Here is a 56,701-nt window from a genome sequence, read left to right as displayed (position 1 = left end):
CTTTGGGTTTCAGTTGCTTAAGTATACTGACCAATCGGGCATTGGCGTTAGTCATGCCTTCTCCTGCCAACTGAACGCTGTTATCTAATGATTCCATCATCGTCAGAATGGTTTCCAGCATGGCCTGTTCTTCTTTTCGTCGCTCATATAAATTGCGCAATAACACCAATAAGGCATCTCCCCTTATTGTCAGAAACGTGACATCTGGATTTTCTTTCATTGTCATGAGTATATCCGCTCGTATGTCAACTGTCGTTCACTTCTGAACCGTGGCATTAAACGGACAGTTCATCACCGGACAATAGGCACACAACGGCGATGTCTGTTCCGGCCAATAATCACGTTCATAAGAATCAATAATACGTAAAGATTCTCGTAAAAATTTCCGCATTTGTATCGCGTGTCCTTCCTCATGAAGAGAGGTTGTATGCGTTTTAACAGTGCCTGCTTCTAAGAATATCAGGGCACTATCAAATTGCGTATAATGCTGCATGGTTGGCTGTGCTTTTGCCATGACACTCATTAAATCCAGTTGATCGGTTTTAGGATAACGGTCTTTTCCTGTTTTATAATCATACAGATAGAGTTTTTTTAAACTTCCCATCCCTAAATCGGTTTTTCCCCGCATAAAAACGGCAGACGTATCAAACCAACTTGCTACTTTGCCGTCCGCTTTAATGGCCCATTCCTGTTCACCGAACAAAGGAATACCAACACGCTGTTCGGCTACTAAACTATTAAATTTCTTCTTTAACATATCCGCGACGCCAGTACCGATTCTTTCTTTCACCACCGTATCCATCAGCTGGCCTTTTAACAGATAATTTTCGTGAGCCTGGTGTACCTGCGTTCCCCATAAGGTGGCTGGGGTGTCAGTATAGGGAATGTTATGTGTCAGGTGTTGTTCATAAAATCGTCGTGGACATTGTTGATACTGACTCAGTTTCGAAAATGATAAGGCCAGCGACAAAAGTTTACCGCCCCCAACTGGTTTATGAATTTTATTCGGCCATTCCACATCATGATCCAGGGGATATGCGATTAAGTCGTCTTTTTCTTTTGCTGAAAATATCACTTTACCCATCGCGCTTCGCTCCGGGAATGCGTATCACCGGTTGAACGTCAGCTGGCTTTTGGTTTTCCGAATCCAAGATCCAGCCCGTGATAAATTGTGTAATGAGAATACTGAACTGTTGCGCATCCGTCAGTTTTTCTAAGTCGGCATCACATTGGGGGGCAATAAAATCGTTACCAAAATTATAATTGATATCAACTTGACCATCAGGCAGATCGGTCACGGTAATAATGACATTTGCCATTTTACATACTCTCCTTTTGACAGTGAGGACAGTGACAGGCCATGAGATGCATACATGGTTCACCATTAGATTTTATAAACAAACCATGACAATCTGGACAGTTGTGATGTAAACATGGCTTATCATTTTGAAATTGAGAGGTATTTGATAAGGGGGAAATGCTCGGTGTATCGGGTTTAGCATACAGAGTGAGTTTGCTATCGGTATCTTCCGTTATAATCTTTCCTAACGGAATAAGTTCGTTGGGGGTGAGAGACTGCCCTTGTGTGTCCATTTGATAACAGGCGGCGTTAATCTGGCTTGCAAACTGCCAGTATACTGCGAGCTGTCGTGATAAACATTGAGCTTCCCAAAGAGCATCGTGATCCGCACGATGTGCTGTGCCTGTATTGGGTGCCCGAATCGGGAAGATCATTTCAAAGGTACGTAGACACGCCCCGTTATAAAACAGCCACGGTAGTGGTTCCGAATCGTTATTCACTTCACGATATAAGACTTCCATAATCGGACAGTCAAACGCAGCACCACGCCCCAGTAAATAAAGATTACGAATAGGGAAATGAATTTCACCCCAGTTCATATGCGCACTGACGGTTTTTTTAATCCAGGTTGTCATTTCCTGCATGACATCAATAAGTATTGGGGTGTCAGATTCACACGCTTTTTTAAACCTGAAACGTACTTCGGCTTCTTGATTCATAAGCCACGCCAGTGTGCTAGGTGTCTGTTTAAACCCCCGTGCTACCATATCATGCACATTGACCAGTGACCCCCACGATCCCAGTATGAGTCCGTCACCCCGCACTAAGGCAAGCCCAACCTCCCAAACTAAAGGTTTATCCCCCGCCAGATTAGATAATGTCTCAACATCGGCAATGAGAAATAACGTATCGCGTTTTATTTTTGGCTGCACGGTTTATCCTTATTTTCGTTTAGTTGCATTCTTTCAAAAGAGCATCAGCATTCCTCTGATTAAAACCAGAGGCTATCCAGATAGCTTCATCATATTGATCACCATAGGTTGGGCCTGCGGTCAGCTCACAATCAATTGGTGTCCGTTGCGCCCAATCGGGGCGCTCTCTCATCCGGTATTGGATTTGTTCACAGCAATAGGAAAGATCTTCGTTTGGTAGAATAAAAATTAATTCATCGTGTACGGTTAAACACCAAAAAAGGCCGTCATTTCGCAGGTTCATCATCATTCCCTGTAGAATACGGGTAGAACTGCCTTGTGTGACATTATTGGCAATAATGCCGCGATAAATCTTGCGGGTTTCCCGTTTCTCGGCGTCGGTATACAAAATGATGTCGCGGTTTAATTCATCTTTACCGGCGATCCGAAGATCGTCATAACGCAGTATCCAGCCATCCGGTAAAATAATCTTGTTTTTCATGGCAATATAGTTGTTTTCATAGCCAAAAGAATAGGTGCCACCATAAAGCATCACGTCTAAGGCATTTTGGCACTGCGTCCAGAACTGAACGATATTTTTATAACGGTCACGATAAAGTAAAACAGCGTCATGGCAGAATTCTTTGGTGACATCTAAATCATAGGCTGTGCGTAGCCGTAAATAAAACGATTCGAACCATGACCCATATTGCAGAGAAAGAATTCCCTCTTTACCGACGTTACGTTCTTTCTTTCGGCCATTTATTTTTGAGACTTCATAACCATATAACATCGTTGCAAAGTCAGAATAGGGATCTTCATTGCGGGCAAACTGTAACAGCAAATCGTCCTGTCCGGCATGGTCAGCCATCCGTCTGGCTTCAATCTGTGATAAGTCGCAGGTGACGACTGAATAGCCTTTCGGTGCCCGCAGAGATTGTCGTAGCGTCAGATCGCCGCCACGTTTGGGGAAGTTCTGAACATTAATATCCTGATAGCCTACCCAGCGTCCCGTTGTTGCACCAAACGCTTTCAGGGGAACCGGCATCTTTCCTCGATGTGCAATATCTAATAGATTTTTGGCCCGTGTGATCCCAATCGTGGACTTCTCGCCCATACGGGCCTCACAGACAGCCTCAAGAAACGGATCGCCCGATGTTAAGAGTGCCTTAAATCCCATGTCCATTTTGGCAAACGCATACGTCTTTTTCGGTGTCCCATCTGCATTCTTTGCGGTCTTACTGTCTTTCATAGGAACATCCACACCCAACTGCGTCAGTACCTCTGCAAATTGAGGGTTTGACGATAAGCGTTTACGAAATGTCTCAACATCCTGTGAAAATGCCGCAGAAATTTTTGCCAGTTTATCTTCCTGTAGTTGTATCAGGCGCGGGATATACTCACACAACAACGCTTTATCTAAATCAAACTGGCAGACACAACCGGCCCGTATCGTGTCGGACATGGTGACCATATCCATTTCAGAGTAGTGCCAACGGAAAAGACCGTAGAGTGGTGGCAAAAGATCCACATCTCGAAGGCCATAATCCCCATACCGCTGTAACCCGGTAGCCGTAAAATGTTCCAGACGCATCCCCATCACCTGGTGAACTTCTTCTTTCTTATTCGGCAGGGAATATCGTTTTGCTAATTGGGCCAGACTGTTTGCCGCTTTTGCGCCATGTAATGGTCGCGCCATCGTCATGGTACAGGTAAACTCATGGGGTTCTATACCGTAGTAATCTGACAGAATAAAACCATCAAAGGGGAGGTTGTGTGCGATGACGTTGCAGTTGTGTAACATGAGGGCATTCAGTTCTTTTCTTACTGCACCTTTATGGTTCGGTATCCAGTACCGTTCGCCCGTATCAGGAATAAGAAAGGAACAAAGTATGACCTGAAAACGGGGATCACGAACATACTTTTCATAGGTCATGCCTTTTGCTGATAACGAATACTTATTGGCAGGATCATAAAACGTTTCAAAATCCAGAAAGACTTTCGGAATACGATCAAAATCAGAGGTCAGAGCACGTGTTAGGTTGTGACGGGATTGCTGCTTTTCCTTATCACTGAATATGTCGTTTTGCAGAATTCCATAATCGTATGCGTATAACATTATGTTACATTCCAAGTAATCAGTGGCCTGATAATCAGATAAAGTAACCCGATAAGACAGAAAATCAGTACCCAGTCACCTGATTTTGACATAAAGACTGGACTTACTGTGTCTTGACGCCGGTCATAAAGCTCTTTTAAACATTGCAAATGATGCTCGGCCATTTGTAAATTATCTTTATCATAACGTGCGGGCGTCCCGTCACCATCCCGTTCTATTTTTTCCTGTAGATCCGCAATGTAACGAATGAGTAGTTCTTCATTCAAATCCGCATCTGCATCATATGACCACTTCTGTTCTTCACAGGGAAGTGTTACATGCACGTATTTCATTTAACCACCTCGATTTATTTCATGACGGTTACCCATAACGTGTTGTTTTTCATTTTCCAACTTTTGTATTAATCGTTAATATGACTCCGTTCGGTAACAGATATCGTGGCCCATCAAGCGTTCCGTTATGAATGGCAGCCAGCCACGTATGAAATACAGACAGGTTAGTTTCATTCACGACAGCGGCATAACCGCCTGCATTGAGTGTCGAGAGTAATCGTCGGCATTGAAGTGCCGTAGGTTTATTTTTTCCTGCCTTGACTTCAACAGCTAAAAATGACCCTAGACCGCCCTGCACATCAGGCACACAACATATTCTGTCTGCATGACCACTGCGACCAAAGCCACCTGTCGTGGGTGTAAGAACATATGCACCCACATGCGCTAGTAAACTATCGACCTGTTCCTTAACTTTTGATTCGGGGGTACGTGCCATGATTCCTCCTGTGTTATACCAACCGGTGGCTTCCATAGCGCGTCATAAATCAACGCAGCGTTATACATCTTTGTTTTCAGAATATCCCAATCTTTATCCGCAAGAACGATAAAAACACGAAAACCGACAGAACGGTATAAGACCTTACCTGTCAGATAACGTCGCAAATAATACGTCACTTCTTTTGCTGTATTATCTTCATCTGTCCGTGATATCACCAACAGACTGCCTTGTGATAATAAATAGACTAGCGTATAAAACGGGACTGTGGTAATCACATTATCTACAAGCATATAATATTTTCCAGCATATAAACTGATGTAATGGACTGTAGGGATATCAGTTCGTTTCCAGTAAGTATAAATCGGATGTTTGCGCCTGAATTCTTTGACCGTTGGAATGAGCGGTCTGTGTCCATATAAATTCACTGTTCCACTGACAAACCATTTGTGTTTTCGATGATAAATCCAAATAGGCACACCTGTCGCACTAGCCATCCTTTGTGCAACATGACGTGCCTTTTCCTGTGTGGGATAGGCTTCTTTTAGTGTGTGTTGCATAATATCTAGCGGGGTATTACCCACCCTCAATTAATTGGCTTATTGTCACTGCATGACCATAAATTATCTTTATAAACTTTATTATTCCTCAATATGATCAGTGTGTAAAATAAACAGCTATAAAAAACTATCAAAGCGTCCGCCTGAAGCAAGAAGCAGATAAAAATAAATTCTATAATGAGAATAAATACTCTGAGATTTTAAGTCGCCTATCATGATAGACTATGAGGTCTCATGAGACAGACTATATTGATATAGTTAGTCACGAGAGAGGAATGATTAAAATTTTGCGCAATTATAACTAACTCGTTATTTATCGGTTTTGAAAAAATGAAAATTATAGATGATATTTGTTCCTCAATAGCAGGAAATGCGAAAACAAGAATAAATGACCCATTTATTGGCACATTTATCTGTACTTGGGTTATATGTAATTGGAATCCCTTATCATTACTTTTTTTGGGAGAGAAAAAGATAACTGAAAGAATTAATTTTTTTAAAGAATATCTCTCTGGAACGCCTTTGTTGGAATGGAACTATTTGCTTACCATTCCGTTGAGTATTACCTTGTTTTATTTGTTTATTTTTCCTTGGATATCTCTAAAAATTAATGCTATTCAGCGTTTGGTTAATGAAAAGCTGCATAATCAAGCTATTGATATAGAGTTAAACAAGACTATTGAGCAAAAAAAAATTGAAAGCAGAGCAACTAAAAGCTAATCCAAATAAACCATTTCTGGAGCAGTTGGTTCAACTTGATATTGATAAACGAAATGAGGTACAGCAACATATAAAACTGAGAACATCTCGTTTAGAAGCAAGAAAAAAAGAGCAAGAAGCGAAAAAGCAAACGGCAGAAAACGAAGCAAGCGTATCTAAATTGAATTTAGAATCAAAGAATAGACAAGCAGAATCAGAAAAACAACGAGCAGAATTAGACAGAGAACGATTTCAGAGTGAGACTGCGAAAATTAGGGAGGGGGCTGCTTCTCTCCGTTTCCCATCTGCGTATTTTCTGATGTTGAAAATAGAAGAAAGTTTAAATGAAGACGATATACACATTTCTTTAAAAACATTAGGAGAAATTGTCGCTGCACTTTTTGGTTATGAGAGCTTTGATAAACTTCTTGATGATAAAAATTTTAATAATGAGACTTTAGAAAAAATTGAGTACGTGTGTTATGATGATCTATTGGCTAAACGGCTTGATAATATAGTATTGGATGAAGGTTCAGATAATGAATATTTTTCTGCAGATCTAATTTTTGACTGTTTTAATATATTGTGTGAAGATAAAAATTTTAAGTTTATTACTAGTAATGATTTAAAAAAATTATGCCTAGAATATGCTGAAACTCAACAATACAATATATTGCAGGACGAGGGGCTGTCAAAACCTATAGCAATGTCAGATACTACTATTGAAAATATAGATGATATTTATATTGATAGTACTATTTTTGATGATAAATTTATTATTGTTACACTCGCTGCTAAGGCTAGTGGATATCATCGAAGTGAAGAAGGTGTTCCTGGTAGGACAATAACTGCTTCAATCGAAATGCAGTGTGACTTATTAGTTGGTAAATATGGACTTAGCTCAATTACACAAAAAGTATCTTGGAATCTGGATGACGATGATTAGCTCTGCTGGCTTAATATATTCAAACGAGTGTATAAAAATAGCCCCTATGATGTGTGGGGCTAAAAATGTCTGAATAGGAATGAATAATTCATCACCCAACTTTTGGACTACCACTCAAATTCGATTAAACCGGAAACTAAGAAAGCATATTGATCAAACACGATAGAATAAAGGTCTGGCAACGTCTCTTTCACTCGTTGAAGATTATTGAGAAAACCATCAGATAAGTCAAGAGCATCTGCTATGTTCTCCATACACGCTAAATGTGCGTCTGTTGCCAGACAGATCTCGACTCCCTCCTTATGGATACGTACCACTATATCCCCTTCGTCGGGGGCATTCTGACTGTACTGTGTGAGTAATTCTATGTCTGACTGTGATAAGTGTGCGGTAGAGACAACAGCCGACGTTCTCGTTTCGAATTGAAGCTCTGGCATAGGCATTATTCCTAGACGGTGGTTAATTGCGTGGTGATACTATTTCGAACGTTCTGAGCGGAATGCTCAGAAGTAACATTTTGTCCGAATACCCAAATATGATAATTGATCATATTTACGCGAAACGCATACCAGTGCTGCTCTGGGGCATTCTCAATTTCTTTTAGAGTCATTGCAACAATCTGACCTGATGCGTCGCGCTGTACTTTCATTACATTCGTTATATAAACAATATTTGCCGTATTCACAACCTGACCAGCTGGCAAAGTAATAAATCTTGCCATCACTTTTTCTCCTGTTATCGCCTACGTTAATTATATTTGATAAAAAACATGTTGCCCGTAACATATGTAGGTATCTATAAATCGATCCCGTGTATAGACTTCCCAATCAAAATATAACCTGCATATCTCAGGGATCGCTTCATCATCTAAAAAATCGCTGTCATACTGTATAATAAAATCGCTCTCTGATTCTAATGGTGCAAGTGTGGTAATATATGCGTCTTCAAATTTTTCTTTATCAACGATATAAAGAAGATTCGTACAGTATTCATAATAGGCGTCTTGGCTATCGCCACTTAACTCAGATAATACGTCTATATATTCCCAGTTCACATGCCCCTCTTTTTTAAGTGCTTCTTTGGGGATATCCGTCCAATCGGGAAAAAAGTAGCTATCGTCCTCATCCAGTTCCCCATAAAAAGTCTTAATGTTATCTAGAAAATCTTCTTCATCCGTATAATCCAGTAGATCAAACCAGCGTCCGTGACCAGGATCTTGTGCGAAACGCTTTTTTGTCGTGACGAAAATAGAAGGTGTCATATTCAGACCTCACAGATAAATAATATTTCTTTTCGATGAATACTATTCTCTTTTTGTATGCACCTATGTCAAATGATTACGAAATATCACTCATAAAATTAATGAGATAGGTGCTGTTTTTATTTAATGAAAGGAAAGTTTTGTCAGCAGGGGGAAACTAATCAATTAAAGCGCGTATTGGTGTCCAGATATCGTTCCCTAACCCTGCACCATAATCCATTAAACCCTCGTATTTTTGACTAAATTGCTCTGACAGTTTCGGTTCCTGTTCGTAGGTCTTAAAAATGAAATGATTCAGTAAAAATAGGGTTGCCGTAATACCAACTTGTTCTGGTGATAAATCTTCAAAAGATGAACCATTTTCTGACCATAACGAATAGCCACTATCAGGACAAATTAATATTGATTGATTAGATAGTTCATAATATGAATAAGAATCCCCGTTATAATCCTCGGCGTATCTATCCATCCAGTTATAAAGATAGGTCTCTGCGTTCATAAAATAATGTCCAAAATGACGGGGTAAAAAAGTCAGCATTCTGTCATATCTGATTTTCTTTTTCGTGATGGGTTCTATACCTGAGAGCATAAGCAACTCCTCAATTAATTGAGTGATTAAAGATAAATAGGTGACAATCAAACGATTATCGTTTGATCTAATTCAGTCAGGTTATTTTCTCAGGTAGGGTATATATGTCAAATTAGGGGGCGAAAGAAAACCCATGCCATAATCAGCATGGGCTATCTCTTTAATTATGGTTGAAATTGAAAATATCCAGACGTTGCATCATCGTATAAACGAGATTTAACCTTAAATGAAGAAAAGAAAATATGACAAAATCACGCTCATTACTCCCCGATTTAGAGGAAGTAATGAGTGTGATTCATTTGTTGATGGAGGATACGCACAATGAAAATATCGTTTTCTCGAATCCTATAAAAAATCGTATGTTTGTGAAACTCAATGCGCATAACGTCAGGAACAACATCGTATTCCCTCCCCATATGCGGCATTCTGGCTAATGTATCGAAGAACTCTTCTAATGCCTCCGTATATTGGTCAGCCTGAGTTTCACCAAATTGCCGGAATGTATAGTCATAAATTCCGGCAAAATCTTCGGCTGCCTCTTTTGAGAGTCTATACATTGTGTTTACGCTTCCTCTGCTCGGCAATATCCCGTAAGGTTAATGCACTTTCACCACTTTCTAGACCCGCAATAACCGCCTTGCGTATCACTTCATCATGCGTTTCCTGTTGTTCAAGCAGACGCAATGCGGAACGCATCACTTCACTGGCGTTTCCATAGCGACCGCTTTCAATCATACGCTGAACAAATCCGTCAAGCTGATCGCCCATACTAATCGTTGTAATCTTTCTCATATCGCCTCCGTTGTATTAACTATTAATACAATTATCGCATGTTGTGGTCGTAAATCAAGCAATCTCAGTTATTGCGTTTAGAGAATATGCTGCAACTTCTGTATACCAGATTTTATGCTGCGCAATATCACGGACTACCTTATTCCCCAAAATATGCCGCGTGTAAGACATCACCCATTGGTGTGCCTGGCTGAGTGGTTCGTGACCACGCTTTTGCTGCAGGAAAAATTTGTATCCATTTTGACAATGTTTCGCGGCCTTGTATCGTGCGGGGTTCTGGCAGGGAAATATCCACATAGGAGAGAATACCCTCCGCGCCTGCAAATTGCTCCGGTTGTGCCTCTATTCCGTTGGGATTACCAAAAAAGGAGGATATCAAGCGGCTAAATGTGAATGATCCTTTTAGTTCGAGCACATCAAATCGTGCTTCGTAGAACTGCGCACGGTCAAATAAGCCGTTGAGTAAGATTTCTGTACCCTGACATTGGTAAAATTCAGCATCATAGAACTGACCCACGAACGTGGTTTTATTAAAGATACAATTTACGAATACCGTTTCATTGTATATGCCGTCCAATGTCGCGCCCGTAAAATCTTCATCAACAATCACATGGCGTGAGTAATCCTTATTTAAGCGCCGTTTGTCAGCCGCTTCCATCCGATAAACTTCCCGCGATGGTCGTACTTTTTTGGGGGGAATTTTATTATCCGATCCCGTCATACTGCTCGCGTCTGATAAACTCACGGGATATTGCGGACACATGGTCGCAATGGCCGATTGCCTTAACTGGTCAATGACTTCGGGTTTTGCGCCTTTGCGTTTAGCCTGCACAATTTTGCACCATATGGTGTCCAGCTCGCCGTTTTTGATGATTTCATCCAATAAGCTCATCGCCGCATAATACTGGGGAGCATCAGGATTGTGTTTAAAATATCCTGTTAACAATGCGGCACGCAGCAGGCGTGGTACAGTCATACCTACCTGTTTATCCAATTTCGGCCCCAGATAGTTTGTTGCTACGGTTGTCCGCTGGACGCCAAATAAACGCGCAATACCGACGGTATTCAGATCCAGTATTTTCATCCATGCCCGAATATCCGACACACGTGGACACGCGGGATTCTTCGGCCCCCAACGTAATAGTTCCCGCGTTTCAGCCAGATTACCCTGCATATAAAACCACACCGTTTCTTTTAGCTGCGCCTGCATAGCCTCTGTGGTTTCTTTTAAATAACTGTTCTCTACGAACCTTGCCCCTTGTGACATTAGTCCCCCTTTTAGACCCTTATGTCTTATCACTGTTCTGGAATTTTATGCCTCAACCATCCAAAATCCGGTTATTTCGTCGTTGGCCATTGTTGCGCAGCATGAAGAACGCGTAAAACCATCAATATATCCCGTTTAACACGGTATACTAGAATATAATGTGGCCTCACCACGATTTCCCGTGTTCCTTTTACCCTGCCGGGTTTATACATCTCAGGTTGCAAACAAGCTCGTTCTGCGGATGCTTCAAATTCATCATCAAGCGCAATCGCCGCCTGTGGATTATCCTGAGCGATATACTCCATAATCTGCTCCCTGTCAGCCAAAGCCATAGGTTTCCACTCAAGACGCATCATATCCTCTTACGTAGATTGTCTTTTAGGGACGCAAAATGACGTTTGGCGTCTTCATGTACTATCGCTGGGCGCGGATCGTCAAGAGATGTTTGTACCTGTGTTCTGAACCATTCATCATAGGCCGCCGCTTCATGCGCCCGTTTTAACGCCACGGCTCTATCTGGACGTGCATTCTTGCTCTGGTGTTCTGAACTGTAGTTGGACGCATCAACATTAAACTGTGCAATACCTAAGTTTTTCAGGTAATTAACTAATGTTTCCAATTTTTTAAACAGCCGTACCTGACGACTGCGTTGAGCGGCTAACGAACACTCTGTCATGCCGTATTTCACTGTCACTACCCAGCCACCAAGCGTACTCACAACCTGAGCTTCACTAACCACACCCGCTTCAACTAAACGGTATAGCGTGGAATGATCTATAGTTTCTATTGCCATAAGTTACCTCTAGGAATCGCTGTGCAAGTTACAAAAAGAAGTATTGCAACTAATTGTAATTTGCACAATGGAAAATAAAAAAATTTTAGATAATTCTGACTAAGGCTTTTCGATACTCATTTCTTTAAAGCGCATAATACGCCTTCAACAACAAAAAGTACGACGGTAAACTTCATTGTTTTAGGCCAATCGAACACAATATGCTCCACTACCGTATCACTTATTGTAATGCCTACGTGCTCATAATATTTTTTTACGGCAGCCGATGCTGCATCCTGCGCATCCATACTACCTCGGAGATAAATAACACTTTGCGCATCACGGCTGCGTAATTCGATACGCGCCAGTTGTGTCTCTGTTGCAGGCAGAAATTCGCCTTCTAGCACAAATACTTTAGGGAAAGTTCCTTCTTTAGATAAATCCAGTAAAACATATTCCGGTTTCATCTGTTCAGTCAGTTCTGACATATTCATCTTAAAATTTCCTCTTGTTTTGATTTACCTTTCGTATCATCAGGCATAATTGATTTTTCCAAGAAATAGAAGTATGTCAATTGACAAGATTGTTATTTCAGTTTTGCATAAAAATCACGTGATAAATTAGAGTGTACTATTAAATTTTTGCTACCACTTTTTAGATAATTATTTAATAAAATCAATTTATTGCGTAGGTATTTTTAAGCGTTGCAGCATTTTTTTCTAGTTTTTAATCAAGATGTTAAATAGAAAAATTGCACACAATATGACACTTGCTAAAAACTAACAAAAGATCTCGCTAACAATAGAAATAAAAAGAATGGGAGAAAGCATAGAAGAGAATTTTTTAGGCTCGAAGATCTCGATAGATCTTTTTTGCAAAAAACAGTAAAAAATAGCACGATATTTAGAGAACTAAATAATACGTTTATTTATATATTTATTATTAATTAATAATATTATATACATACTTCTTTTTTCTTTCCTCACGCCATTTATATTGCGATTTTTTCTAATAAAAATAGCTGTATCTCTGACACAGAGAGAGATAATACATGACATAAGGTGCGCCGATACGTTTAGCAAACGTCTATACAAATTTTATTTCCTGCGCACACTTAAATAACAACAAGTTACAAACAACATCACATCAAAGTACAAAATAGCTGTATTATGTCTAATCAGTAACTGATTGATAAAGAAAGGAATAATTTATAATGATTGTTAATACTACGTATCAATTTGTTAAATAAATGTTTCGCTTGCTTCTGGCTCCCACAGAGCGGCTTGCTACTTGAAATGTACAGAAAGAATCATTCTATAAATAACGTACAGCGCATTTCTGCACACGGCGGGAATAAAGATATGTCATATAGGCTGCTTGCTCTGTGACGCGCACACAGAGAATGAATAAAAAAAATTATGTGTATTAGCATAACTTAATAATACAGTTGAATATTAATTCACTAAAAGTGGCTTAATATTCATTTTGACGGTGTATGAAAAACATCTGATTCTCCTCGGCGAAATAACGGCACCTTACGTATGTGATCGCAAAAAAAGAAAAATAGCCCATTGACCCAGTGAAATGTTTTCGTTTTTGGAATTTATCTTTCTGAATAATGAGATCATTTTTCCTCATACAGATTGTTATAAAAACGAAATGTGTATTTACATACAGTACTCTTATTTTTGTTATTAGTATCGAGAAATTGACATAGGTTAATTAATAACCTATATTGATTGCATATCAGGCAATATAGCCACTTACAGAGAGAGGATTTATTATGTTGACGAATACCGTTAAGACGCAAAAGAAAAGCGCGGCAAACGCGACTATTGCAGCCGCTGCGATTGCGGATATGAAAAAAGTGAAAGAGACAGTAGCAAAACATGATCAGTACAAACTAAATGGTTTAGACGCGCGTAAAACGTTAATTAATGAAGTGTATCGCGTAGCAAAAGCAGATCATAAATTAAAAGCGGAAGTTTTTATTTTCTATGTAACTCAAATAGTTAAAAAAGGATCAGTGTTAGAAACTGTTTTACCCTTTTTCAAACAAGAAATTAAAGATATGTTTGATAGGGGCGAGCTGAAAGCAACTGCGATTGATAGTAATACAGACGAATGCGTCAATGCAGACGTGGTATTTAATAATTTAAGGCGTTTATTTAATGCGGCAAAAAGTCGCTATGATAACGCGAAAAATGGCGGGAAAGGGGCAGATACACGCGACGACGAAATCAAGGCTAAATCATTCCTCGCAGTAACAAAAATGTGTGATATAGCGGAGGGATTTACTATGTTGCCACAAGCACGACAATATAAGCTGATAAAATCGCTTTTCTTACAGCTTGATCCTACCAATCGTTTAGATTTGTTACTAGAACTGGACGCAATGAAAGAACAACCCATTCCAGAAATTGACGAGATAAAATAAAAATCAGTGATCTATATTATATGCCTCGTGCTATGCGGGGCTTTTTTATGTCTGCTATTCTGAACTTAAAAGGCAAAATACTATCATTATTTCTTAGATGATTTGATAAAACATTTATGATAGGACTTTTAAGAGGGAAATTCTGTAAACATCAAAAAGTATACTTTTTGATAGATTAAAAATGTATCAGTTATTAACTGCCTCGCGTTTAGCGGGGCTTTTTTGTGTCTAATTGACTGAATAGAAAAGGGAACTTTTAATTATGATATAGACAATAAAGCCTGTCACACTGCGCTTTACTGTCATTATATAATCAAAATTATGTTAATAATCAATAAGTTAACTTGTGTTCTATCTGGTGAAAGAAGTACGTTTTAGCCGCTAGGGAAGTCCCCCTTATGGGAAATTCGGTGGCCATGACGCATGGCGGCCGGTGGGGCAACCTCACAAGATCCTTACTATTTTTCAGAATATGCCAATGCTCCTATGTCAAATAACATATCATTCCGTTTTATAAAAACACCATACTAATCATAGAAAATTTGCACATCAATACCATTATGGAACGGTTATTTTCAGGGGTTATTACTCAGAATATCAAAAATCGTTTGCACTCGATTGTCTGAGTTATGTTAGCAATCATTTGTGTAATTCTGAATTTTAATAAATACGTATACAGGGAATAATAAAATTTAGTGTAATTGAATTCTGAAAATGTTGTATTCTTAACAGAATTTACAGTTTTACCAATTTAAAATCCACATTCTTTATCGTTAATACTAGGAATTAACATGGGGAATAATAAACTACCACAATTTAGTATAAAGATTCAGGAATTTATCAATGCATGTTATAACCTAAATGGAAGTATGATACTTTTAAAAAAAGGTAATTTAATGATATCACCCAATACTCACACATCAAAAGTATTGAATGAAATAATTAATGGGGTACAGGAATCTATTGATCAAAATATTTTCTCCGAGAACGATCATGTTTATTTAAAGAGCGGAGTCTTTTATTTAAATAGCGAAAGTCTTTCATCTGTTGATTTAAATATTTACACCTCAATTCTATTTAAATTTAGAACCATGAATGAACATCTAAATAGAATTGATATTGCAATGAAAAAATTCAATACTAGTTTAAATAGATGGTTTCCAGATATATTTGAGATAAGAGGGTGTATCAATGATGTAGTTATGGAACTTAAGGTAGCTATGAAACAAATAGATACTTTTAGAACAGACCATGGGTTTCTTGAAAAAACACTATCAGTAAGAAAACTTATTAAAACGTTTGGAGCAAGGGCGAAAAGAAAAGATATAGAGTTATTAAGAAAAGCATCTTTGGAATTTGAAAAAGAAATTGAATATCTTGATGATTTGCTAGCAGAAGAAAAATCAACATATAGTAAGATTACGAGTTTTCTAGCTACTAGCTCTGAGCAGAAAAAAGCTAATTTGAAGTATAGAAAGAATATAACAAGATATAAATTACGCCCATCTGATCATATCAATGATAAAATTGTTCCTACTCCTACTCCTACTCCTACTCCTACTCCTACTCCTACTCCTACTCCTACTTCTGAGTTTGTTGATCCTGTTAGTACTACTGCTACTATTATTGCTATTTGTGCGCTTGTCACTTCTTTAAGTATTCTTGTGGTTGGTTCGGTATCTTTGGCAATTAAAATAAATAAAACACAAGAGGCATATAATATTTTATTAGAAAAAGCTTCTAGAAGTACAGTTGGATTATTTAAGAAACAACAAGAGTTTTTGATTTCCCATATTCTAAATAAAGGGTCGTTAAATCTTTCTGAAGCGCTTTATGGCATTAAACTTAATTATGAAAGTATTATAATTCATATTTTTTCGAAAGTTAAAGATTTAGAGTTCATGATGTCACGCATGGAGGATTCATTAAAAAGAGATGATTGGAAAGGAATGATTTCACAGATATCACCTATTATTGAAGAGAATTATAAGTTATACGAAAGTGAAAATTTAATAACGTTAACATCACTCGTGGTTGATATTTTGATTAGTAATGATATGTACAAAGACACAGAAATTAATGAATGATCTTATGGCTGAAACATAAAATTAACATATACAAAAACTATATTTGTAATAGAGGTGAAAGTATGAAAAAATCAACTTTAACAGCCGATGGTGTTATCGATTCAGTAACTATCGTTAGACTAGAAACGGAGTTGGGAGGTAGTGCAAATAATAATGCTAGAGTAACATTTAAGGATAAAAATGGAAAAGTTAATTCAAATTATCTTCTAGCTTATCCTAATTATCAAATAGAGGGGGTTGGCGTATATAATACTTTACTTATTGCTTTATCTCAATCTATGGAGGTTTCATTAAAAATCACCTCATATGTAAATGATGACGGCGATGGTTACATTTCTGGTGTGATATTTGATGCTTCTTAATAATTTATATTAAATATCACAAGTGAATAAGTATTTGCCGCCATAGCCCTATGTTATTTTCATAAGTCGACTGCACTAAACGTGATTATGCTCTGTATTCGTGTGCAGACGACTTTTTACATTCCGTACAATAGTCTCTGAAAGTGATAATATTTTTTTAAAAATATACCGATGCTCCTATGTCAAAAGAGACCCCTCCCCCCCTTATTTATAATAAAAAAACCAACGTGTTCGAGGAGAATGTCGGCTACTATACTTGTTCCAGTAATAAACGTATTAAGGAATAGAGATGAGACACTATACTGTTGAAACCATTCTGGCAGACATGGAAAAAGCATTATCCTCTGTACCAAAAATAACGTACTCCCCCCTTTCTCTCCCCATAGAAATGTATGAGGGAACACTGGGGCTGGAACTTTATTATTCGCTTGATAAGGTGAAACACCTGACAGATAACGACTGGGATAAACTTATCTTGGAAGCCCGTAAAAAGGATATTGTTGTTATAGGAAATAAAGATGACTCGAGACAATGTATTCAGTTCTGTCGCGGCGAATTTCAAACCACAATGCAGGATATCTATTTTGAAGCATTAGACATGACGCCTTATGACGAGGGTGATCAAATGTTTCATGAGTGGTTAAAACTCAACATATCAGCAATTAATTTAGGAAAATTATTAGGCGTCAGTGTCTTCTATGCCTGTTGTGCACCTGGGGGCGCTCATGCGGGAGCAGAAATCCCCCAACATGTCGTGGAGCAGGCAAAACAGGCTTATTTGATTATAACGTTTAGACACCATCTTCGGGTGATAAACGAGCGAGAATATGAACATAAGGTTCCTCATGAGCAAATTCATGGCAGCTGTTCTTATGATTAGTGTGACTGTATGCTAGTGCAGCCAAGTTTGACGACTTTCAGTCGTCAAACTTGGCTGTTTAAACGCACATACGTCAAACTATTTAAGTTCAAGGCCACTGTCTAAAGATGGTAGTTTCAACCTTTCATTTGGAAAAAAAAACTTTCTGAGGAAATGATATCGTTATGCTTATAGGTTAAAAATCAATTAGTTATTTACCTCAACGATATAACGGCCTCCATGATCCTTAATTGTATATTGGTATCTATTGTCATCACAAAATACAGTGACGGAGCCTCCCAATATTGCTGGATAAACATCGTCTACTATATTGCATTGGTATCCTGCTTTGCGAATAACAACTTGACTTTCAGCTTTCAGTTCAGGTGAACCTCCAGCGCTAGCTTTAGTATTGGAAATATCTTGAGATGTGTGAGAACTAGAAGAAGAACTCTTATCTTTATGGAGGCCATTATAAGCAGCGATAACAATAATTCCAATTAAAATTACCTTACCCAATTTTATTGTCATAACAATTTTTTCTTATCTATATGTTAAAAATAGAGTTCATTATACAATATATTAGGGTATGTTGATGTTTTGTCTTCATTATTTATTCGACCAACATGGGCAACTAGATAATAACAAATGCAAATGTACTGCCATAACTTTGTGCCAATTTATCGTATCTTGTTGCGATTGCACGAAGATGTTTGATTCTGGTAAACGTCAACACACCCTAGTTATTTTTTAGTTGTAAAGCTATCTAAATTTCAGGCTTATGGGTAAACAGATATCCTTATTATTTGTATTTTCCTTCAGCAATATCTGCACTTTCTTGAATTATCTCAGCTATATATTTTTTAAACCCCAGCTCATCCAAATCTCCATCTTTTTCAAAATCAGCTTCTGCTTCTCTTAGTACTTCAATTCCAAATTGTCGTGTTTGTTCCGGAGTCCTTTTTCCTTGTTTGATCACTTTAACCACCGTTTTACAGAAGGTTTCGCCGTCTGCCATAAGTGTAAGAGAATCTTTCACTGTTTCTTTAGTTGCTATGGCAGGATTTAGGTCATTTTCTATAAACTTATCGCGGGCTAGTTGGCGACAGAGTGATGTTGCAGAAACTGTTTCCGACATAATCAAGGTAATTAGTGACAACATAAAAATACTGAAAAAACGCATAAAATCAAATACCCGCCTGCATGTTTTTTATTCAATTTATTTAGATGTTTTTCTCGAAAAAAGTGACACTGTCAGTCAAAGAGGAATGAATAGACAACTTTCCATCAGACACCTCATAACTCAATACAGCGTCATACGTTCCATCACGCCATCGTCCCCAAGATTGTGTATCCTTAAAGAAAGCAGACCAAATAACTTGATCTCCTGAAAATTTACACCGATATAAAAAACTATTGCCATCTTCTTTTCGGGTATACCGTACTTGAGGTAAATCGCCAGATTTGACTGTTTTTATAATTTTAACATCTTTAAGCATTTCTACAGAAATGGCTGCCTTACAAATTTGTTCCTTACTAAAAAAATTGCCTTCTGCATATGCAGTAGAAAAGAAAAAAGGTAAACCAAACAAAAAAAACATCTTATTTTTTATTTTTAGCATATAATTTCCTTATATTAATAATAAATTAACATTATCTAAAATTTACAGCCAATAATTTAATAAAATGGCTGTGTATATTTTAAAACTTTACTATTTTAGGTTAATTTTACGGATATATCACTATTTTTTTTCTTGTAGGAAGGGTGCCGTATTAAATTGGTGTAAATGTATACTAAATACGCTAAATATAATGTATAACTATCTAAACAAATTGAATCGCTAAGAAACGATAATTATCAATCTGTAATATTTTATAATGTGGGTTAGTGAAAATGGATTGCAGGTTTGAAATATTTTGGCTTTAGAGCGTTACAAACTACATATAGCCCTTTTTTGTCTAACGAAAGCCATGAATATGCTGCGTTAAAACGCGCCAATAATGAACTGAACAATCCTGAAAAATAATACAAATGTGAAGTAAAAAATTTGCTGTAAACGGTCGCCACCCTATCGTGGCGAACAGTCACTTATTTTCGTTTTCTTTTAACCAATCATCGACAAGTTTATTGATTAAGTCAGTGATGGATGTGCCATTTTTTACGCAAGCGGCCTTAAAGCGTTTATGTTTCTCTTCCCCAAAATTGACGTTTACACGCTTGGTTTTTACTTCTGGTGGCGGTGAAGTACTCATCACATGTTCTAGATCTCGATTTTCACCAAAGGTCATTTTTTTAGTGCTACTATGAGCTTTTTCGAGTGCCATTTTTATCTCTCCCAAAGAATTAGCTCATAACATCATATGAGTAAATGAGTAATTACTCAAATAATTTAGTTATTTCTTTAGTCAAAACCTCGATTTCACCTTTTGCCGCGCCATCATTTAATTCAAATACACTCTCACCATCTAATATTGATTTGACATAAGATTGACGGTTTGTGATTGCTGTACGAAGAAGTTCGACACCGGTCTCTTTAATACTTTCTTTAAGTACCTTAAGCATTAAAGCGTGTTCTACTTTACGTGTTATCAGGAAACGTGCGTCAACTTTACGACTATACGCTTGTGCTTCCAGTACAGTCACGACACTACCCGCAGCAGCAAAATCTAATGGACTTGGTGTGACAGGAATAATGACAAGATCGCTTACCATAACCGCCGCAGACGTGATAACGGATAATGAACCTGCACCATCAACAATAACAAAGTCATATTCAGCTAAATCTTTTCTGATGCTGTAGACATCTTTTTCAGAAGCCGCCGTGAATACATCGAATGCAGCTTTATCTGATTTGCTCCAGTGCGTTAGGCTCATTTGTGGATCAGTATCGACAACCGCAATATTGAATCCTGCGCGAGTTAGCGCGGTACAGATGTTAATGACAGCTGTTGTTTTACCTGAGCCACCTTTCGGATTTAGAAAAGAAAGTACTTTCATATTTATACCCTCAAATGTGTTTTTACTCATATACACATTTACTCAAATGATAGAAGGATTACTTAATAAACACCTTAGTATTTAATAAACAACCTAATCTGTAAAGAAATAAGGTGAGTAAAGGAGTAAAAATGCATAACTTCATATAAGTAAATGAGATAATGAGTGTAAGAGTAAAAACTCAAATGAGTATTTGAGTAAATAAGTAAATGAGTTTCTGGCGTACTTTTCTATACGCAAAATCCCATGTGAAATATTCTGATTTCGGGAGTGAAATATGAAAAAGGGTGACAGTTGGGAATACGATATAAAAGTCATTGGTTAAGATATATACTTTTTAAAAAATAGGTTTATTGAGGGTGAAAAAATGAGCTGTTGTGAAAATGATCGCACATTAGGTAATCGTCCTATGCGTCGTGGTGCACCAGGCGAATCGGCTTATGAATTTTGGAAAGAACAGCAACCTCCGGGTTCGGATACATCGCCGTGTGCTTTTGAGAAATTCATGGAAGGGAAGACCGGTGAATCGGCGTATGAATTCTGGAAGTCAAGACAACTACCCGGAACAGATACGTCAGAGCAAGCCTTTGCTGATTCAATGAAAGGGAAAGTTGGCCCAACCATAGAAGACAAAATCAGTGCAAGGGATCAATCAATCATCACTCAGCAGACCATTGTTGATGAGACACATAAGACAACGACAATTGGCGTGAAATTATCCAGTAAAAAAGAGAATGCACTGACTTTAGAAAAGGATGGATTGTTTAGCCCACTAAGTGAGAGCGGAAAATTAGTCTTTGACCCGACCTTTTTTTCAGGAAAGGGAACACAAACCGATCCATATAAAGTTATGATTAACAATTCGCAGACGAATATTTTGGGTTGGAGTCCTAATGGACTTAATGTGCCATTACTTTTTGATTCAAACGCTTTTAACTTTGTGCAGGGTTATAATGTCCAGCTGAGGATTTCGAAGAAAGCGGGGAATACACTGACTGTAGAAGATGATGGATTGTTCAGTCCTCAAAGTGAGAACGAAAAATTAGTCTTTGACTCATCTTTTTTTTCAGGGCACGGAACGCAAGCCGATCCATATAAAGTTAAGATAAATAGTAATGCGCCGAGTATTTTGAATTGGAGTCCTGATGGGATTGATGCGCTATTATCTTTTTCAAAAGCGTTTAAGGTAACGCAGGGTAATGATATTCATTTGAATATTTCGGTGAAAGATGGAAACGGGCTGAAATTTACTCCAGAGGGATTATATGTAGTTGGTGTTGACCCAACGGTGCCACAATGTTTGTCTCTTACATCGGATACAAAAGATGCGGGTTCTGCGGGAGCAATTACTGAAGATGATACAGGGGCAATAGCGATAGGTGCAGGTTCACAGGCAACAGGAAGGCAATCTATTGCTATGAGTTCAAATACATATGCAACAGCAGATCACGCTATTGCTATTGGTGCATATAGCTCTGCGAAAGAAAACAGTGTAGCTATAGGTCGTGATGCCGAGGCGAGTCCTAAAGGAAGTGTTGCTATTGGATATAAAAGTAGGGCGGATGATCCTGACACGGTATCCATAGGCAATTATAACGACGATATACAGCGAATACTCACCAATGTCAAAGCAGGTGTATCGTCTTATGATGCGGTTAATGTAGAGCAGTTACAAAAATTGGTGAATGTAAAGGAACTACCTTCAACAAAAGTAAATCCGGTGGATTTTAATACGTTATCGGGACCAATGACTTACATTATTTGGGAAGGCGATTACGACGCAGAAAAAAATCCGTCACCGCATACCATGAAAAATGCGCCAGATTATTTTGATCGTTCAGACAAAATAAAAGTGATTGTCAGTGATAATGGTTCGTATCAAATCGCACACATACCAACAGGAGTCGTCGTTAGAGATTTTAATAATAACAATAAGGACTTAATTGATTGGGCGGAACCTTTAACCAGTAGTATGGGACAGGTTTATAAACAGGATGTTTCAGGCGCTTACTGGAATGCTTCGAATTATATTTTCTATAAGGAGAAAGAAGATAAAATCTTCAATGAAGAGGCTGTGAATGCGATTTTTTCGGGCTTTAGAAAAGTTAATGCCCTAGCGGATTCAGTCATGGGGAAATTTGGCGGTGGCGTACTAGGTTTTGCAGAAGATGGCCGAGTAAAATTCTATCTTGATCATACGGAATTAGGAAGCACAACATCACCGGAGTATATATACAGTCTGGCAGCCATTTCTGATAAGTATAAAAATGATCCAGCGAATATGGGATCAGTCCTTCCCACAGGTGCATCACTAGATGATGTAAGAGAGTTATTAAATTTGGTTACTATGTTGTTGTACGAAGCGAATATGTTCAAATTTAAGCCGAGTAAATAGGATCATTCTTTGTTCGTCCCTGATATGTGACCGGTGGTTTATAGGATTTCCCATTATAGTCGGATTGATAAGATTGTGTATTATTCGTTTGATTTTTATTGGTAGCACAATCAGTTACTCGAACAGAAAGAGCTTCACTGTCTTTTAATTGAATCATGTTATCCCCCAGGAGGTGTCTTTGACTTTAGCGGTATCGTGAGTAAAGCCATCGGGTTGTGAGGCTTGTTTCCAATTCTGGCTCACATGACAATCAGAAATAACCTGTCCTTTTGTGTACGGAATAGTACTGGATATTTGACAGGAATTATTAACATTATGTCCATCACCAATGATGGTACCAACGCCTTGTGAGACAGGTTGGTATGTGGCCGGGTTGCGTATTACATTGGCAGCACCCACAATAACATACATAAGGGTACAGTTCTCAGCAAACACATTACCTTCACCCGTTTGATGGGGAGGATGAGGCTTATTATCAGGGATAAAATTGAGAGCACAGCCTTTTTGAAAGAGACAACCTTTACCAAAATAACAAGGATTAGAAAAGGAACAGCCGGGGGCAAAAATGCAGCCATCGCCAAATCGGGTATAACGTGGAAAATTTTGTGCTGATTTAATAATAGTACCGTTAGGATAGGACATATGACCTCTGAGGAATCGCGTATGTTTGGTGACAAGCCACTACATCTTATGCTGGGGCCAGATGATTTTCCTTTTTCGTTATTTGATGAAGAACAGCATGATCCGCTTTCGGTAATTAGTCAATTAGCGGAAAAACCCTGGGACGAGACATCAAAATTCTGGTCTGATGAGCGAAAATTTCCTGACAGTGAAAGGTCAAGCCAGGTTATTCATGACCGATTGCGCAGTGAGCTGCAGACGATGCTGGCGACAGATGTGACATTGGCGCGAGATATCGCTTATTTTGGTGATAATAAAATTAGTCTTATTTGTAAAGCGTATAGCCTGTCTGATGATGATGTCCTTTTAAAACTGAAAGAGGACGATTTTGCTTTATTGGTTAAAACGTTCCGAAAAGACATGGAGAAGGATGTTAATGGCATGTTGCGTGCCAGAGCAAAATTAATGGTGGACGCCCAACTCGATGCTATACACGATTTAGTGATGAATAAGGACACAAGAGATTCGGATCGTGTACGGGCCTTTACCGCAATGGCACAGATTGCTGATGCGATACCGCGTAATGAAAAAGGCGATATGATAAGTCCCGGTTCTGCAGCGAATATTGTGTTTAATTTTGGTGATCAGAGTCCATTTTCACCTAAGTTAAAAGCCGTATCGGAACAGGGAGTTGTGATTGATATGGAGGCGGATTAATGGCGCGACTGGAAGTAGACTTAAGTTTCGATAAACATCAAACTCTATTACAGATGCACCGAAGTAGTGCTTATATCCGGGGAGTGATTGGCCCTGCGGGATCAGCAAAAACCACCTATGCCTTTAAAGATTTGATTATCCGTTCTTTAATACAGTTAGCCGCCAATGCCGACCGTACTCGGTATACACGATGGGTTGTAATTCGCAATACAAACAAACAGTTAAAACGTAACACATTAGAAACGTTTAAACTGGCAATGGGGGGCCTCATGAATTACTGTCATGTGGTGGAAAGTCCCAACATTCTGGCGACCTGGCAGATGGATTTACCGGATGGGACACATATTCACAGTGAATGGCAGTTTGCCGCAATGGACAGTGAAGCCGCATTAGGGGATGCGCTGGGGGCAGAAATGACGGGCGTCATGATTGATGAAGCCTCAGAAATACCCGAAGAAATTGTCGAAATTATTTCAACACGTATTGGACGTTATCCATCAGCTGTCCGTGGCACACCTACCTGGACGGGCATGTTATTTACCACAAACGGCCCCAAAGAAAGTCATTGGGTTTATACCTGGTCATTACAAAAAAAAACTATTTGGAAAAAAATAGAGCACGAAATTGGTCGTGAGTATTTTGAACTGTTCAAACAACCTCCTGCATTAATGCGACCGAAAGATCCGGGTGGTGATTGGATACCGAATCCGAAAGCAGAAAATATTCATAATCTGGCTGATGGTTATAATTATTATTATAAGATGTTGGGAAATTCAGATGATTATATTAGAGCTTATGTCGAAGGGCAGTTTTCACCACTGAAAACCGGTAAGGTAGTTTTTCCTGAATTTCGCGTTCCTCTTCATGTTATTTCTCGTAATAGTGTTCGTATTCCTGATGGTGCTCCGGTTTATCTCGCTTTTGACTTTGGACGCACGCCAGTCATGCTAATCGGAATTGGAACGAAGACGGGACGGATTGTGATCACCGATGAAGTCATGGGCGAGGCAATGGCTGTATCCACGTTATTTGATGGTTATTGCCGCCCTGTACTCCTGCAGAAATACTCTCGTAATGTTATTGCGGGCGCTTGGGGTGATCCAGCCGGGGCCGATAAGGGACAAGCCGTAGAACTGTCACCCTTCGGTGTATTGCGACAGCGAAAAATTCCCATCTCAGTTCCGTGGGATACCCGGAATAAAATGGAACCACGTATTGAAGCGGTCAGTCGCCGTTTACGGACATTAGACAGTGAGGGGGCACCTATGCTGCAAATATGTGATAACTGTGTCATGACGATTAAGGCCATCGATGATAAGTATATTTATGAAAACATTAAGGGTAAGACAGATGCCGTCATGGAGACACCCACAAAATCCCATATTGGTTGGGTGTCGGATCTGATGGACGCACTACAGTACTTATGTCTGGGCTATGATGTGGTAAATGGTCGCAGTGACAATGCACCGGATGAACGGGTAAAACCACGCACTCGGCATCATTTTGTGCGGAGGAAAAGAGCATGATTAAGGGGTTAGATATTGATGGAACGCGTGTTCTGCTGAACAGAATTCAATCAAATGTTAATGATCTGCTGCAAATGTGCGATACTATTGAGGGAAGCCCGAATAATGGGACAGAGCTACCCGAAGCTGTTACTGCGCTTTGTCAGACGTTGATTCCCATAGAAACGCATATAACAACCGTATGGGATTTACTTTTTGGATCGGCCTCGACCATTGTGAAGAATTACTTTCTTGCAACGAAAGAACCCGATATGGCGGTTGTCTATAACTTCATTCTGATAAATGCGCCACACTTAACATCACGTTTAAGGTAGGAGGTAATATGTATTACGCTCGTTGTGGTAATCGTAAAACGGGTTGTCCTGCTCGTAGTAAAAAATTCAGGGTTTAAACATCATGGCAAAGCTGTCACGCAGTAAGGAAAAGATGAATGCAACACTGGGGAATTTGATCGTTGCGCGGTATACACAAGCAGCATCCTCAAACAGTGATGCGCATCGCCGTTGTCAGCGTTGCCTTGACCTGATGAAAGGACAAATTGATTCGGTGCCGGTAGATCCAGAGGACGATGAGATTGAAGTCGCTATGAATATTACCGGCCCAATCACCCGAAATGTTCATGCGCAGGTTGAGGAGGTACTTGATCCTATTCTCGAACAGCCTTTTGTTTTAGAAACCGATCCCGTTGCTCAATTGCCTGCGCCTGTTCAGGAGGAATTAATAAACGCTATCGAAACCAATATCCAGCATATCATTGAAATGACGGGAGGCGACGAATCGTTATTTACGAACCTGTTAAAGAATATGACGCAAACGGCACTGACGTTTTATAACGACGCGGCGAAAACGGCGGCGAATAATCTTTATCCGGTTGTTTTACAAAAGCTGAAATTGGCGAATTTTAAAACAGAATTCAGTCAGTGGTTGTATAACTATGTTGCATATCCGTTAGCCATTTTAAAAGGCCCTGTTTATGAAACACGGAAGATGAAAGTATGGGACGGTATGGCAATGGTCTACCAGGATCAGATGGTTCATCGCGTATATAATATTTCACCTTTTAATATTTTTCCGTCCCCGAATGCCAAAGATTTACAGTCTTGTGAGTACGTTATAGAACGCCAGCGACTTACGTCGAGTGAACTTCTCGATATGTCCGGCACCGTCAGTTTTGATGCAGAATCGATATTTTATGTATTGCAGGATCATGAAAAGTACATTTTACCTTATGAGGCCACAGGCAGCGAAATAGAGCCGGATGCGTTAGGTGACTCTGGGATTGGCAGTGTTTCTGATTTATCGTGGATTGGTATCTATGATGTGTTGATCCATTATGGCCGAATACAAGGCGCGAAATTAAAAGAGTATGGTGTGGATATCAGTAATGAATATCGACTCTATGAATCGGAAATTTGGGTATTAGCCGGTACAATTATCAAATGTGTTTTAAATCCCGATCCGTTGGGGCGCCGGCCATTTTATACTGCCGCATTTTATCATTTGCCGGGTGAACTCTGGGGAAGCAGTATTCCTGAAACGATTGAAGATGTTCAGATCCAATGTACGACGGCAGGGCGAGCACTCGTGAATAATATGGATTTTTCCGCTGGCCCGTTAGGTGAAGTGGATACGGCCCGTGTGAAAGGCGAGGGCGATCCGACTGAAATTTACCCGCGTAAGATTACGCCCGTTAAACAAGACTCGTTCAATCAGAATGCCCCTGCTTATCGCTTTTATACGATCCCCAGTCTTGCCGGGGAACTGTGGAGTATTTTTGATAAAGCCCATGCGTCTGCCTATGAATTAATTGGGATACCCCGACTGGCATTTGGACAAACACAAGGAGCTGCAACGATTGGCCGCACATCAGGGGGAGTCTCCATGATGTTAAATCAGGCTAGCAAGGCGATTAAACAACCCTTACTGTATGCGGAAAATCATGTGATTGAACCGATAATACAACGCTTTGTAGATATTGAATTACAGTTTAATCCGAATCCTTCTCTGAAAGGAGATGTGAATGTCAGGGCCAGTGGTGTCCGTGGGATGCAAGAAAAGGAAAAACAACAAGGTAATCTCACCTGGGTCTTGCAGTCGCTTGCACCGTTTGCAAGAGGATTCGAAATCCCTCCGGCATTTATTATGCGTATTTTGGAACAGCTATTATCACAGATGGGAGTGGATACAAAAGGCTTACCCAATATCGCGTTACAAGATGCGATGAATCAGGATCAAGGCATTATCGCCTCACTGACAGGAATGAAAGACAATGTGGGAGCAGGCCAAAGCGGGACAATAGAGGGTGCACCCACAATGAATAATAGTGACTATACACAACCTCTGGATGGTCGGAGTGCACAAGCCATCCAAACGATTAATCAAATGAATCATTCGTTAGGGGGATAGTATGGCGCAGGTAAAATGCCAATACTTTGATTTTTCAATCACAACATTTTTTGAACCCGAAGTGTGTGAGCCTCCTGCAAAGAGTAAAAACGCCTGCTGTCAGGTCACTCAGCTCAGAAATATGAAGTATTCAGGGACACCCAGTGATACGGATGATAAACCAAATGGCTTGTCGGAATACCGTTTTATTGTGAATACGATGAGTCAGATTCATTTGGTTTGTGAGGATATTCCATTTTGTGAATCCGCGATAATTTTGCGTGTGCAGAGAATACTGGCATGTCAGATAGGTTGTGAAACAGATTATAACGCCATTCTGGAACACTGGCGTGGCAGTGGAATGATGATCCCACCGGGCGAATATATCATAGATATCCCTGTCGGGATCGCATATGGTGCAGATCCGTGTGGCTTTCATATTGAAAAAACACCGGCAGGCCATGTAACAGTGGTGATAGAACCTGCAACGACGGAACATGTCTGGGCTATGTTGTATAACAACGCGAAATGTTAGGAGAAAGAAATGTCTAATTGTTGTTCCCCTATATTAACGTTTGAACAGATCAGTAATTATATTCAGTCGGTCATTAATCAGAAGATAATCTGTAATGAAATACAGGCAGGTCTCGTCGATTGTCAGGGAAATGTCCTCGCGCCAGCAACCCATATTATAAAATGTGATGAACTGAATACATTGGCGCAAGAGGCTATTCAGAAGGGCGATATTACTATTCCGGGTATTGAAGTCTTGTCATTTGACGGTGAACGTATCACGTTAGTGGATCAGGCGGGTAAAACCCATGAAGTGAATCTCGTCTCCATTATACCGCAGAGTTTAACGACGAATGGTATGGCCATAACGCTGACACTGAAAGACGGTAAACAGTTAACGGTCGATCTCACAAAAGCGGTGACGCAAGCGGTTGCCGAAAAGACGCTCAAAAGTGCAGTCTTAACGAAGGATAACAGTCTTGAACTGACGCTAGGTGACGGCAGTAAAGTCACCGCCAATTTAGGTCAATTACTGGATGATGCGACGGTAAGCAGTGGCAATATTGATGCAAATGGCGATATCGAATTAGTCTTGGGAAACGGGAAAGTCATTAAAGTGCTCGCGGCGGCCTTACGACGGGTCAAGATTGACCGGGATAGCCCGCTGACAGGAAACGGTGATGATATTCCTTTGAATATTGATTTTACTCGTGTCTGCTGGAAAGTGATTGATTCCATCACAATGGATGATAAAGGATTGCATATCAAGATTGATAACCAGTGTGATGCCATTACATTATCGATGGATGATATAAAGAAAGCCTTAATCAATAAAGTTAAAGTGTGTGTTGCAAGTACAGGTTTTATCACCGGTGACGGGACAGAAGGGAATTGTCTGGATCTCGATTTACAAAAAGTTATTGACGCATTTGTCGCAAATCAGGGTGTCATGACAACGCTGATTAATAGTCTGAACAATAAAATCAAAGTCAGTGTAAATAGTAGCTTAACTGGTTCAGGGATAGCTTCCGATCCATTAGGAGTTAAAATTTCACCCGATAAGGGTAATTTACTGACTAGTCGCAATAACGGATTGTATTCTGGCGTACAAGCTACTGTCGATGTCACGAATTTATACGTGGATTCAGTCGCGGGAGATGATAAGAATAGCGGTAAACTCAAAGAGCCATTGAAAACATTAAAAGAGGCGCTCAGTCGTGTCCGGCAGGATGAAAGTAATACCATCAATTTGCGTTGTGGTGGGGATTATATCTGGACGGGTTTTAACGTGACAAACGGTGCTGTCAGAAATATTCAAGCGTATGGTGACCCATTAATTGACGGTAATAAAAAACCTACAGTGACACCGCAAAGACCATCATATCAGTGGTGGTCGCACAGTGGTTTTACACGGCCAAAGATTTATTACAATGTGGTTTATAATACGGCTATACACGTTTATGACATAGAAACTTGTTCACCACAAGGAGGGGGACAATTAGTTTGTACGGGATTACAGTTTATGTGTGAAGCGGCGAATGAACCGGGTACGCCTAATGCAGATAAAGATTATACCTCCGCCTGGGCGCGGTGGGATAGTTATGGGGTATACGGTATGAGTGATGGCAAGGTTATGTATTATGGCTGTATATTCCAAAACAAATATGCCCCCGTTGCCGCATTGCAGGAACCCGCCGGTGGTTGGCCGCAGCAGAACGGAAAACCCGTTTATCCGAAAGAATCCTGGTGGGGCATCACCGGAAAAGATTCGGTATTTGAGGGGGCACAACAGACCTTTATTGCCTGCTCTTATGCCAATTTAACGCAAGATCCAAAAGGCACCGACTTTCCGGGGGATTTAGTAGGGGAAAGTTCAGGCATGTCTCAGCTTTCGGTGAGAAATTACACCGACAGTTTTGGTGACCTGCCGGGTTATGAATATATAGACCAGAATATGGAAGCCGCCTTAAAGTTAAATGGTGTGTTAACGGGTGTGGTATATGACAGTGACAATAAACCGAGGAACCTGATTTCAAACATTATTTTGGGGAAACCATGAATGAATTACAGGAAGCCATTGCGACCTTTCGGAGTATGCCCGAAGCCGAAGCAATTTACGACTTGCTTCGGGAACGTCTAGAAATACCGGAAAATTATGCCGAGTTGGAACAGCGAGGGGAACTGGCGGAAGAACATCGGGAATCCTTAATAGTGTATCGCGCAATTTCACAGGAGACACTATGATTACCGATGAACAGTATCGAGGAATTAACAGATTACGTAATCATGTCATTGGACGGCATATACGCTGGTTCTTAGAAGCACAATTAACGCAGGCCCGTGAACAGTACGAAGCCTATCCAGCAACGGAAGAACGTAGACGATTATTGCAGGCATATAAAACAGTATTGCAAGTGCTCTTTATAACCCCAATGGAGAAGCTGTAATGGCAAAAAGCTATGCAAAAGTCCTCACCATTGGTGAGAATAATAAACCCCAGACTTTGATCGCCAGTGTGGCGCAGACCAATAATCCCACACACGGTTATCTGGTCTATTATGCTCCTAAAAAGAGCGATACGGTAAAAGACATTGATTTTCAACCATTTAATGTTGATAGTAAGCAGTTTAAAATCTCGACAAATAGCCCGCAATTTGTCAGTACGTTACCGGGTACTTATGCGTTTGCCTTAGACCAACAGCAGGATGTGGATTTAAACCTACTCGTGGTGGATTATATCGTGACGGTAAGAGGAACATTATGATCAGTAATCGTGAAGTACCGATAACCGTGTTAAAACAGAATAAAGGTTTTCAGCAGTTTATAAAATGTCTGCAACAGGCATTACAGGATGCCCGTGAAGCGTATGAAAATACCGATGCGAACGATTTTAACCGAGGACGCGTTGCTGTCCTGAAAGAGATATTAAACGACTTAGACAGTTAAGGTGCCATTATGCCAGGTTTATTTAATGATGATACAAATCAGCCGGTATGGGGACAGTCTCCTGCGGCACAGGAGAATATACCGACATGGACACCCTCAGCGTCGCTACCCGCACAGAACGGCTTTCAGGGACAGTCACCCGAACAACAGAATACCCAAAGTCAGAATGAGTATGATGTTATCAGTCTTTTTGATGATCAGGGTAATATTAAAGGCTTGTCATCTACTGCAGGCGCGTCACCATCAGGACAATCGAATACACCTGGTGTTATTACCGACCCGAATTTAAGTGCGTTGTTAGCGCAGATGCAACACAATCAACAACAACAACAGCTGTTTGAAGCACAACGTCTACAGCTGGAGAATCAACGTCTGCAACATCAGCAACAGCAGGATTTACAGGTCAGACAGCAGCAACTGGCCGAACAACAACAAAAAGAACAAGAGCAATTTTTGCAGTCACTGATCCCGCAGGTCAATCTTGATGATATTAAAATTTCTGCCGAAGATGAAAAAACCTACGGTGACTCTGCACAATATATTCGAAAACAAGCTGCAGAACAGACCCAAAAGATCCTTAAGAGTATGGCACCAAATTTACAGCGTATCGCGCAGGAACAATTTCGGTTGAAAAGTGAATTTAATCAACTGAAAGCATCACAGAGTAACCCGGCCTCACAAGGTATGACACCGGAACAGGAAATGAACATTATCATTCGTTCTCAGGTGCCTGATGTAGAGACCTTAACGGCGCACCCCGCCTTTACGGCATTTCGTAATTCAGAAGCTGCCGGAGGTTACTCTTATGGAAAACTCGTGGATATGGCATGGAAACAGGGTGATGCACAACGATTGATCAATTTATTACAGACATTCCGTAGTGGTCTCAATCAGAACAGTCAAGGGCAATCCCATCAGCCGGTCAATTATCAGGGCAGCGCGCTGGGGAACACACCGCCTGTTCAACGCAAACAGGTGTTGAGTCAGCGCGAATACGATAAGGCTTACGCAGCATTTATGTCCGGTCAAATGGATGCGGAACGCTATCAGAAGATAGAAGATCAGTTCCAGTTGGCAATGCTGCAAGGGCGTGTTGTTGATTAATGGCATAGCATAAACTGAGGAGTTCATATGCGACAGATGGGGGTAGTGCCAGCCGCGTCAGGATACCCGAATTACAGTTTCTTGACGAATCCGATTATCGGAAAGGCGCTGATTGCACGATTTAAAATGAAAGGCATAACCGCACAAATCACGACGAGTCAGGCTGCGGATATTCCGAAAGAAATCAGTACCACGGGTAATGAAGTTATATTACGCCGTGAGCCAGAGGCGGAAATCTTCGATTATCAGAAGAATCAGCCGCTAACACACAGTAAGTTAGCGACAGATATCTTCCGTATGACGATTGATCGGGCAAAATATTGGTCACTGAAAGTCAATTACATTGATACGCGACAGATCGAGAATATTAATACGTGGGTTAATTCCTGGAAAGACGACGCAGCGAACAAAATGGACTTGTCGATATCCCGCGAAATTCTCATTCAGACGCCCTGGCAGGTTTCCCCTTTTAATAAGGGACAATGCGCAGGTGTGCGTACAGGGCAGTATAACTTAGGAACACTCGGTCACCCCGTCGTTTTATCACCCACGAACATCGGTGAACAACTTGCCAATGGTCGTGCGGTACTGGCAGAACAAGGAGTTAGTGGCCCTTTTATTATTATTACACCGTATGCGCTACAACCAATGATGTATCGCCCTGATTCTGTTTTGTACGATGCATCAAAATCCGGTCAGGCGAAATCGATTGTCTTAATGAATGGGGAAGTTTGGGTTGATATGGTGGGATACACATTTGTGTTTACCCATGAAGCCCCCACCTATATCGATCCTGATACGGGAGACCGATGTTATACCTTACTGTTTGGTCGTAAAGATGCCATTTTGATGATCACGCAAATCAATTACAACCGTGTGGTCGATTCGGATGCCACCGATTTTGCGACCTATTGGCAGGGATTACAGGTTTATGGATTTAAACTCATGCGACCTGAAGCTATGGCCGTAATGTACGCTACCCTGAAGAAATAAGGAGGCAATATGTCAGCGAAACGCTTTGGCTTATTCGACGGGGGCAACGTTCTTCGCCGGATTGATGATACGCTGTTTTCAACATTCAATGATGTTTTGCCCGTCCAACCGGCAGGTCATCAAAAGAAACGAAATCATCAGCTAGAAAACCATATTGATACCCAAGATTTTGCCTATACCGGGGCATATGAAGTACCAGAACTGAGCGAGAAAACGGACTTTAAAATGCCCGATGGTGCTGAAATTGCCACCCATCTACTGGGAACGGGCTGGCTAATTAATGCCATTGTCTATCACGTAAAACGGGTGGGAGCAGGTACATTAACGCCGTTTGTGGAACTGTCTGTGTATGATGGGAAAACAGGAAAAGTCACGGGCGCAGATAAAATAAATGTAGTCGATGGTGAAGGTAAGCAGTTAACGGTCGATTTAGCAAAACCGGGGTTTTATCTGGGATTCGTGCCAACGACCAGTAACTTGCCAGCACCACGAACGAAATTACCTAATGAGATGTCAATAAAACTGGATACTGCCAATACGACACCCGTTGATGTGGTTATTCCAGCACAAACAATTCAGGTAGATAATTTCACCACATCAGATGATAAGAAGGTTACGGGCCTGCTCACCGTCCCGTCACAAACGGTAACAATACAGGTTCCGCGAGGCGCTTCTGCAGACGGGACAGGGAGTGGTTTACCCGTTCCCTTACTGACGACCACGAATGGTTATCTGGTCAATACCTTTAAAGCGGCACAAAATTCATCGCATGAGGATGTACCGTTTGATGCTTGTGTAGGCATTTATGCGGATATCACAGAATATTTTGATGAGCATCCGTGTAACTGTGCACCGACGCCTTGTGAAACCATTTTTCCCGACCCAGAGTGCCAGCCACTTAATTAAGGTGTATCAGAAGGGGAGAATGAGACTCCCCCTCATTTTCAGGAGCGGATCATGGCAGAAAAAATCACACAACGTACCCGACGGCAGAAAGTTAGTGAATCACCGAAAATGTTAGCCTATGAAACACCCCACACTCGACAGCAAAAAGCCAATGAAGGCTTGGATATTGTGTCTCATGAGATACCAGAGGATACACTAACTGAATCCAAAGCACCGCGTAAGCGAGTCCATTTTCAGCGAGGGGGCACGGCATTACAGGCACGTCATAACCCGAATCAATTATTACAGATTCGTGGAAATGATAAGAATGTGACAGCGCTTCGTGATCGCATGAAACCTCCCGTATCACCGGGGGCAACGCCGCTAGCCATTATTGATGCGTATGGTCATATCATGCCTTTTGATGCAGAAAGTCCCATTGATCGCGTGATCTTAGCGAATGTACCGGATATTACGTATATCTATACGCATGACGATTTACAGGAAGCACTACGGATTAATCAAGAAAAAATACAGCAGCGCCGATTCCATGAAACCGTACAAGGGGCACGCCTTTTCGTCGAACCTGTGCTGCCAACGCATGGATTCCGCAACGGCAATGAAGTCGTGTCTGCATTCTATGATGAAACCCGTATGGGAAATGATGCTGTTGTAATACAAGATCTCAACGACATGTCAAAAGATGTTTTTTAGTTTTCGGAGTGATTATGGCGACAACGAATAGCGTGATTGAACGTGTATCCCGTCGCCTTGAAGACCAAGAGCCGGGATATGCCTACACGCATTGGCAAGACGTGGATCTGCTTATGGCCGTTAACTACAGTCTACGGGTTATCGGGCGGTATCATCCACGCCAATTTGGTGCAATGGTCATGTATGACTTGCCTGCCGATGGTTTATTACATACATCATGCACGGCTTTTTTGCCACCCTATACGCTGACGAACCGCGCAGGAAGACGCATTCGATATCTAGCTTCGATGGAAGAGACACCTTCTGCATGGGATATGGTGTTATGTAATGGACAAGGCGGCCCATTATATTTAGTGAATCGTGCCGATGGCGAATATGAAGCCCATCCGGTTAACCCACATGAACACTATAAAGTGCGGGGACTTTGTATCCAGATCCCGACCGTGACTAAAGATGAGAATATCCCACTGACCGATGATCTGCTTCCTGCACTGGAAGAGATTATGATGTTTTATGCGTATTCTTACGACAAAACGTCAACAGTCTATTCGGAAAAAGGACACGTACACTGGCAGAATGCGCTCTTATTATTGGGGGTAACCAATGGCAGTCGTCAGTGATTTAGTTGCACCGCTGCAGTTAATGTGTCGAAGCGTTGGCCCTGCACAGGCGCAACTGGCTTTAGTGGAATCCATGAAAACGTTCATGCTCGAAACGGGAATTTTCACGGACACGCTACAAATACCTTATCAGACCGGAATTCGTGAGTATTGGCTGGATATCCCAACAGAGCAGTTTATCAGTAGCATTATTAGCGTTTCGATCAATGGTGAATCAACGACACATTGGGCGCGTGACGGTCAGTACAATGTGGTGCGATTATTTGATGATTATCATGAGGGAGCCTGTGTTTTAGTGCATTATGCCTGGGCGATAACCGGTATTGATAATTGCCAAATCCCGGCGGAGTTTTTAACACGTTTTCGTATGCCGATATTGGACGGTGCCAGGCAATATTTACACAGTATGTATGGGTCACAAATGGTCGATTATGCCGTGGCACAGCTTGCTGCCCGTCAGTTTCATGATGCGATTGCAGATACGAAAGCCTCCCGGATCATGAATTTTTCTAATTCCCGTCCCAAAATGCACTCAGGAAAGGTGCGGCGACGTACCAGAGCGTCCGCCAGGAGATTGCTATGAAATCGTATACGATTAATCGGACAGGAACACATTTGGACAGTGCGTGTGGTATCGATTGTGATCCCTGTGTTTTACCCATTTATGATCCGGGATGTGAATCTACGGGGCCAGTCTGTCCTGAACAAATATGTAAACCCGAATCCTGTTATACATTCAGTGCGCGTCAGGCAATACGTATTCAATCGGGTGAAATAGAACGGCTCTTTGATTTTCGTTTTTATACGCAGGAACGTAATGACGTTTGGGTGCGCCAGTCGATGATTATGCGTTTGCGCCGGATAAGCCATTGTCAGTGGCAGTGGGCGATGTGTGCTATTTCGGTCACACCGAAAGGAGAAGTTCGCTTCCGCTGGCCCGACCTATTCCTAAAAGCGCCCCCTGGATATTATGAAAGTGAATTGATCGTAAATCATGTTGCGGTCAATAAACGGCTTTATTTTTATAAACCGTTTATGACCGCCAACGTGAATGCGACAACGGCGGTGATGCAGGAATGCACCAGTGAGTGTAACCAATATGAGACACAGTGTTGTGTGCCGGATTTAGAAGTATGGCCGGAAGATACCACACCGGTTATCGCCTGTGGAGATTGCCATGATCGATAAAACGAAGTACGCCTTAAGTACTACACTGTCTATGAATATTGGGCCATCAGATCAATTTCTCATGGTGGCATTGGGATTAGCCGGTGCCATGACGCCAGCTGCGGGCACTCATTATTATTTGACCATGAAAGGAATAGGCAGTAAGCGTGAGGTAGTGCTGGTGAATGGGGCGTCAGGCAATAAACTGCATGTAGAACGAGGCACTGACAGTACGGTTGCACAATCCTGGCCTGCGGGCACTTGTCTTTATTTTGACTGGAATCCGGCCCAGCTTTGCGAAATGATCGCACAGTGTACCGATAAAGGAATTGGAGGATGTATAACACCCGGCTGTTATGCGTTGTCTTGTGACACCATTATTACAGTAGACGCAGCAGGACACATTACGCACATCGATGGGGAGGCGAAGCCATGTTCCGGGCAATCGTGACGTTTTCAGGGACACTCGATCAATATATTACGGCATCAGAGAATACTCTGAATATTGCTAATGGTCATGCACGTGACCTTGATGCTGTTGGGGTTGGAAATCATACGTATTTAATTCTGAAAGGCCCCGGTCGTGCGGAAGTCGTAAAATATCATCATACGACAAATTACGATGAAAAACCGTACCCGGATACTATCGCGGTTGAACGGGGTATTGAGGGAGGAAAGATGCCTTATTGTGCCGGGGACTGTATTACGTTTGTCTGGACAGATACAGGTATTCTTGAATTAGTGAAACAGCAGACCAGTTAGGAGTCACGATGCCGTCATGTCCGAATAAGTATCTTGCACTGCCGTGTGATCTGTTGGGGAGTGGTACGTTGGGCGAATCTTTTTGTCAATCGGGAAACGTTAAACTCCGTAGTGGACAAGGACGGCATTTTCCTGAAATGCAGGCAGGCCAGATGTTTCATGCACTGATTAGTCCACCGTGTGATCCGGGGTGTGAGGAAGTGATTGTGACAGGCCGAAACGGAGATACGTTAACCATATCCCGTTTTCAAAATCGTCAGGGGTGTTTCCCGGTCGGAAGCCGGATCGTGTATACCGCGTGCTCCGTAGATGCTATTCGGGCGATTGCACGGGAATCACGCCCGAATTATGCGTACCCGCTTGTTTATGATTGTGAGACAGACACAGTGTCTATTGATTGTGCGGGTATCAAAGAATTAGTCCGTAAGCCCTGTGGAGTCACCAATGAGAATTAATAAATTTCAGGGGGTCATTCCTAAAATCCGATCAGATAAACTGGGGTCGGGGTTTGCCGCTTTTGCTGAAAATTGTTTACTTCATTCAGGCGCGATTGTTCCCTTACGTGCACCACGTCCCCTCTATAATGCGGTGGATATCAATGGAAAACCGATGAGTGGTGAAGTAAAAGCACTATATAAAATTGGGGGAGCATGGCTCGGTTTCGAACAAGTGACCCCCATTGCCGAAGATCCCATTCATATTGCAGGGCCACAATCCTTTCTTTTTGTCAAAGACAACCAGGTGTGGCGAAGCGGTTATGCATGGATAACAGACAAAGCGGGGCCGGTGGCATTAGGTATACCCCGTCCAATCAAGGCACCTAAAGTAACATTGACAGGACAAAAATGTCGGGATGATATTCCCGTACCTGATGATTGTTGGCAAAAAGGGTTGCCAAGTGAACCTGCACAGGATTGTCCGAATCAGGAATTACCCCCACAGGTACTGACCTTTTGTTATACCTGGGTGACAGAGTGTCAAGAAGAGTCCGGGCCAAGTGATTATTCAGAACCGATCCTCGTCCCCTATGCAGAATCGGTCATGTTGGTGCCAACAGAAAAACCGCCGGTTAATGCCACTATGATCCGCTGGTATATGCTTTTGGTGGGAGATAAAGAAGCAGAAATGGCACAGATAGATGAACAATCGGTAAAGACGCTGGCGTTTGTCTTTTGTCCAGATTTGTTCGCCGGGGGCAATCCGTTAATGACACAAACCTGGTATCCGGTGCCCTGTGCTGAGGGAGTTGCCAATATTGGCTATGGGGCGATTTTGGTTTGGTCAGGGTGCCATATTTATGTTTCCGCACATAAACAACCTCATGCGTTTCCCGAAGCCAATACGCTGGTTGTGGATGATGAGGTCGTTCGTATTGTTTCTTTCCGAACAAAGACAGGCGCGTATCAAGCGGTGGTATTAACAAAAGGCGTCCCCTTTGTGATTGCGGGGGAATTACCCGATAAACTAACGATCACTCGTATTAACCGGCGAATGCCCTGTCTGAGTGTGAAAGGTGTGATGTGCGTGGGGGAGTCCGTCTATTATTGCAGTGAAGAGGGAATCGCGGTTGTCACCGGGGCCGGTGTTGGTTTGTTAACCGCAAACTGGATGGATAAAGAATGGTGGCTCAGAATGTCACCACAGAATTACGTACTGGGTTTTTATGACCAACGTATTTTTGCGTTTACGGATCAGTCGCAGAGTCAGTCGATTATGTTTCCCATGCGAACAAATGATCAGGCGTATGCAGAAAAAGATTTGGTGTACCTCAGTTATCGGGTACATGCATTATATTTTGGTGATGAAACGAGTATGGCCGTGGCATTAGGTTCAATGGTGTTTGATTGGGAACAGAATGATTATGCCATGCAGGCGACCTGGACATCGGCCATTTTCTCAGCAAAAAATCCTGAATCAATAGGCGTCGGTATCGTTCACAGTGACGCGGAAGATATCCCACATGACTGTATGGATTGGGTGACATTGGTTTGGCGAGAATATAAACGTTTATTGACGCCTGCCGATACGGGCGAGTTTCTGCAGAAGTACCCTGATGCTTCTGAGGCGATCCCGTATATTGTTGCACCCAAAGTGGCGTTAACTCTACAGGGAAATGAACGGATAAGAATAGATCGTCCTGTTTGGAGTGATAAGCCCTTTAGAGTTAATGGACAGGGATTAGTACGTCGTTGGCAGATTGAAGTGAAATCGACAGCGGTTGTATCTGAACTGGCGTTAGCGGCAAACATGACCGAACTTTAGGAGGCATCATGGCATCCGATCCTGGCAAGAAAGCGGAGTCTGTACAACAGGTCACGGTAGATAAAAATACGGTTGACGGTACGAATAATACGGCTAACTCAACCAATACGATTATTCAGGTTCCTCGTCCCCCTCGCCGCGATGATGGAAAGTGGATGGCGATAGGTTCGCTCGTGGGTACGTTGACGGGAATGCTGACGAACAAGGATCTGATTAGCAAAGCAAAAGATGCAGAAAATAATTGGGAAGATTTAACGAAACTTTTCCGCGATAAAGGATATGACCTGAATACCTGGGCAGATAAGTTGCGACCGTGTGATGATAAGTTACATGATGCGTTATGTGCCTTTGCGTTGTGTGGGTATCAAGCGGATTATGAGGGCATACTGCGCCGTGCACGAGCCAATGCCAAAATATTGGCGAACAAAACGTATGTGGAGGCCCAACAAACGGCTGATCGTTATCATTACGGTCTGAACTGTGATGTATGGGCCGGAATTAAACGTGCAGAAATCATAGCGACAACACTGGCAACGACACAGGCATTTGAAGAGGAACGGACGAAAGCCTTTGATCGTACATTTGAAGTACTGGAACGCACTACGACGATTTTCGAGCGGGATGTAATAAACCGCAAACAGCTTTCTGCGGACTATTTAGCCGGCGCAGGCCAGAACTATGGTTTTCTTGCGCAGTCCTTACGTGCCACGGCAAAAGCGGATATGGGGGACATGCAAATGTTAGCCACAGCACTAGGAGTCGTTTTACCGATGCTCTTTGGCTTTTGTGGTTCGTCGGCCTGTGATGATGGCGGGGAGTCATTATCCCTTGCAACGAAAGAGGACGCCGTATGAATAAAATGCACCGACGTTTTGGGGAGATCCCCATAGTGACGTATACCCGTAGCCCACGTATGACCGCGTATTTATTGCGGCAATCCAAGACTGATGCGGAAGAAACGTCACCGGTAGATACGTTGATACAGACCATGCAGGAGACCGTGAAAAACGGGGCACTCGATGATACGACATCGACCGCATTCCAGAGTGATCAGTTTGATGGAGTTGCGCAAATATTAGGGGGTTAATATGGCTTACGGGTTTGTACCAAGAGGCGATAGCTGGGGTGGTTCACTGGGGGGCTTTGGTTCTCTGGGAATGGGGGCGGGACTGGCGAACGCATTAGGGGTTGGCCTTAATCTAGCTGATGGTTTTCGTCGTTACCAGAATAATGTGTATCTTGATCCCATGCGTTTGAGCAGTCAAAGAGCCGGTTTTGAAGCCGATTATGCGGGTAATAAATTTCAGCAAGGTCGTTACTTAAGCGGCCTGAGTACGCTAATTCAACGAGACGGCATGTCAGCAGATCCAGGGCCGTGGAATGACCCGGAACTTCAACGACAATACCTGGAACTGCATAGGCAACTTACGCAGTCCGATCAGCCGATGGGCCTACAAATGCGACAACAACCTGCGAGTCAGAATAATGACCCCGCCTACGGAGGCGCAATTCCGGGTTTGCTCGGCACGTATCAGGAACCGTCATTGGGTATGTCACATCAATTCCAACCATATGTTGGCAACAAGCAATTACGCTAGGGGGATGTATGGCAAACACGACACCCATTGCGCCTTATATCAGTCCTCAAGATCAAGCGTTGTTTGATCAAGCAAAGACAATGGGCTTTGTCTATGACCCGAAAAGACCGTACTTTGAAAATAAAGGTTATGCGCAGTATATGGTAGGTCAGTCCCAGTTTACCGACAATCATAAACCGTTTAAAGATAGCCTTTTGGGACAGGGGTTAACTGCGCTGGGAAACGCTTTGCAGCGTCATGGGTTCACAGATATCGATGCTGTTTCCAGTCTCCCCTCACCTACAGATACGCAAGCCCTGAATCGGTTATTAGATCCCATTATTCAGGAACATGGTATACCGCCAATATCGTCTACAGCCACACGGGAACCACCGGTTCTTCCTGGTATCAATACCCCGCTGCCGACCACGCAAGGATCGTCACAGCTCGTACCGCAGCGGGAATACCCAGGTATTAATACGCCATTACCCCAAAAAGCCGGGATAGCACCGGGACGTCAGCTGAGTGCGGAGCACATGGCAGACGCATTAGGCATACGTGCTCCGACAACAGTCAACTATAACCCGACAACGAATTATGGGGGACATCCCGTTTATATGACGGAAAACGGCATTTATGGGATGCCAAAAGACAGTATTGGTGGCTTAGAAAGTTACGCTAATCTGATGGGAACAACGCCAGCACAATTGGTGCAGCAAGAAGACCTGTTAAAAGCCAGAGGGATGCAGGAGTCGCCTTACTGGCAACAGCGGTATGGAGAAACATTAGGAAAAACGCAGAATCCTTATCTGGCACGGGCCGATGCAAATTTAGCCGCGACAGAGGCGTCTAAGAATGCGTATGGGGTGTTTGATCGCGTATTAGCCAATTCTACGATGCAAGCCAGTGTGCTGGGTAATAATCAGATTAACGGACAGCTCTATCTTGACCCGAATGCGGGAGTAGTCAATCAAGACTTACTTGCCACCACACCGCAAGCCTATGGACATGGCACAGATGGGAATACCCTTATCCGATTACCGAATGGTTCCGTTGTCGCCGCGAAAATATCGGCCAATATGCCGCCTATGTTGACGGCAACAAGTATTGGAGCCGATGCAGCGTATAAGCAGGATATGACCTATACACAACAGATGGCGGCGTTAGATGCGTTGATGGCGAAAACAGCAGGCAATCCGGCGCTGGCGAACGATCCGTTGTATCAACTCAAGATAATGAAGCTGTTGACGGATATCAATAAAGCCCAACTGGAATTAAATCGGGGTGGAAAGTCACAGTCCATAAAGCTGCCGCAGGTGCCTTTCGAACAATTACCCTCAGAAATGCAACAACAACTCTTAGAAAAACTACAGAGTGATTACGGGCTGGGAAATCCTGATCCTAATAAGGTCGGACTTGGTTAAGGGGGAACTGATGGCTTTTACCGATGGGTACTGGAAAAATAATCCACAATACGTTTCACGTATGGAACATTATGCACCTAAAGTTCATCAAGCGGTACAGCAGTATGGTCTGGAACCCCAGGCGGCAGATTTAATTCAGGGTATTTTGGGTGTGGAATCGAGGTGGGGACTAGCTAAGGGCCTCGACACGCCGGGCGCAGCCGGAGAGCTGGGCATTGCGCAATTAACGCCCGCTTACCGTAAAGCCTATAACATAAGTGATCCCCTCGATGCGCAACAGTCGATTAATGGAGTTGCGGAGTACATACAAGATGCCCGTCGTCGTGGTGTACCGTGGGACTTAATTCCCGTGGGCTATAATGCGGGGGATGGGCGTCTGAAACAATTGATGAGTGGTCAACGTTCATTTGCCAGTTTGCCCCAAATCACACGAAATTATGTAGACAGAATTCGGCAGTTTATGGGGACGCCAACAAATCAGAATCTGGGATTGGTGAACTATTCTCCGGCGATTACGCGAACGCTGCAACAGTATGGTCTATCAACGGCACAACCAACGACCGCGCAAAACGGATTAGATTTAGAATTTTCTGGCTTGGGTGATATGTCAAAAATGCTCGGTGTAGGGTATGAGTTACCACAAGACACATCGCCCTTCATGCAAGCCGATGGAAGCACCGAGGGGATGACATCGGGAGTACAGCGTATTGCCAGTTCTGATGATGATAACGGACAACCACCAGTGCCTTTAGCGGGACTTTTTGGTACACGTCCAGCGACGGCGGCAGAGATTGATCGCTTATTGCAAGGGGTAACGTGATGGCAATAAACCCATTAAAAGTGCCTTTAGTCAATGGTAGTGGGAATATTGGCCTCATTAAGCGCAATGCACTTGCGATGCAATCTTCTCAGACAATTACCAACCCATTGGCCCGACAACTCAGTGAAGAAAATAATGCGTTGGTAGCAACGCTTTTGGCTCAGGAAAACGGTCTCGGTAATACGCAGACGAGTCCTTTACCAAAGCCGGATTATACGAACGATCCGAATCTTTTTCCGACGGATAATTTCGTCAATGTGACGGGTTATTTACGGGCAAAAAACTTTGGCGATAAATCTCAGGAGACGCAACATGAAATGTTGGACAGTCTTTATAAGGAAGTCAACGAACGTTTCCCAGGACGGTTTACCGAAGCGCAGTTAGCGCAACCTGCCAGTAAAATTAATGGAGCACTTTTTACCGTTAATAACGATAAAATTAAAAATAGTAAACTGGCATCGGGATTCTGGCAGGGCGTAGGTTCCACGGTTGCACAAGCCATTACCGGTACGGTCGATGCCGGCGCGGGATTATTAAACGTCCTCGCTCCGTCAACCTTATCATCAGAGATAGCGGAAAGTGTGCATAAGTTTGACAAAGATACGCGTGAAAAGACCGAAACACCGTCTCGTCGAAATTATGTGAAACGACGCGATGAACTGCTTGAACAAGGTCGTTACGCGGAAGCGGTAGCCCATATGGCAAGCAATCCTACGGGATTGGGAGAAGATGCGGCCATTCTGATTTTACCCTCATTAGGCGGTGGTTTTCTGTTACGGGCAGGTGCTAAAGGTGGCGCAAAACTGTTAGGAAAAGAAGCTGTTGAACAGACGATAAAACAGCGTGCCAAAATGATGTTACGTTCACAGGTGGCAGCAGATGCTTTATTGGGTGCAGGTCATACAGCACAAAATATGGGAGAAAAGAACGATTATAAACTTTCTGCAGAGCAACGTGCAGCAGTCTTTGGCAAAGGTTTGGTGGATGCCGCGTTGTCTAAATTTGGTTATACCTACGGTATTAACCCTGAGAATTTATTATTACGGTTTGGAAAAGCCGCCGATCTCAAGGGGGCGAAAGGTATCTTAAAGTCCTATTTTGGGTCAGCGGCGGTTGATGCAGCCAGTAATATGCCCTCGTCAGGTTTAGATGCGGCACTCACAATGGGATTTGATAAAAACGGACAATTTAATGCTAACCTGGTGGACTGGGAAAAAGTCACTCAGGCGATGGCCTCGGCAGGTGTCTATGCGCCCTTTACCGGTGGTATTCCAGGAGCACTTCATGCCCGTCAACAGAACGCGAATCTGGGACGGATCGCACGGGATGAAACGGTCTTTAATAATGCGATGGAATCGAAAGCCCAACTGGCAGAAGCGTGGCCGTTGGCAGATGAGGCGGGAAGAAAAGATATTGCGCAGCAGGAACAGGCATTGAATGGGTCACTGGAAGCGAACCTGCAGGAACGTCTTGCGGCAATGGATGCCAGCGGATCACGTCTGTTTCGTAAAGCGAAAAAAGAACAGCAGGCCGCTGAACGTACCAGTTTGGAAGAACGCTATCGTCATTTGATAGACAATAATCCGATTGCGGATAAAGAACAGTATGGCCCGACCGCCCATGATGATGCGGTTATCCTGCAAAAAGAATTTGGTAATCAGTCATTGGATATGCACCCAGCATATCTGGAGCGCTATCATAAAATTTTTGCTATCGATAATGATCCATTACGAAAGAAGCCAAATGAAACCGCATCTGTGATGGAGTTAGTGCCGCCCCAATTGTTATTGGAAGATAAAGGGCAAAGGACAACACCATTAACAATGGCGGAATATGATGGCAGTTTTATTGACTGGGCTAAGAACCGATCACCCGAAGAACGGGCAAATACCCTGTATCATCTAGAGCAGACAGACCGCATTAAACGCGCTGCAGAAGAAGCATTATTGACTCGCTTACGCACAGAGCAAGACGCAGAACGCATCCAAGAACTGGATGAAAAATTGGCACAAATCCGTACTGAACGCATTTCGGCCAATACCGCATTACAGAAAATGCTTGCGGTGATGCCCGTGGATGATCCCGCGTTGGGTTTGACCGATCATTTACGTCAGGAAGAGGCGCAGACACAAGCCAAAGTGCTCCGTGATATTGAACTTGCGACTCTAGCACGACAAAAAGTAACCGCAGCTGAACTGGCAAAAGCAGACAGTGACAAACTTGCACGTTTGGCTGCAGAACAAACCCTCCTTGCTGATGCTATTGACCAGCAGATTGCTGTAATGCCCGAAACGGTTAATACCATCAAAGCACAAAAACGGGCCACTCAGTTGCGGACAAACGCCAATGAATATCTGGCACAAGCATACGAGAAAGCGACCGGGGAGAAAAAAAGCCCGTCGCTGGAATTGGCGAGCTTTTTGCCTGCTTACGAACAACGTTTGCAAGAGGCTAGTCAGGAAGCACGGGCCGCGCAGTTACAGGATGTGCGTAATTTGCGGGACAGGCAAGACGAGGTATTCGCGCATCTAGAGGCCATGCGAACGCCGGAAAATTTAGGGCCACGTGAAAGCCAGAGTTACAATCATCTGCGCCGGACAGAAGCACGTCTACGACGTGAGGAAGACGCACTCATTAATACGGATGAAATGTTCGCGCAGACACCGAAAATACGGTTAAACCAACGCAAACGCCAAATCATGCGTGGACTTGCAGAGGAACAATCTGTCGCTGCTGCCAATAATCTCATTCGTCAGGAACGAAGGAAAAATTCCTTAATATCATCGGCGCGTCCCGATGCAACGCATACAGCGACGACTGCCTTATCTCAACGTGTACAGCTTTTTGCGGAAACCTTGCGTAAGTATCCTGATGCACGTGATCCGTTAAATGTGGGGGCATTGGTCAATGACCGTGATACACGACTGGCGTTGCCAGCTGTGAATGATGCCACCGGTATGGTAGCTTTGTTGGCCGAACGCAAGGCGAAAGCCGAGGGGATGACTTCGGGTATACTGTATCGTAATCGGGCTATTCTCAATGATATCTTAGCGGCCTATGAAACAGTGCACCCGAAAGCCTATCAGGCCGGAATGCGTCTGGCAGAAAAGGTGCTTAAGGCCGAAGCATTGGGGAGATCTTTACCGGCGGGGGAGATTAAAGTCGGGTCATACTTAAGTCAGCCGAATATTGACATGCTGACTCGACTGAAAATGGGCGATATTCTCGGCGCACTGGAAGCAGTCAAAATCAACGGGCATACTAGCCCGATTGTACAGCAGCTGATGAATATGCTGAAAGCCACACGCAAAACGTATCCGGTGAATATTGAACTGACAGCAGAACCTATTGTTGTCCGTAATGCGGAAGTCAACGCGACCTATGATCCTGTTAATGCGACTATCTACATTCGGGATAAGGTTGCTGACCAACCTTATTATCTGATCCACGAAGCGACCCACCATGCACTCTATCAGGTCTTCAATGATGAAAAGCGCATACTCGAACTCAGTGCTGAGCAAGTGAAAGCGCGTTCGAACCTCATCATGATGTACAGTGAATTTGCGAAGAAACGGAATTTACCCGATGGTCTGCAGTATGCACAAAGATCGATTGATGAGTTTATTTCCGAAGCCTTTTCCAATCCCCAACTGCAGGCTTATTTGCGAACTAATCCACTTGCCACACACGCCATTCCGAAATTTCGCAAAGCCTTTGGTTCATTGGTTGATGCCGTACGCCGGTTTTTAGGTTTGAAACCCAAAGAATTCGATAATCTGTCCGATATTATTGGTCTCACCCGTTTGATTGTTGGGGCCGATATTATGCCTGTATCGGGACAACTTGCCGGCGAATTTAAAAATTTTGGTATTGCGGGCAGTAAGAACTTTAATTCGGGTATTTTGCGGATACCGCTCGAAAATTCGGGAGACTGGCAATACATAGGGCGTATCGATATGTTACCCAGTGGGCGCTATAAGGTCACAATTGACGGTGAAAATGTGCCGTTTCGTGAGCACATTGTTGATACTGCGAATGAAGCGTCAGAATGGGCGGCGGATAATTATGGTGCACGGTTAGGCGACATCAGTGAAAATCCTACCGCGCCGCTTGTGGGGGAAATTCGTCAGTCGGATCTCTATGGTCAAGCGTTTGTAGATATGAGCGATAAGGTTCTGGACTCTATCGGCAAACGTAGTGAAACGGCGCAAACCATAGCCAAAGAAGTCACTACCCAGCTGTCCAGTCTGTGGAGTCATTTTTGGGCGACCAACGTAGATGTTTTCAGTCCGACGAAAGCAATAGATAGAATCGCAGACAGACTCGGATACCGGGGAACCGATGGAAAGCCGCTTAATTTGTATGAAAAACTGACTGAGGGAATGGCCCGTGCTCGTGCGGTGACAGGCCGTCCAGGTGCCGAACTGAATACAATTGAGCAAAGTATCATTGATGGTCTGCGAGCTATTGGCATTCCGTATAACGTTTTCCATGACTATGCTTATGCACAACGAGCCATTGAAATGGATCAGATAAAAAAGGAACTGGTCTTAATGGGGGTGCCTACCCGTATTCATGAAAACCCCACGGCATTTCATTGGACAGATAATAAAGGGAAAACATATTCAGGGCTTGAAGGCGCGTATGAATTTCTGTCCACGTTGCCCGAAGACAAACAGGCACAAATCGAGTCCATTCTTAAACCCATGCGGGATATTAATCAGATGCTACTGGATGAGGAACGTAAATCGGGATTGATTTCGACGGAAAGTTATTATCGTATGAAACAAGCCTATAATTATGTGCCGTTGCTATCTGTTGGTGAAAAACGACCGTCAATCCATAAAGCCTTTCAGGGACGTTATACCAAAGCCGCCGATCCGGTGGCGAATATGCTGCATCAAATGCAAATTCGTTATGCCAATGTTGCTCGTAATAACGCTTTGCGTGCACTCTACGAAATGGTGAACAGTCTTGGTATGGCCGATCTGTTTAAACTGGAAACCCATAAGCTGGAACGTGATGATGCGGGTAATGTGATTGCGGTAGCAAACCAGAAATGGAATGATAAAAATGGCGTGTGGGTATTTTTAGGTGACAAGAAAGCCAAAATTGTCGTCGATACCCAAACCCGCTTTGGGAAAGATTTGCTGCGGGCAATTCAGAAACCGGAGATGGCACCTTTATTGACAATGCTTCGTACCATAACAGGTTACATAGCATCTAATATGACAACCTATAGTCCATCGTTTTTATTAAAAACACCGGTATGGAACACGGTGCTAACGTTGCTGAATTTCTCCGGGGCCTTTGACCGAAATATGTCTGCCAGTGACCATTATACTCTCGCAACAAAATCACTTGTCGATGTTGTTCGGCTGTTACCTGAAATTATGCGGGATCGCGTCACCATGAAAACCGATAACCCAATGCGAAAGCTCTTTGCAAAGGTCGGTGCTGGCAATAATGCAGGAGCTTATTATGGTTTGGATGCAGTTAGCCGACGTCTCAATGCGGAGACGGCAACTAACCCCATAGATATTCTCCAACAACAAGGCATTCCGGGATTAGGAAGTGCAGCCGTAAATATGCACTATCGTTTTATTCGTGCTGTTCATGCCAGTGATGAAGTCTTTCGTTATTCTGCGTTTTTAAATTTTCTGGAATATAAGTCTGGTCGTGATCTTCGGAACATGACACAGAAAGAACTGGATGAGTGGGCTGCAAATAACCAGGACTTGATTACACAAGCGGCCAAAGGTTCCCGTGATCTGGCGGGTAACTTTACCCGACACGGTTCAGGTAAAATCTTACCCGCATTTTTTGCTTTCTGGAATGCAGGAATGCAATCGTTGCCGTTAATATCCAGTATTATGTCTACACAAGTGGGTCGCTTCGGTCTCATGGGATTAGGCATTCTGGCTGCCGCTGCCACACAATCGGCGCTTGATGATCCCGATGATGAAGATACGGATGGCGGCTCAAAGTTCGCCCGTAGTCAGTCGCGCAAGAAGTCTATCTGTTTCGGGGATATCTGTGGTGAAATGCCTTATGAAGTACGTCCTTTTATGCTCTCGATACAGAACCTCGTTTTGTTAGGACACGGAAAAATAGACATGGGAGAAGCCGTTGGGTCACTCCTTCGTTCTGCAGCAGAAACCTTTGTGCCCGTTCAGCCTGCCGGTGATGTAGATAGTTACACTGTCACGCGAATGATGCTACCGACAGCCGCCCAGCCGCTTATCACGATAGGAATGGGTGTGAACGAGTTCGGGCAAGAAGTCGATAATAAGTATCCGGTAGACTGGAGCGGCAAACAGATCACGACTCCGGCAAACGTTGAACGTGGCAAGACGACCACACCGGAGTTTCTTAAAGACATGACTCGTTTCTTCTATGAAAAATCGAATGGTATGGTCGATATTTCCCCGGCCAGAACGGATGCGCTGCTCTCATCTTTGTTCGGTGGTATTTATAACATGGTACGTAATACCACGACGCCTCCCCTTCGGCCTGTTGGATGGGGAGATAATGCTATCCTGCAGACGGCGACGAGTGCTTATCGGTACAAAACGAATAACTATGCTGTCACACAAAAATATCGTGAGTTAATTACTCAGGCTACTGCGGCAGGTCGTCTTAACAATCTGAATGATGAGGGTTCATATAATGTCCTGATGAAAAACGATCCGGTTGCTAAGATTGAAAACCAGCGGGCAAAGGCAATGCGTAATCTGCGCGTTGAGGGCCTGACACGATCACAACTTAATGGCGCATTGGACAAAGCCTTTTATGACGGTGATGAAGCGGCGATTGCGCATTATCAGGAATTGATGCGTCAGTATGATGACGAGAGCAGTCTTATTTATGGCAAGGCATTGATTGAACTGCAGGATATCGTTAATGAACACTAAAATTCCTTTGCTGAAACGCGTTTTATGTGGATGGCATTCCCCACTCGGATATGTGTATTCGTTCTTCGTTGGCTCTGCCTATACCTGTCCGTGTTGTGCCTTTTGGCGCGGTATCTTATGGGGAGGGATTATCCTTGAAGGTCTTCATTATGTTGTGAATTGACATTCCATCACCTTCCAAGAGTGTCAAAGTGAACTGCGATAACCATTTCCTCTTTATCCTATAATCGAATTGTTAGTCATCAAAAATTACACCTCATTCAGATTAAAAAATTACATAATTAATCTGTTACCTCTTATTTATTTTTAATATTGAGTGTTTTCAATTAAACATTTAATCTGATAACGTAAAGCTACAAAGAGGGGGAATATTGTTTCTAATATAAATTATAAACTTGAGAATAAATTGTTAATCAGGAAGACATGCAAAAGGTAACGTATGAATAGATCAATAGAAAGTTTAATTATGCCGTTAATTAAATTTTGGGAGAAGAGTAATGATGCCTGGGGTGCGAAAGACCACACTTCACGGTTTATCTATGCCAATAAAAAACACAATGAATTACTTTGTCTACCTAAAGGATATAATATAGAAGGTCGTTTTGATGGTGAAATTCCGTCATGCACGTCAAATTTTCAGGATGAATTTCAAAGACAGGACAGGCGAGTTGAAGCATTAGAAGATAGAGTGACCTCTATTGAAATTCATGCTTTTGACAACCTTCCCTACCTTCAGCCGTGGTATTGTGATAAGTATCCATTAATGGATGAAAATGGGGTATGCCGAGGAACTATCTTTCATGGCAGACCTGTAGATACGATAACACTCGAAAGGCTAGACAAAATAAATGTGCAAACCTCATTAGTTTTTACACCACCCTCAGAATTTTTTAGTAAAAGAGAGTGGGAAATAGTGTTTTATATTCTACAGGGGCTTCCGACTAAAGAAATTGCTGAAAGGTTATTTTTATCCCAAAGAACAATCGCCAATCATATTCAAAATATATATCAAAAAACAGGGATAAAATGTAAGAGGGATTTAGTTGATTATTGTTATGAAAATAACATAGCTAACTATATACCCGAAAGTTTTTTCAGGGGGTCAATGTCTTTCACGTTAGAAAAATAGCCATTTACATATATCCAAAAAATATATCCGATCATGAAAAGGATAAGACTCAGGGTATAAGAAAAATTAATTTTACATTTTCATGAATGGCAAATTGATATACTGTATTTTAATAAATACAGAAAATTTCTTCCTGAATAAATCAATTTATTTGGACATCGTGAACTTTATTCTCTAATAATTCACCTGTCCAATCCCTCTATTAACTATAAAGTGTTATATGTCATTTTTCTCCAATATTGCGGTTATGATAGTCAACTTTATTCCCAGAATTGATAAACATAGCATAAGTGTTTTTTATAATCATTTTGACTGCAATATAAACTGCATCATCTTTAATGAGCTATTTTGTAGAGGATCTCACAGATGCCCCCATAAATATATTTCTTATACGTAATATGAGTAATTTTTACTCTGTTAGACTGAGTAATAATACTTAACATTAACACATATGTAGGGAAACATATTTTTAAAATTATCATAATCTTATCTCGTTTATTTTCAAACATTTCTATTTTTGCTTAACCAGGGAAAACACATTAAATTAAAATTCCAGAAATAATCGACGTTACTCAACATTTTTATTCACTAGAACATTTCCTGCTTTTGTTGAATCAATGAGTAAATGAGTGAATGAGTAAATGAGTGTCTTTCTTGATCACGCTATGAGAAGAGATTCGGAATTTTTAATGTATTACTTGATGTTCAATACTCTATCAAAAAGTACTAAATATTTTTGGTAGTGCATGAAATATGGTCGCAAAAAGACTATGATAAATAATCAAATGTCTTTAGAGCGATGATAAATATGGCAAAGATCGGGTACGCACGGGTCAGCTCAACAGGCCAAAGTCTGGATATTCAACTTGAAAAATTAAATCAGGCTGACTGCAAACGGATTTATCAGGAAAAACGGAGTGGTCGGACAGCGCATCGACCACAGTTCCAAGCATGTATGAATTATTTACGTGACGGGGATACGTTGGTTGTAACAAAACTAGACCGTCTCGCTCGTTCCGTAACGCACTTGTCGCAAATCGCAACTCGCTTTCAGGAAGAAGATATTGACCTCGTTGTTCTGGATCAAAATATTGATACCCGAACATCGGCAGGTCGTTTGATGTTCAATATGTTGGCATCTATTGCGGAGTTTGAAAATGACTTACGCAGCGAACGTCAGGCAGAAGGGATTGCCAAAGCGATAGAAAAAGGTGTTAAATTCGGGCGTCCCGCAAAATTAAATGATACCATGCGAAACGACATTTATCAGCGTCGTCAATCGGGGGTAACAATAGGGACGTTAGCAAAGGATTTTAAACTCGGTGAAGCAACCATTTATCGGGTACTGAATGCGTTTAAAAACAGAGATAATGCGTAGATGTCACAAAGTTTATAAAATTGGTACCCCCTCATGAGGATAAATTGATCCTTGAGCGTTAGAGTGCTAAAGTTAATAGACATTAATGTGTGTTTTTAAATCAGAATTTCTGGTCAGTCACGCCGAAAGGTGACTAAGATACCGTCAGTACGCGAAATTCACTGGCGGCTAAAAAGCAGAAACCCCATAATCTGAGTCATCTTGGCGGAGGAAGCAGAATTACGGGGTATCATAGAGCAGAAATCGTTTGTGGTTTCTGTGTAGGAGTATAGAACGATGAGACTTCTATTGCAACTTTTTGATCCCCGCCATAAGTGCAGGGGTTGTGTATAAAGTTCAACACACCCTATCAACTTCTGATTACCCTATTCGTACTCGGCGTGGTGAGTCCAATGCCCTGAGAAAAGGGCAGTCCAAAATCCACCGGCGTAATATACCGAATCAAAACATTCAGGTTCCGAGGGGAACGCCTGCGCGTCTTGCTCGTACGTTGAAAAGCCACGACTGGTGGCGAGATAGTGACCTAATCACCCTGCGACAAAAGGGATACATACCCTACTCTGAACGAAATAATATCCATTATACCCGTAAGCCGATGCGTGTGCGTGCCCGTACGGAAAGCCGTGAAGCAATGACGTCGCTCGCACTGGCATTAGTCGCTCATGCCGATTTTTTTCCGGGCCATGATTACCTGTTTGAAGTGATGGTGCCCTTTGAATTTATTGCCAGTACAATGGGAGTACTGCATCAATATGAGAATGGTCGTAAAGCATATGATATTGCCTTACACGCACTCTCTGTCTTTGAACAAATGAAGCATCTTGTGGTTCATCGGGATAAAGATCGTGACGCTGGACAAAATAAACCAGTACGTATCTGGCTGACACCGGATTTTTTCATCTCTAAAGGCATTCCTCGTGAGGAAATCCGGCAAAGTCTGATCGCTTTTCAGAACTGGGCCGTTGACAGTGGTCAGCTTGAAAATCTGAATAAAAAATACCAGCGCCATTTATTACGCATGGAAAGATTGGGAATTGATATCAGAAATAAACACGCCTTGTGTAAGCTACTGAAAAACATAAAACGCTCTGTTGTTGCACCTGATTTACTGGAAGAAAAAGCGAAAGCCATCAAACATATTGAAGAGACAATTGACGGTTTGGATAAGCCTAAATCAGAGAATCTGGAAGCGGAACTGAATGGTACTCAGCGGGCGCTCTCACGCTTGCAGAAAAAAAATAAAACCTCTCGTTCATACTGGGATTTGTATGTTCAGTGGCAATATACAACAACACCAGCGGCGGTTTATATTGCCCGGAACAAGTTAAAGGCACACCATCCGCATTTAGCGGAAAATTCAGACCAGTTTTATCGTCTCTTGCTTGAACAGGAAGGGGTCATACTCACCTAATCGATGGTTTAATCGTCATATCAATGAAACCGTGCACAGGCGCGGTTTTTCCGTTGACTTTACTCGCAAGTGGATTGTTTTTTGTTCAAATGAAGCATGGGCGTTTCCAACGATTATGTCATTTTTTTTCTCTTAAAAGAGATCATCTGTCTTAACACTCGCCGATTGGATAATAAATCCTCATTTAATTTCGAACAATGACCTGTGAATATAATTAATTTCGAAAGTTATTTCTGAACAAAAAAGCCTTATAAATAAGGAATAGCATCGCGTTGGGCCTCTAAATAAAGGCCACAACGCAAGATGTTAGTCCTTTTCACTACGTTCAAAGGAAAAACAGTAACAATTGACGCAAAAGGAAACAAAAAGAAAAAAGAAGAAAAGGACTTCGCTTGCAGCGGCTAACGCCGCGCCACTCAGAAAAAAGAATAATACAACAACATCCTACAACTCTTTTATCTAAAAAACAAAACAGTCAAATCATCATCTAAGACGCTATACTATCAAGTACATGTATGTTCCGTGCTATGGGTTCGCTACGCTCACAGCTTAACAGGCAGGAGGGGGCAAATATGGAGTTTGAGGGCCAATTGTGTTAAAAACCACGCTAAGGAGATAATTCGTTGTTTAAATTGAAATTTAATAGCCTTAGCTCTCCCTTCAAAATATTCTCTGGTAACGTGAATGTATAATGTCCCAGCATATTGATATGCCCCTGCCCCAGTGGGGATAACCGAGCAATATCCTCATCCCCAACTGCGCATCCAGCTCAGTGCTTCTTTAGTATGAATAAAAGAGAAAAATTGTTTATTGAAATTAAGATAACAAAAAGTATTTTTAATGCTTATTTTTTGCTTTGAATTAGTATGGTTACTTAAATTTGTATGTTATTTTATCTTTTTAAGATTTAAAAGAACTAGGAAGGTGATTTTATGTCATATATGATTTATTTAACTTTAAATGGTAAGAAGCAAGGTCTCATATCTGCTGGATGCTCAACCCCAGAATCAATAGGGAATAGGTATCAACACGGACACGAAGATAAGATACAGATACTCAGCTTAGATCATTCAATATCACGTCAACAAAATGTCAGCCATCAACCCATACAGTTTATCAAACCCATCGATAAATCATCTCCATTATTGGCTATGGCAATAGATTCTAACGAATCACTAGATGGTAAATTTATTTTTTACAGGACAGGTCAATTAGGGCATTTAGAGCTTTTTTATGAAGTTAAGATTACAGAAGCCACAATTGCTGACGTTTCTTGTACCTACCCGAATTCTATAAATGATTTTGATGCAATGCCATATGAAAGAGTTGTCCTAAATTACAAATCAATCTCATGGAATCATATAACAGCCGGAACCTCTGCCTATAGTATATGGGAAGACAGAGTGTTATAAGAAAAAACTAAGCATATAATGTAATATATGCTTAGTGACATAATATTATTTTTCTTGACATAACACTATGTTTTTAACATATTCATTTGGTGCAAATAAAGATTTTTTATCACACGTAACATAACCAATACTTTTTAATTTATTATCGACATATAAAGAAACGGGAAAACTAAGAATTAAAGCGCCTAAAAAAATCCAAACTAAAACACTAACAACAGGGCCTTTATATGGTCTAGGTGTATCTGAAATACACGCTGACATAATAGAAAATAAAAAATGAAAACCTATTGGAAACCCAA

Annotated in this window: 64 protein-coding genes and 1 pseudogene (1 of these 65 cut by a window edge); 39 read left to right on the top strand and 26 right to left on the bottom strand. The window is 42.0% G+C overall.

Features of this window, described 5'->3' with window-relative positions:
* The 8 genes in view from AAC855_RS18220 to AAC855_RS18185 are tightly spaced (at most 49 nt apart) and all read right to left on the bottom strand, a layout consistent with a single transcriptional unit that may run on beyond the window.
* A protein-coding gene (locus AAC855_RS18220; RefSeq protein ID WP_099122740.1) for a hypothetical protein crosses the window boundary here: on the bottom strand, positions 1 to 226 show its 5' portion. 71 nt of this gene lie to the left of the window's left edge; only the first 226 of its 297 coding nucleotides appear in the window; its start codon is at positions 224 to 226; its stop codon lies off the left edge, out of view.
* Between the two features lie 30 nt (positions 227 to 256).
* On the bottom strand, positions 257 to 1,084 hold the full coding sequence (locus AAC855_RS18215) for a PD-(D/E)XK nuclease family protein (RefSeq protein WP_340611451.1): 828 nt from the start codon (positions 1,082 to 1,084) through the stop codon (positions 257 to 259).
* Complete coding sequence (locus tag AAC855_RS18210; protein ID WP_340611449.1) at positions 1,077 to 1,319, bottom strand: hypothetical protein; 243 nt, start codon at positions 1,317 to 1,319, stop codon at positions 1,077 to 1,079. Before AAC855_RS18210 ends, AAC855_RS18215 begins: the two co-directional genes overlap by 8 nt.
* A 1-nt stretch (position 1,320) precedes the next feature.
* Positions 1,321 to 2,232, bottom strand: coding sequence for a 3'-5' exoribonuclease domain-containing protein (locus AAC855_RS18205; RefSeq protein WP_340611448.1), 912 nt, complete (start codon positions 2,230 to 2,232; stop codon positions 1,321 to 1,323).
* A gap of 19 nt (positions 2,233 to 2,251) precedes the next feature.
* Positions 2,252 to 4,330: a DNA polymerase gene (locus AAC855_RS18200; RefSeq protein WP_340611446.1), complete on the bottom strand. Its 2,079-nt coding sequence runs from the start codon at positions 4,328 to 4,330 to the stop codon at positions 2,252 to 2,254.
* Entirely contained in the window at positions 4,330 to 4,662 is a 333-nt protein-coding gene (locus AAC855_RS18195) for a hypothetical protein (RefSeq protein WP_340611445.1), read from the bottom strand. The genes AAC855_RS18200 and AAC855_RS18195 overlap by 1 nt, the downstream gene beginning before the upstream one ends.
* 49 nt (positions 4,663 to 4,711) lie before the next feature.
* On the bottom strand, positions 4,712 to 5,098 hold the full coding sequence (locus AAC855_RS18190) for a hypothetical protein (RefSeq protein WP_153043678.1): 387 nt from the start codon (positions 5,096 to 5,098) through the stop codon (positions 4,712 to 4,714).
* On the bottom strand, positions 5,047 to 5,658 hold the full coding sequence (locus AAC855_RS18185) for a hypothetical protein (RefSeq protein WP_340611444.1): 612 nt from the start codon (positions 5,656 to 5,658) through the stop codon (positions 5,047 to 5,049). The genes AAC855_RS18190 and AAC855_RS18185 overlap by 52 nt, the downstream gene beginning before the upstream one ends.
* A gap of 330 nt (positions 5,659 to 5,988) precedes the next feature.
* Here AAC855_RS18185 and AAC855_RS18180 point away from each other — a divergent pair, with 330 nt between their 5' ends.
* Positions 5,989 to 6,378 carry a hypothetical protein gene (locus AAC855_RS18180; RefSeq protein ID WP_340611443.1) on the top strand — a complete coding sequence of 130 codons (390 nt, stop codon included), beginning with the start codon at positions 5,989 to 5,991 and terminating at the stop codon, positions 6,376 to 6,378.
* Positions 6,353 to 7,303, top strand: coding sequence for a cell envelope integrity TolA family protein (locus AAC855_RS18175; RefSeq protein ID WP_340611442.1), 951 nt, complete (start codon positions 6,353 to 6,355; stop codon positions 7,301 to 7,303). The genes AAC855_RS18180 and AAC855_RS18175 overlap by 26 nt, the downstream gene beginning before the upstream one ends.
* 107 nt (positions 7,304 to 7,410) lie before the next feature.
* On the opposite strand, the gene AAC855_RS18170 is transcribed toward AAC855_RS18175, so the two are convergent.
* From AAC855_RS18170 to AAC855_RS18125, 10 genes are all read right to left on the bottom strand, one after another.
* The gene (locus AAC855_RS18170) at positions 7,411 to 7,740 is read right to left on the bottom strand and encodes a DUF5983 family protein (RefSeq protein ID WP_340611441.1); all 330 of its coding nucleotides are present in this window, start codon (positions 7,738 to 7,740) and stop codon (positions 7,411 to 7,413) included.
* Positions 7,741 to 7,751: 11 nt separating this feature from the next.
* The gene (locus AAC855_RS18165) at positions 7,752 to 8,024 is read right to left on the bottom strand and encodes a hypothetical protein (RefSeq protein WP_340611440.1); all 273 of its coding nucleotides are present in this window, start codon (positions 8,022 to 8,024) and stop codon (positions 7,752 to 7,754) included.
* Positions 8,025 to 8,054: 30 nt separating this feature from the next.
* Positions 8,055 to 8,564, bottom strand: a complete 510-nt coding sequence (locus tag AAC855_RS18160) for an antirestriction protein ArdA (RefSeq protein ID WP_340611439.1) — start codon at positions 8,562 to 8,564, stop codon at positions 8,055 to 8,057.
* A gap of 157 nt (positions 8,565 to 8,721) precedes the next feature.
* Entirely contained in the window at positions 8,722 to 9,153 is a 432-nt protein-coding gene (locus AAC855_RS18155) for an antirestriction protein (protein WP_340611437.1), read from the bottom strand.
* A gap of 272 nt (positions 9,154 to 9,425) precedes the next feature.
* The gene (locus tag AAC855_RS18150; RefSeq protein WP_340611436.1) at positions 9,426 to 9,710 is read right to left on the bottom strand and encodes a type II toxin-antitoxin system RelE/ParE family toxin; all 285 of its coding nucleotides are present in this window, start codon (positions 9,708 to 9,710) and stop codon (positions 9,426 to 9,428) included.
* A complete protein-coding gene (locus tag AAC855_RS18145) occupies positions 9,703 to 9,945 on the bottom strand; it encodes a type II toxin-antitoxin system ParD family antitoxin (RefSeq protein ID WP_340611434.1) in 243 nt (80 codons plus the stop codon). The genes AAC855_RS18150 and AAC855_RS18145 overlap by 8 nt, the downstream gene beginning before the upstream one ends.
* Before the next feature lie 139 nt (positions 9,946 to 10,084).
* Positions 10,085 to 11,212, bottom strand: a complete 1,128-nt coding sequence (locus AAC855_RS18140; protein WP_340611433.1) for a hypothetical protein — start codon at positions 11,210 to 11,212, stop codon at positions 10,085 to 10,087.
* Between the two features lie 71 nt (positions 11,213 to 11,283).
* Positions 11,284 to 11,565 (bottom strand): type II toxin-antitoxin system RelE/ParE family toxin, encoded by a 282-nt coding sequence (locus AAC855_RS18135; protein ID WP_099122688.1) that lies wholly within the window; start codon positions 11,563 to 11,565, stop codon positions 11,284 to 11,286.
* Positions 11,565 to 12,005 (bottom strand): antitoxin PaaA2 family protein, encoded by a 441-nt coding sequence (locus AAC855_RS18130; RefSeq protein ID WP_340611432.1) that lies wholly within the window; start codon positions 12,003 to 12,005, stop codon positions 11,565 to 11,567. The genes AAC855_RS18135 and AAC855_RS18130 overlap by 1 nt, the downstream gene beginning before the upstream one ends.
* A gap of 116 nt (positions 12,006 to 12,121) precedes the next feature.
* Positions 12,122 to 12,478 carry a hypothetical protein gene (locus AAC855_RS18125; protein ID WP_340611430.1) on the bottom strand — a complete coding sequence of 119 codons (357 nt, stop codon included), beginning with the start codon at positions 12,476 to 12,478 and terminating at the stop codon, positions 12,122 to 12,124.
* A gap of 1,289 nt (positions 12,479 to 13,767) precedes the next feature.
* On the opposite strand from AAC855_RS18125, the gene AAC855_RS18120 reads away from it, so the two are divergent.
* The 4 genes from AAC855_RS18120 (at position 13,768) to AAC855_RS18105 (ending at position 17,750) form a co-directional block, all read left to right on the top strand.
* Positions 13,768 to 14,421: a hypothetical protein gene (locus AAC855_RS18120; protein WP_099122691.1), complete on the top strand. Its 654-nt coding sequence runs from the start codon at positions 13,768 to 13,770 to the stop codon at positions 14,419 to 14,421.
* A gap of 791 nt (positions 14,422 to 15,212) precedes the next feature.
* The gene (locus AAC855_RS18115; RefSeq protein WP_340611429.1) at positions 15,213 to 16,508 is read left to right on the top strand and encodes a hypothetical protein; all 1,296 of its coding nucleotides are present in this window, start codon (positions 15,213 to 15,215) and stop codon (positions 16,506 to 16,508) included.
* 62 nt (positions 16,509 to 16,570) lie between these two features.
* The gene (locus AAC855_RS18110; RefSeq protein ID WP_340611428.1) at positions 16,571 to 16,870 is read left to right on the top strand and encodes a hypothetical protein; all 300 of its coding nucleotides are present in this window, start codon (positions 16,571 to 16,573) and stop codon (positions 16,868 to 16,870) included.
* Between the two features lie 289 nt (positions 16,871 to 17,159).
* Positions 17,160 to 17,750 (top strand): hypothetical protein, encoded by a 591-nt coding sequence (locus AAC855_RS18105; RefSeq protein ID WP_340611427.1) that lies wholly within the window; start codon positions 17,160 to 17,162, stop codon positions 17,748 to 17,750.
* 186 nt (positions 17,751 to 17,936) lie between these two features.
* On the opposite strand, the gene AAC855_RS18100 is transcribed toward AAC855_RS18105, so the two are convergent.
* The 6 genes and pseudogenes from AAC855_RS18100 to AAC855_RS18075 all read right to left on the bottom strand — a co-directional run bounded on the left by AAC855_RS18100 (position 17,937) and on the right by AAC855_RS18075 (position 20,727).
* On the bottom strand, positions 17,937 to 18,260 hold the full coding sequence (locus AAC855_RS18100; protein WP_340611426.1) for a hypothetical protein: 324 nt from the start codon (positions 18,258 to 18,260) through the stop codon (positions 17,937 to 17,939).
* 103 nt (positions 18,261 to 18,363) lie between these two features.
* Positions 18,364 to 18,459, bottom strand: a pseudogene (locus AAC855_RS18095) (IS5/IS1182 family transposase); the annotation flags it as partial.
* Positions 18,460 to 18,531: 72 nt separating this feature from the next.
* Positions 18,532 to 18,912 (bottom strand): hypothetical protein, encoded by a 381-nt coding sequence (locus AAC855_RS18090; protein WP_340611425.1) that lies wholly within the window; start codon positions 18,910 to 18,912, stop codon positions 18,532 to 18,534.
* A gap of 40 nt (positions 18,913 to 18,952) precedes the next feature.
* On the bottom strand, positions 18,953 to 19,351 hold the full coding sequence (locus AAC855_RS18085) for a hypothetical protein (RefSeq protein WP_340611424.1): 399 nt from the start codon (positions 19,349 to 19,351) through the stop codon (positions 18,953 to 18,955).
* Between the two features lie 463 nt (positions 19,352 to 19,814).
* Entirely contained in the window at positions 19,815 to 20,054 is a 240-nt protein-coding gene (locus AAC855_RS18080; protein WP_340611423.1) for a plasmid partition protein ParG, read from the bottom strand.
* 52 nt (positions 20,055 to 20,106) lie between these two features.
* Positions 20,107 to 20,727 carry an AAA family ATPase gene (locus AAC855_RS18075; RefSeq protein WP_340611422.1) on the bottom strand — a complete coding sequence of 207 codons (621 nt, stop codon included), beginning with the start codon at positions 20,725 to 20,727 and terminating at the stop codon, positions 20,107 to 20,109.
* Positions 20,728 to 21,136: 409 nt separating this feature from the next.
* On the opposite strand from AAC855_RS18075, the gene AAC855_RS18070 reads away from it, so the two are divergent.
* Positions 21,137 to 23,122, top strand: coding sequence for a hypothetical protein (locus AAC855_RS18070; RefSeq protein WP_340611421.1), 1,986 nt, complete (start codon positions 21,137 to 21,139; stop codon positions 23,120 to 23,122).
* Positions 23,123 to 23,275: 153 nt separating this feature from the next.
* Here the strand turns inward: AAC855_RS18070 and AAC855_RS18065 are convergent, their stop codons facing one another.
* On the bottom strand, positions 23,276 to 23,764 hold the full coding sequence (locus tag AAC855_RS18065; RefSeq protein WP_340611420.1) for an LbetaH domain-containing protein: 489 nt from the start codon (positions 23,762 to 23,764) through the stop codon (positions 23,276 to 23,278).
* Here AAC855_RS18065 and AAC855_RS18060 point away from each other — a divergent pair, their 5' ends adjacent.
* The 32 genes from AAC855_RS18060 to AAC855_RS17905 all read left to right on the top strand — a co-directional run bounded on the left by AAC855_RS18060 (position 23,765) and on the right by AAC855_RS17905 (position 56,402).
* Entirely contained in the window at positions 23,765 to 24,460 is a 696-nt protein-coding gene (locus tag AAC855_RS18060; protein ID WP_099122700.1) for a hypothetical protein, read from the top strand.
* Complete coding sequence (locus tag AAC855_RS18055) at positions 24,460 to 25,986, top strand: hypothetical protein (RefSeq protein WP_340611419.1); 1,527 nt, start codon at positions 24,460 to 24,462, stop codon at positions 25,984 to 25,986. The genes AAC855_RS18060 and AAC855_RS18055 overlap by 1 nt, the downstream gene beginning before the upstream one ends.
* Positions 25,983 to 26,300: a hypothetical protein gene (locus AAC855_RS18050; protein ID WP_099122702.1), complete on the top strand. Its 318-nt coding sequence runs from the start codon at positions 25,983 to 25,985 to the stop codon at positions 26,298 to 26,300. Before AAC855_RS18055 ends, AAC855_RS18050 begins: the two co-directional genes overlap by 4 nt.
* Before the next feature lie 82 nt (positions 26,301 to 26,382).
* Positions 26,383 to 28,392: a hypothetical protein gene (locus AAC855_RS18045; protein ID WP_340611417.1), complete on the top strand. Its 2,010-nt coding sequence runs from the start codon at positions 26,383 to 26,385 to the stop codon at positions 28,390 to 28,392.
* Position 28,393: 1 nt separating this feature from the next.
* Positions 28,394 to 28,906 carry a hypothetical protein gene (locus tag AAC855_RS18040; RefSeq protein ID WP_340611416.1) on the top strand — a complete coding sequence of 171 codons (513 nt, stop codon included), beginning with the start codon at positions 28,394 to 28,396 and terminating at the stop codon, positions 28,904 to 28,906.
* A 9-nt stretch (positions 28,907 to 28,915) separates the two neighbouring features.
* Entirely contained in the window at positions 28,916 to 30,943 is a 2,028-nt protein-coding gene (locus tag AAC855_RS18035; RefSeq protein ID WP_340611414.1) for a hypothetical protein, read from the top strand.
* Positions 30,940 to 31,128 carry a hypothetical protein gene (locus AAC855_RS18030; protein WP_340611412.1) on the top strand — a complete coding sequence of 63 codons (189 nt, stop codon included), beginning with the start codon at positions 30,940 to 30,942 and terminating at the stop codon, positions 31,126 to 31,128. Before AAC855_RS18035 ends, AAC855_RS18030 begins: the two co-directional genes overlap by 4 nt.
* Positions 31,125 to 31,331, top strand: a complete 207-nt coding sequence (locus tag AAC855_RS18025) for a hypothetical protein (protein ID WP_340611410.1) — start codon at positions 31,125 to 31,127, stop codon at positions 31,329 to 31,331. The genes AAC855_RS18030 and AAC855_RS18025 overlap by 4 nt, the downstream gene beginning before the upstream one ends.
* Positions 31,331 to 31,648 (top strand): hypothetical protein, encoded by a 318-nt coding sequence (locus AAC855_RS18020; RefSeq protein ID WP_099122708.1) that lies wholly within the window; start codon positions 31,331 to 31,333, stop codon positions 31,646 to 31,648. Before AAC855_RS18025 ends, AAC855_RS18020 begins: the two co-directional genes overlap by 1 nt.
* Positions 31,645 to 31,830 carry a hypothetical protein gene (locus tag AAC855_RS18015; protein ID WP_099122709.1) on the top strand — a complete coding sequence of 62 codons (186 nt, stop codon included), beginning with the start codon at positions 31,645 to 31,647 and terminating at the stop codon, positions 31,828 to 31,830. The genes AAC855_RS18020 and AAC855_RS18015 overlap by 4 nt, the downstream gene beginning before the upstream one ends.
* A gap of 9 nt (positions 31,831 to 31,839) precedes the next feature.
* Positions 31,840 to 32,934: a hypothetical protein gene (locus AAC855_RS18010; protein ID WP_340611409.1), complete on the top strand. Its 1,095-nt coding sequence runs from the start codon at positions 31,840 to 31,842 to the stop codon at positions 32,932 to 32,934.
* A 27-nt stretch (positions 32,935 to 32,961) separates the two neighbouring features.
* Positions 32,962 to 33,927, top strand: a complete 966-nt coding sequence (locus AAC855_RS18005; RefSeq protein ID WP_340611408.1) for a hypothetical protein — start codon at positions 32,962 to 32,964, stop codon at positions 33,925 to 33,927.
* A gap of 9 nt (positions 33,928 to 33,936) precedes the next feature.
* Positions 33,937 to 34,833: a hypothetical protein gene (locus AAC855_RS18000; protein ID WP_340611407.1), complete on the top strand. Its 897-nt coding sequence runs from the start codon at positions 33,937 to 33,939 to the stop codon at positions 34,831 to 34,833.
* 51 nt (positions 34,834 to 34,884) lie between these two features.
* The gene (locus tag AAC855_RS17995) at positions 34,885 to 35,526 is read left to right on the top strand and encodes a hypothetical protein (RefSeq protein ID WP_340611406.1); all 642 of its coding nucleotides are present in this window, start codon (positions 34,885 to 34,887) and stop codon (positions 35,524 to 35,526) included.
* A gap of 14 nt (positions 35,527 to 35,540) precedes the next feature.
* Positions 35,541 to 36,146 carry a hypothetical protein gene (locus tag AAC855_RS17990; RefSeq protein ID WP_340611405.1) on the top strand — a complete coding sequence of 202 codons (606 nt, stop codon included), beginning with the start codon at positions 35,541 to 35,543 and terminating at the stop codon, positions 36,144 to 36,146.
* A complete protein-coding gene (locus tag AAC855_RS17985; protein ID WP_340611404.1) occupies positions 36,130 to 36,729 on the top strand; it encodes a hypothetical protein in 600 nt (199 codons plus the stop codon). Before AAC855_RS17990 ends, AAC855_RS17985 begins: the two co-directional genes overlap by 17 nt.
* Positions 36,726 to 37,334 carry a hypothetical protein gene (locus AAC855_RS17980; RefSeq protein WP_340611403.1) on the top strand — a complete coding sequence of 203 codons (609 nt, stop codon included), beginning with the start codon at positions 36,726 to 36,728 and terminating at the stop codon, positions 37,332 to 37,334. The genes AAC855_RS17985 and AAC855_RS17980 overlap by 4 nt, the downstream gene beginning before the upstream one ends.
* Positions 37,324 to 37,764, top strand: a complete 441-nt coding sequence (locus tag AAC855_RS17975; RefSeq protein ID WP_340611402.1) for a hypothetical protein — start codon at positions 37,324 to 37,326, stop codon at positions 37,762 to 37,764. Before AAC855_RS17980 ends, AAC855_RS17975 begins: the two co-directional genes overlap by 11 nt.
* The gene (locus AAC855_RS17970) at positions 37,746 to 38,075 is read left to right on the top strand and encodes a hypothetical protein (protein ID WP_340611401.1); all 330 of its coding nucleotides are present in this window, start codon (positions 37,746 to 37,748) and stop codon (positions 38,073 to 38,075) included. The genes AAC855_RS17975 and AAC855_RS17970 overlap by 19 nt, the downstream gene beginning before the upstream one ends.
* Before the next feature lie 8 nt (positions 38,076 to 38,083).
* Positions 38,084 to 38,530 carry a hypothetical protein gene (locus AAC855_RS17965; RefSeq protein ID WP_340611400.1) on the top strand — a complete coding sequence of 149 codons (447 nt, stop codon included), beginning with the start codon at positions 38,084 to 38,086 and terminating at the stop codon, positions 38,528 to 38,530.
* Positions 38,520 to 40,337, top strand: coding sequence for a hypothetical protein (locus AAC855_RS17960; RefSeq protein ID WP_340611399.1), 1,818 nt, complete (start codon positions 38,520 to 38,522; stop codon positions 40,335 to 40,337). The genes AAC855_RS17965 and AAC855_RS17960 overlap by 11 nt, the downstream gene beginning before the upstream one ends.
* A gap of 8 nt (positions 40,338 to 40,345) precedes the next feature.
* Entirely contained in the window at positions 40,346 to 41,191 is an 846-nt protein-coding gene (locus AAC855_RS17955) for a hypothetical protein (protein ID WP_340611398.1), read from the top strand.
* Positions 41,188 to 41,424: a hypothetical protein gene (locus tag AAC855_RS17950; RefSeq protein ID WP_340611397.1), complete on the top strand. Its 237-nt coding sequence runs from the start codon at positions 41,188 to 41,190 to the stop codon at positions 41,422 to 41,424. Before AAC855_RS17955 ends, AAC855_RS17950 begins: the two co-directional genes overlap by 4 nt.
* 1 nt (position 41,425) lies before the next feature.
* Positions 41,426 to 41,935 carry a hypothetical protein gene (locus AAC855_RS17945; RefSeq protein WP_340611395.1) on the top strand — a complete coding sequence of 170 codons (510 nt, stop codon included), beginning with the start codon at positions 41,426 to 41,428 and terminating at the stop codon, positions 41,933 to 41,935.
* An 8-nt stretch (positions 41,936 to 41,943) separates the two neighbouring features.
* Positions 41,944 to 43,338, top strand: a complete 1,395-nt coding sequence (locus AAC855_RS17940) for a hypothetical protein (protein WP_340611394.1) — start codon at positions 41,944 to 41,946, stop codon at positions 43,336 to 43,338.
* 10 nt (positions 43,339 to 43,348) lie between these two features.
* Positions 43,349 to 44,158 (top strand): transglycosylase SLT domain-containing protein, encoded by an 810-nt coding sequence (locus tag AAC855_RS17935; protein ID WP_340611393.1) that lies wholly within the window; start codon positions 43,349 to 43,351, stop codon positions 44,156 to 44,158.
* On the top strand, positions 44,158 to 51,072 hold the full coding sequence (locus AAC855_RS17930; protein WP_340611391.1) for an LPD38 domain-containing protein: 6,915 nt from the start codon (positions 44,158 to 44,160) through the stop codon (positions 51,070 to 51,072). Before AAC855_RS17935 ends, AAC855_RS17930 begins: the two co-directional genes overlap by 1 nt.
* On the top strand, positions 51,062 to 51,235 hold the full coding sequence (locus tag AAC855_RS17925) for a hypothetical protein (RefSeq protein ID WP_340611390.1): 174 nt from the start codon (positions 51,062 to 51,064) through the stop codon (positions 51,233 to 51,235). Before AAC855_RS17930 ends, AAC855_RS17925 begins: the two co-directional genes overlap by 11 nt.
* 276 nt (positions 51,236 to 51,511) lie before the next feature.
* A complete protein-coding gene (locus AAC855_RS17920) occupies positions 51,512 to 52,201 on the top strand; it encodes a helix-turn-helix transcriptional regulator (RefSeq protein WP_340611389.1) in 690 nt (229 codons plus the stop codon).
* Positions 52,202 to 53,009: 808 nt separating this feature from the next.
* The gene (locus tag AAC855_RS17915) at positions 53,010 to 53,579 is read left to right on the top strand and encodes a recombinase family protein (protein ID WP_340611388.1); all 570 of its coding nucleotides are present in this window, start codon (positions 53,010 to 53,012) and stop codon (positions 53,577 to 53,579) included.
* A 325-nt stretch (positions 53,580 to 53,904) separates the two neighbouring features.
* Complete coding sequence (locus tag AAC855_RS17910; RefSeq protein ID WP_340611387.1) at positions 53,905 to 54,990, top strand: Replication protein; 1,086 nt, start codon at positions 53,905 to 53,907, stop codon at positions 54,988 to 54,990.
* 932 nt (positions 54,991 to 55,922) lie between these two features.
* Complete coding sequence (locus AAC855_RS17905) at positions 55,923 to 56,402, top strand: Hcp family type VI secretion system effector (protein WP_340611386.1); 480 nt, start codon at positions 55,923 to 55,925, stop codon at positions 56,400 to 56,402.
* Between the two features lie 45 nt (positions 56,403 to 56,447).
* On the opposite strand, the gene AAC855_RS17900 is transcribed toward AAC855_RS17905, so the two are convergent.
* Positions 56,448 to 56,701: DUF1240 domain-containing protein (locus AAC855_RS17900; RefSeq protein ID WP_340611385.1), on the bottom strand; the 254-nt coding region annotated here is incomplete at its 5' end.

It is taken from the genome of Xenorhabdus bharatensis (assembly GCF_037996705.1).
In the GTDB taxonomy this organism is placed as follows: Bacteria; Pseudomonadota; Gammaproteobacteria; order Enterobacterales; family Enterobacteriaceae; genus Xenorhabdus; species Xenorhabdus bharatensis.
The sequence above is the reverse complement of the archived record's forward strand: the minus strand, read 5'-3'. Positions and strand labels throughout refer to the sequence as shown.

What these genes read in the sequence shown, in the direction of transcription:
- AAC855_RS18215 (WP_340611451.1), bottom strand. Translation starts at nt 1,084, where the DNA reads ATGGGTAAAGTGATATTTTCAGCAAAAGAAAAAGACGACTTAATCGCA.
- AAC855_RS18210 (WP_340611449.1), bottom strand. Translation starts at nt 1,319, where the DNA reads ATGGCAAATGTCATTATTACCGTGACCGATCTGCCTGATGGTCAAGTT.
- AAC855_RS18200 (WP_340611446.1), bottom strand. Translation starts at nt 4,330, where the DNA reads ATGTTATACGCATACGATTATGGAATTCTGCAAAACGACATATTCAGT.
- AAC855_RS18195 (WP_340611445.1), bottom strand. Translation starts at nt 4,662, where the DNA reads ATGAAATACGTGCATGTAACACTTCCCTGTGAAGAACAGAAGTGGTCA.
- AAC855_RS18190 (WP_153043678.1), bottom strand. Translation starts at nt 5,098, where the DNA reads ATGGCACGTACCCCCGAATCAAAAGTTAAGGAACAGGTCGATAGTTTA.
- AAC855_RS18185 (WP_340611444.1), bottom strand. Translation starts at nt 5,658, where the DNA reads ATGCAACACACACTAAAAGAAGCCTATCCCACACAGGAAAAGGCACGT.
- AAC855_RS18180 (WP_340611443.1), top strand. Translation starts at nt 5,989, where the DNA reads ATGAAAATTATAGATGATATTTGTTCCTCAATAGCAGGAAATGCGAAA.
- AAC855_RS18170 (WP_340611441.1), bottom strand. Translation starts at nt 7,740, where the DNA reads ATGCCAGAGCTTCAATTCGAAACGAGAACGTCGGCTGTTGTCTCTACC.
- AAC855_RS18165 (WP_340611440.1), bottom strand. Translation starts at nt 8,024, where the DNA reads ATGGCAAGATTTATTACTTTGCCAGCTGGTCAGGTTGTGAATACGGCA.
- AAC855_RS18160 (WP_340611439.1), bottom strand. Translation starts at nt 8,564, where the DNA reads ATGACACCTTCTATTTTCGTCACGACAAAAAAGCGTTTCGCACAAGAT.
- AAC855_RS18155 (WP_340611437.1), bottom strand. Translation starts at nt 9,153, where the DNA reads ATGCTCTCAGGTATAGAACCCATCACGAAAAAGAAAATCAGATATGAC.
- AAC855_RS18150 (WP_340611436.1), bottom strand. Translation starts at nt 9,710, where the DNA reads ATGTATAGACTCTCAAAAGAGGCAGCCGAAGATTTTGCCGGAATTTAT.
- AAC855_RS18145 (WP_340611434.1), bottom strand. Translation starts at nt 9,945, where the DNA reads ATGAGAAAGATTACAACGATTAGTATGGGCGATCAGCTTGACGGATTT.
- AAC855_RS18140 (WP_340611433.1), bottom strand. Translation starts at nt 11,212, where the DNA reads ATGTCACAAGGGGCAAGGTTCGTAGAGAACAGTTATTTAAAAGAAACC.
- AAC855_RS18135 (WP_099122688.1), bottom strand. Translation starts at nt 11,565, where the DNA reads ATGCGTCTTGAGTGGAAACCTATGGCTTTGGCTGACAGGGAGCAGATT.
- AAC855_RS18130 (WP_340611432.1), bottom strand. Translation starts at nt 12,005, where the DNA reads ATGGCAATAGAAACTATAGATCATTCCACGCTATACCGTTTAGTTGAA.
- AAC855_RS18125 (WP_340611430.1), bottom strand. Translation starts at nt 12,478, where the DNA reads ATGAATATGTCAGAACTGACTGAACAGATGAAACCGGAATATGTTTTA.
- AAC855_RS18120 (WP_099122691.1), top strand. Translation starts at nt 13,768, where the DNA reads ATGTTGACGAATACCGTTAAGACGCAAAAGAAAAGCGCGGCAAACGCG.
- AAC855_RS18115 (WP_340611429.1), top strand. Translation starts at nt 15,213, where the DNA reads ATGGGGAATAATAAACTACCACAATTTAGTATAAAGATTCAGGAATTT.
- AAC855_RS18110 (WP_340611428.1), top strand. Translation starts at nt 16,571, where the DNA reads ATGAAAAAATCAACTTTAACAGCCGATGGTGTTATCGATTCAGTAACT.
- AAC855_RS18105 (WP_340611427.1), top strand. Translation starts at nt 17,160, where the DNA reads ATGAGACACTATACTGTTGAAACCATTCTGGCAGACATGGAAAAAGCA.
- AAC855_RS18100 (WP_340611426.1), bottom strand. Translation starts at nt 18,260, where the DNA reads ATGACAATAAAATTGGGTAAGGTAATTTTAATTGGAATTATTGTTATC.
- AAC855_RS18090 (WP_340611425.1), bottom strand. Translation starts at nt 18,912, where the DNA reads ATGCGTTTTTTCAGTATTTTTATGTTGTCACTAATTACCTTGATTATG.
- AAC855_RS18085 (WP_340611424.1), bottom strand. Translation starts at nt 19,351, where the DNA reads ATGCTAAAAATAAAAAATAAGATGTTTTTTTTGTTTGGTTTACCTTTT.
- AAC855_RS18080 (WP_340611423.1), bottom strand. Translation starts at nt 20,054, where the DNA reads ATGGCACTCGAAAAAGCTCATAGTAGCACTAAAAAAATGACCTTTGGT.
- AAC855_RS18075 (WP_340611422.1), bottom strand. Translation starts at nt 20,727, where the DNA reads ATGAAAGTACTTTCTTTTCTAAATCCGAAAGGTGGCTCAGGTAAAACA.
- AAC855_RS18070 (WP_340611421.1), top strand. Translation starts at nt 21,137, where the DNA reads ATGCGTCGTGGTGCACCAGGCGAATCGGCTTATGAATTTTGGAAAGAA.
- AAC855_RS18065 (WP_340611420.1), bottom strand. Translation starts at nt 23,764, where the DNA reads ATGTCCTATCCTAACGGTACTATTATTAAATCAGCACAAAATTTTCCA.
- AAC855_RS18060 (WP_099122700.1), top strand. Translation starts at nt 23,765, where the DNA reads ATGACCTCTGAGGAATCGCGTATGTTTGGTGACAAGCCACTACATCTT.
- AAC855_RS18055 (WP_340611419.1), top strand. Translation starts at nt 24,460, where the DNA reads ATGGCGCGACTGGAAGTAGACTTAAGTTTCGATAAACATCAAACTCTA.
- AAC855_RS18050 (WP_099122702.1), top strand. Translation starts at nt 25,983, where the DNA reads ATGATTAAGGGGTTAGATATTGATGGAACGCGTGTTCTGCTGAACAGA.
- AAC855_RS18045 (WP_340611417.1), top strand. Translation starts at nt 26,383, where the DNA reads ATGGCAAAGCTGTCACGCAGTAAGGAAAAGATGAATGCAACACTGGGG.
- AAC855_RS18040 (WP_340611416.1), top strand. Translation starts at nt 28,394, where the DNA reads ATGGCGCAGGTAAAATGCCAATACTTTGATTTTTCAATCACAACATTT.
- AAC855_RS18035 (WP_340611414.1), top strand. Translation starts at nt 28,916, where the DNA reads ATGTCTAATTGTTGTTCCCCTATATTAACGTTTGAACAGATCAGTAAT.
- AAC855_RS18030 (WP_340611412.1), top strand. Translation starts at nt 30,940, where the DNA reads ATGAATGAATTACAGGAAGCCATTGCGACCTTTCGGAGTATGCCCGAA.
- AAC855_RS18025 (WP_340611410.1), top strand. Translation starts at nt 31,125, where the DNA reads ATGATTACCGATGAACAGTATCGAGGAATTAACAGATTACGTAATCAT.
- AAC855_RS18020 (WP_099122708.1), top strand. Translation starts at nt 31,331, where the DNA reads ATGGCAAAAAGCTATGCAAAAGTCCTCACCATTGGTGAGAATAATAAA.
- AAC855_RS18015 (WP_099122709.1), top strand. Translation starts at nt 31,645, where the DNA reads ATGATCAGTAATCGTGAAGTACCGATAACCGTGTTAAAACAGAATAAA.
- AAC855_RS18010 (WP_340611409.1), top strand. Translation starts at nt 31,840, where the DNA reads ATGCCAGGTTTATTTAATGATGATACAAATCAGCCGGTATGGGGACAG.
- AAC855_RS18005 (WP_340611408.1), top strand. Translation starts at nt 32,962, where the DNA reads ATGCGACAGATGGGGGTAGTGCCAGCCGCGTCAGGATACCCGAATTAC.
- AAC855_RS18000 (WP_340611407.1), top strand. Translation starts at nt 33,937, where the DNA reads ATGTCAGCGAAACGCTTTGGCTTATTCGACGGGGGCAACGTTCTTCGC.
- AAC855_RS17995 (WP_340611406.1), top strand. Translation starts at nt 34,885, where the DNA reads ATGGCAGAAAAAATCACACAACGTACCCGACGGCAGAAAGTTAGTGAA.
- AAC855_RS17990 (WP_340611405.1), top strand. Translation starts at nt 35,541, where the DNA reads ATGGCGACAACGAATAGCGTGATTGAACGTGTATCCCGTCGCCTTGAA.
- AAC855_RS17985 (WP_340611404.1), top strand. Translation starts at nt 36,130, where the DNA reads ATGGCAGTCGTCAGTGATTTAGTTGCACCGCTGCAGTTAATGTGTCGA.
- AAC855_RS17980 (WP_340611403.1), top strand. Translation starts at nt 36,726, where the DNA reads ATGAAATCGTATACGATTAATCGGACAGGAACACATTTGGACAGTGCG.
- AAC855_RS17975 (WP_340611402.1), top strand. Translation starts at nt 37,324, where the DNA reads ATGATCGATAAAACGAAGTACGCCTTAAGTACTACACTGTCTATGAAT.
- AAC855_RS17970 (WP_340611401.1), top strand. Translation starts at nt 37,746, where the DNA reads ATGTTCCGGGCAATCGTGACGTTTTCAGGGACACTCGATCAATATATT.
- AAC855_RS17965 (WP_340611400.1), top strand. Translation starts at nt 38,084, where the DNA reads ATGCCGTCATGTCCGAATAAGTATCTTGCACTGCCGTGTGATCTGTTG.
- AAC855_RS17960 (WP_340611399.1), top strand. Translation starts at nt 38,520, where the DNA reads ATGAGAATTAATAAATTTCAGGGGGTCATTCCTAAAATCCGATCAGAT.
- AAC855_RS17955 (WP_340611398.1), top strand. Translation starts at nt 40,346, where the DNA reads ATGGCATCCGATCCTGGCAAGAAAGCGGAGTCTGTACAACAGGTCACG.
- AAC855_RS17950 (WP_340611397.1), top strand. Translation starts at nt 41,188, where the DNA reads ATGAATAAAATGCACCGACGTTTTGGGGAGATCCCCATAGTGACGTAT.
- AAC855_RS17945 (WP_340611395.1), top strand. Translation starts at nt 41,426, where the DNA reads ATGGCTTACGGGTTTGTACCAAGAGGCGATAGCTGGGGTGGTTCACTG.
- AAC855_RS17940 (WP_340611394.1), top strand. Translation starts at nt 41,944, where the DNA reads ATGGCAAACACGACACCCATTGCGCCTTATATCAGTCCTCAAGATCAA.
- AAC855_RS17935 (WP_340611393.1), top strand. Translation starts at nt 43,349, where the DNA reads ATGGCTTTTACCGATGGGTACTGGAAAAATAATCCACAATACGTTTCA.
- AAC855_RS17930 (WP_340611391.1), top strand. Translation starts at nt 44,158, where the DNA reads ATGGCAATAAACCCATTAAAAGTGCCTTTAGTCAATGGTAGTGGGAAT.
- AAC855_RS17925 (WP_340611390.1), top strand. Translation starts at nt 51,062, where the DNA reads ATGAACACTAAAATTCCTTTGCTGAAACGCGTTTTATGTGGATGGCAT.
- AAC855_RS17920 (WP_340611389.1), top strand. Translation starts at nt 51,512, where the DNA reads ATGAATAGATCAATAGAAAGTTTAATTATGCCGTTAATTAAATTTTGG.
- AAC855_RS17915 (WP_340611388.1), top strand. Translation starts at nt 53,010, where the DNA reads ATGGCAAAGATCGGGTACGCACGGGTCAGCTCAACAGGCCAAAGTCTG.
- AAC855_RS17905 (WP_340611386.1), top strand. Translation starts at nt 55,923, where the DNA reads ATGTCATATATGATTTATTTAACTTTAAATGGTAAGAAGCAAGGTCTC.